Origin of the sequence: Rhizobium atlanticum (assembly GCF_030182485.1) — a bacterium.
In the GTDB taxonomy this organism is placed as follows: Bacteria; Pseudomonadota; Alphaproteobacteria; order Rhizobiales; family Rhizobiaceae; genus Rhizobium.
Genome location: NZ_JAQJCJ010000015.1, coordinates 1 through 57,671, shown reverse-complemented (window position 1 = coordinate 57,671; position 57,671 = coordinate 1). Strand labels below are relative to the sequence as shown.

Annotated in this window: 48 protein-coding genes and 1 pseudogene; 20 read left to right on the top strand and 29 right to left on the bottom strand. The window is 61.1% G+C overall.

Features of this window, described 5'->3' with window-relative positions; translation table 11 throughout:
* Positions 1-175: 175 nt before the first annotated feature.
* Together PH551_RS21525 and fhuF are read left to right on the top strand one after the other, a co-directional pair.
* A complete protein-coding gene (locus PH551_RS21525) occupies positions 176-2,347 on the top strand; it encodes a TonB-dependent siderophore receptor (protein ID WP_285194894.1) in 2,172 nt (723 codons plus the stop codon).
* Between the two features lie 14 nt (positions 2,348-2,361).
* On the top strand, positions 2,362-3,135 hold the full coding sequence (gene fhuF, locus PH551_RS21520) for a siderophore-iron reductase FhuF (RefSeq protein ID WP_285194893.1): 774 nt from the start codon (positions 2,362-2,364) through the stop codon (positions 3,133-3,135).
* Positions 3,136-3,215: 80 nt separating this feature from the next.
* Here fhuF and PH551_RS21515 read toward each other — a convergent pair whose 3' ends face one another.
* Complete coding sequence (locus PH551_RS21515; protein ID WP_285194892.1) at positions 3,216-4,136, bottom strand: AraC family transcriptional regulator; 921 nt, start codon at positions 4,134-4,136, stop codon at positions 3,216-3,218.
* 95 nt (positions 4,137-4,231) lie between these two features.
* Between PH551_RS21515 and PH551_RS21510 the strand changes: the two genes are divergently transcribed.
* The gene (locus PH551_RS21510) at positions 4,232-4,981 is read left to right on the top strand and encodes an SDR family oxidoreductase (RefSeq protein WP_285194891.1); all 750 of its coding nucleotides are present in this window, start codon (positions 4,232-4,234) and stop codon (positions 4,979-4,981) included.
* Between the two features lie 10 nt (positions 4,982-4,991).
* On the opposite strand, the gene fhuB is transcribed toward PH551_RS21510, so the two are convergent.
* The 3 genes from fhuB to PH551_RS21495 are packed head-to-tail and all read right to left on the bottom strand — an operon-like array spanning position 4,992 to position 8,310.
* Positions 4,992-6,956 (bottom strand): Fe(3+)-hydroxamate ABC transporter permease FhuB, encoded by a 1,965-nt coding sequence (gene fhuB, locus PH551_RS21505; protein WP_285194890.1) that lies wholly within the window; start codon positions 6,954-6,956, stop codon positions 4,992-4,994.
* Positions 6,953-7,786: an iron-siderophore ABC transporter substrate-binding protein gene (locus PH551_RS21500; protein ID WP_285194889.1), complete on the bottom strand. Its 834-nt coding sequence runs from the start codon at positions 7,784-7,786 to the stop codon at positions 6,953-6,955. The genes fhuB and PH551_RS21500 overlap by 4 nt, the downstream gene beginning before the upstream one ends.
* A 32-nt stretch (positions 7,787-7,818) precedes the next feature.
* Complete coding sequence (locus tag PH551_RS21495) at positions 7,819-8,310, bottom strand: GNAT family N-acetyltransferase (protein WP_097601181.1); 492 nt, start codon at positions 8,308-8,310, stop codon at positions 7,819-7,821.
* 164 nt (positions 8,311-8,474) lie between these two features.
* Here PH551_RS21495 and PH551_RS21490 point away from each other — a divergent pair, with 164 nt between their 5' ends.
* Positions 8,475-9,131 (top strand): sigma-70 family RNA polymerase sigma factor, encoded by a 657-nt coding sequence (locus tag PH551_RS21490; protein WP_285194888.1) that lies wholly within the window; start codon positions 8,475-8,477, stop codon positions 9,129-9,131.
* On the opposite strand, the gene PH551_RS21485 is transcribed toward PH551_RS21490, so the two are convergent.
* From PH551_RS21485 to PH551_RS21475, 3 genes are read right to left on the bottom strand one after another with little or no spacing between them, the layout of a single operon-like run.
* Positions 9,022-10,209 carry a PLP-dependent transferase gene (locus PH551_RS21485; RefSeq protein WP_285194886.1) on the bottom strand — a complete coding sequence of 396 codons (1,188 nt, stop codon included), beginning with the start codon at positions 10,207-10,209 and terminating at the stop codon, positions 9,022-9,024. The genes PH551_RS21490 and PH551_RS21485 overlap by 110 nt on opposite strands.
* A 10-nt stretch (positions 10,210-10,219) precedes the next feature.
* On the bottom strand, positions 10,220-11,638 hold the full coding sequence (locus PH551_RS21480; RefSeq protein WP_285194885.1) for an MATE family efflux transporter: 1,419 nt from the start codon (positions 11,636-11,638) through the stop codon (positions 10,220-10,222).
* Positions 11,635-12,624, bottom strand: a complete 990-nt coding sequence (locus tag PH551_RS21475; RefSeq protein ID WP_285194989.1) for a GNAT family N-acetyltransferase — start codon at positions 12,622-12,624, stop codon at positions 11,635-11,637. The genes PH551_RS21480 and PH551_RS21475 overlap by 4 nt, the downstream gene beginning before the upstream one ends.
* Positions 12,625-12,818: 194 nt before the next feature.
* Between PH551_RS21475 and PH551_RS21470 the strand changes: the two genes are divergently transcribed.
* The 3 genes from PH551_RS21470 to PH551_RS21460 are packed head-to-tail and all read left to right on the top strand — an operon-like array spanning position 12,819 to position 18,415.
* Positions 12,819-13,037 carry an MbtH family protein gene (locus PH551_RS21470; RefSeq protein WP_285194884.1) on the top strand — a complete coding sequence of 73 codons (219 nt, stop codon included), beginning with the start codon at positions 12,819-12,821 and terminating at the stop codon, positions 13,035-13,037.
* 18 nt (positions 13,038-13,055) lie between these two features.
* Positions 13,056-17,045, top strand: coding sequence for an amino acid adenylation domain-containing protein (locus PH551_RS21465; RefSeq protein ID WP_285194883.1), 3,990 nt, complete (start codon positions 13,056-13,058; stop codon positions 17,043-17,045).
* A complete protein-coding gene (locus PH551_RS21460) occupies positions 17,042-18,415 on the top strand; it encodes a lysine N(6)-hydroxylase/L-ornithine N(5)-oxygenase family protein (RefSeq protein WP_285194881.1) in 1,374 nt (457 codons plus the stop codon). The genes PH551_RS21465 and PH551_RS21460 overlap by 4 nt, the downstream gene beginning before the upstream one ends.
* Here PH551_RS21460 and PH551_RS21455 read toward each other — a convergent pair.
* Genes PH551_RS21455 through PH551_RS21440 form a run of 4 tightly spaced genes read right to left on the bottom strand, consistent with a single transcriptional unit; the run spans position 18,358 to position 22,213 of the window.
* On the bottom strand, positions 18,358-19,092 hold the full coding sequence (locus PH551_RS21455) for a 4'-phosphopantetheinyl transferase family protein (protein WP_285194880.1): 735 nt from the start codon (positions 19,090-19,092) through the stop codon (positions 18,358-18,360). The genes PH551_RS21460 and PH551_RS21455 overlap by 58 nt on opposite strands.
* A gap of 46 nt (positions 19,093-19,138) precedes the next feature.
* The gene (locus tag PH551_RS21450) at positions 19,139-19,936 is read right to left on the bottom strand and encodes an ABC transporter ATP-binding protein (protein ID WP_085781813.1); all 798 of its coding nucleotides are present in this window, start codon (positions 19,934-19,936) and stop codon (positions 19,139-19,141) included.
* Positions 19,937-19,947: 11 nt separating this feature from the next.
* Entirely contained in the window at positions 19,948-20,841 is an 894-nt protein-coding gene (ntrB, locus tag PH551_RS21445) for a nitrate ABC transporter permease (RefSeq protein WP_285194879.1), read from the bottom strand.
* 58 nt (positions 20,842-20,899) lie between these two features.
* Positions 20,900-22,213, bottom strand: coding sequence for a CmpA/NrtA family ABC transporter substrate-binding protein (locus PH551_RS21440; protein WP_285194878.1), 1,314 nt, complete (start codon positions 22,211-22,213; stop codon positions 20,900-20,902).
* Positions 22,214-22,628: 415 nt separating this feature from the next.
* On the opposite strand from PH551_RS21440, the gene PH551_RS21435 reads away from it, so the two are divergent.
* Complete coding sequence (locus PH551_RS21435; protein ID WP_285194877.1) at positions 22,629-24,392, top strand: putative bifunctional diguanylate cyclase/phosphodiesterase; 1,764 nt, start codon at positions 22,629-22,631, stop codon at positions 24,390-24,392.
* A 146-nt stretch (positions 24,393-24,538) separates the two neighbouring features.
* Here the strand turns inward: PH551_RS21435 and PH551_RS21430 are convergent, their stop codons facing one another.
* The gene (locus tag PH551_RS21430) at positions 24,539-25,003 is read right to left on the bottom strand and encodes an Lrp/AsnC family transcriptional regulator (RefSeq protein ID WP_085782073.1); all 465 of its coding nucleotides are present in this window, start codon (positions 25,001-25,003) and stop codon (positions 24,539-24,541) included.
* A gap of 124 nt (positions 25,004-25,127) precedes the next feature.
* Between PH551_RS21430 and alr the strand changes: the two genes are divergently transcribed.
* The 3 genes from alr (at position 25,128) to PH551_RS21415 (ending at position 28,653) form a co-directional block, all read left to right on the top strand.
* Positions 25,128-26,261: an alanine racemase gene (gene alr, locus PH551_RS21425; protein ID WP_285194876.1), complete on the top strand. Its 1,134-nt coding sequence runs from the start codon at positions 25,128-25,130 to the stop codon at positions 26,259-26,261.
* Between the two features lie 30 nt (positions 26,262-26,291).
* Positions 26,292-27,560 carry a D-amino acid dehydrogenase gene (locus PH551_RS21420; RefSeq protein WP_285194875.1) on the top strand — a complete coding sequence of 423 codons (1,269 nt, stop codon included), beginning with the start codon at positions 26,292-26,294 and terminating at the stop codon, positions 27,558-27,560.
* A 73-nt stretch (positions 27,561-27,633) separates the two neighbouring features.
* Positions 27,634-28,653: an AraC family transcriptional regulator gene (locus PH551_RS21415; RefSeq protein ID WP_285194874.1), complete on the top strand. Its 1,020-nt coding sequence runs from the start codon at positions 27,634-27,636 to the stop codon at positions 28,651-28,653.
* Positions 28,654-28,798: 145 nt separating this feature from the next.
* Here the strand turns inward: PH551_RS21415 and aptA are convergent, their stop codons facing one another.
* Complete coding sequence (gene aptA / locus PH551_RS21410; protein WP_285194873.1) at positions 28,799-30,133, bottom strand: omega-aminotransferase AptA; 1,335 nt, start codon at positions 30,131-30,133, stop codon at positions 28,799-28,801.
* Between the two features lie 139 nt (positions 30,134-30,272).
* On the opposite strand from aptA, the gene PH551_RS21405 reads away from it, so the two are divergent.
* Positions 30,273-30,821, top strand: coding sequence for a cupin domain-containing protein (locus PH551_RS21405; protein WP_085781805.1), 549 nt, complete (start codon positions 30,273-30,275; stop codon positions 30,819-30,821).
* Here PH551_RS21405 and PH551_RS21400 read toward each other — a convergent pair.
* Positions 30,818-31,600, bottom strand: a complete 783-nt coding sequence (locus tag PH551_RS21400; protein WP_285194872.1) for a pyrroline-5-carboxylate reductase — start codon at positions 31,598-31,600, stop codon at positions 30,818-30,820. The two genes, PH551_RS21405 and PH551_RS21400, sit on opposite strands and share 4 nt — an antisense overlap.
* Before the next feature lie 347 nt (positions 31,601-31,947).
* Here PH551_RS21400 and PH551_RS21395 point away from each other — a divergent pair, with 347 nt between their 5' ends.
* Positions 31,948-32,787: a hypothetical protein gene (locus PH551_RS21395; RefSeq protein ID WP_285194871.1), complete on the top strand. Its 840-nt coding sequence runs from the start codon at positions 31,948-31,950 to the stop codon at positions 32,785-32,787.
* Positions 32,788-33,027: 240 nt separating this feature from the next.
* Here the strand turns inward: PH551_RS21395 and PH551_RS21390 are convergent, their stop codons facing one another.
* The 4 genes and pseudogenes from PH551_RS21390 to PH551_RS21375 form a co-directional block, all read right to left on the bottom strand.
* Positions 33,028-33,612 (bottom strand): TadE/TadG family type IV pilus assembly protein, encoded by a 585-nt coding sequence (locus PH551_RS21390; protein ID WP_483315438.1) that lies wholly within the window; start codon positions 33,610-33,612, stop codon positions 33,028-33,030.
* Between the two features lies 1 nt (position 33,613).
* Positions 33,614-34,144 carry a TadE/TadG family type IV pilus assembly protein gene (locus tag PH551_RS21385; protein WP_285194869.1) on the bottom strand — a complete coding sequence of 177 codons (531 nt, stop codon included), beginning with the start codon at positions 34,142-34,144 and terminating at the stop codon, positions 33,614-33,616.
* Positions 34,141-35,475 (bottom strand): TadE/TadG family type IV pilus assembly protein, encoded by a 1,335-nt coding sequence (locus PH551_RS21380; RefSeq protein WP_285194868.1) that lies wholly within the window; start codon positions 35,473-35,475, stop codon positions 34,141-34,143. The genes PH551_RS21385 and PH551_RS21380 overlap by 4 nt, the downstream gene beginning before the upstream one ends.
* 184 nt (positions 35,476-35,659) lie before the next feature.
* A pseudogene (locus PH551_RS21375) lies at positions 35,660-36,098 on the bottom strand (carbohydrate ABC transporter substrate-binding protein); the annotation flags it as partial.
* Positions 36,099-36,486: 388 nt separating this feature from the next.
* On the opposite strand from PH551_RS21375, the gene PH551_RS21370 reads away from it, so the two are divergent.
* The gene (locus PH551_RS21370) at positions 36,487-38,976 is read left to right on the top strand and encodes a sensor domain-containing protein (protein ID WP_285194867.1); all 2,490 of its coding nucleotides are present in this window, start codon (positions 36,487-36,489) and stop codon (positions 38,974-38,976) included.
* Between the two features lie 54 nt (positions 38,977-39,030).
* On the opposite strand, the gene PH551_RS21365 is transcribed toward PH551_RS21370, so the two are convergent.
* From PH551_RS21365 to PH551_RS21345, 5 genes are all read right to left on the bottom strand, one after another.
* Positions 39,031-39,741: an RNA polymerase sigma factor gene (locus PH551_RS21365; RefSeq protein WP_285194866.1), complete on the bottom strand. Its 711-nt coding sequence runs from the start codon at positions 39,739-39,741 to the stop codon at positions 39,031-39,033.
* A 36-nt stretch (positions 39,742-39,777) separates the two neighbouring features.
* Positions 39,778-40,098: a cupredoxin domain-containing protein gene (locus PH551_RS21360; protein WP_285194865.1), complete on the bottom strand. Its 321-nt coding sequence runs from the start codon at positions 40,096-40,098 to the stop codon at positions 39,778-39,780.
* Positions 40,099-40,105: 7 nt separating this feature from the next.
* Positions 40,106-40,627 carry a DUF4142 domain-containing protein gene (locus PH551_RS21355; RefSeq protein WP_285194864.1) on the bottom strand — a complete coding sequence of 174 codons (522 nt, stop codon included), beginning with the start codon at positions 40,625-40,627 and terminating at the stop codon, positions 40,106-40,108.
* A 98-nt stretch (positions 40,628-40,725) separates the two neighbouring features.
* On the bottom strand, positions 40,726-41,073 hold the full coding sequence (locus tag PH551_RS21350) for a DUF488 domain-containing protein (RefSeq protein WP_285194863.1): 348 nt from the start codon (positions 41,071-41,073) through the stop codon (positions 40,726-40,728).
* A 268-nt stretch (positions 41,074-41,341) separates the two neighbouring features.
* Complete coding sequence (locus PH551_RS21345; RefSeq protein WP_285194862.1) at positions 41,342-42,367, bottom strand: aldo/keto reductase; 1,026 nt, start codon at positions 42,365-42,367, stop codon at positions 41,342-41,344.
* A gap of 231 nt (positions 42,368-42,598) precedes the next feature.
* Between PH551_RS21345 and PH551_RS21340 the strand changes: the two genes are divergently transcribed.
* From PH551_RS21340 to PH551_RS21330, 3 genes are all read left to right on the top strand, one after another.
* Positions 42,599-44,527 (top strand): diguanylate cyclase, encoded by a 1,929-nt coding sequence (locus PH551_RS21340; RefSeq protein ID WP_285194861.1) that lies wholly within the window; start codon positions 42,599-42,601, stop codon positions 44,525-44,527.
* Positions 44,528-44,622: 95 nt separating this feature from the next.
* Positions 44,623-46,917 (top strand): FdhF/YdeP family oxidoreductase, encoded by a 2,295-nt coding sequence (locus PH551_RS21335; protein WP_285194860.1) that lies wholly within the window; start codon positions 44,623-44,625, stop codon positions 46,915-46,917.
* Entirely contained in the window at positions 46,914-47,189 is a 276-nt protein-coding gene (locus tag PH551_RS21330) for a hypothetical protein (RefSeq protein WP_285194859.1), read from the top strand. The genes PH551_RS21335 and PH551_RS21330 overlap by 4 nt, the downstream gene beginning before the upstream one ends.
* Before the next feature lie 55 nt (positions 47,190-47,244).
* Here PH551_RS21330 and PH551_RS21325 read toward each other — a convergent pair whose 3' ends face one another.
* The 6 genes from PH551_RS21325 to PH551_RS21300 all read right to left on the bottom strand — a co-directional run bounded on the left by PH551_RS21325 (position 47,245) and on the right by PH551_RS21300 (position 53,943).
* Entirely contained in the window at positions 47,245-48,243 is a 999-nt protein-coding gene (locus PH551_RS21325; RefSeq protein WP_285194858.1) for a helix-turn-helix transcriptional regulator, read from the bottom strand.
* A gap of 1,142 nt (positions 48,244-49,385) precedes the next feature.
* Positions 49,386-50,465: a quaternary amine ABC transporter ATP-binding protein gene (locus tag PH551_RS21320; RefSeq protein WP_285194857.1), complete on the bottom strand. Its 1,080-nt coding sequence runs from the start codon at positions 50,463-50,465 to the stop codon at positions 49,386-49,388.
* On the bottom strand, positions 50,458-51,345 hold the full coding sequence (locus PH551_RS21315) for an ABC transporter permease (RefSeq protein WP_285194856.1): 888 nt from the start codon (positions 51,343-51,345) through the stop codon (positions 50,458-50,460). The genes PH551_RS21320 and PH551_RS21315 overlap by 8 nt, the downstream gene beginning before the upstream one ends.
* 93 nt (positions 51,346-51,438) lie before the next feature.
* Positions 51,439-52,440 (bottom strand): ABC transporter substrate-binding protein, encoded by a 1,002-nt coding sequence (locus PH551_RS21310; RefSeq protein ID WP_285194854.1) that lies wholly within the window; start codon positions 52,438-52,440, stop codon positions 51,439-51,441.
* Positions 52,441-52,508: 68 nt separating this feature from the next.
* Positions 52,509-53,303, bottom strand: a complete 795-nt coding sequence (locus PH551_RS21305) for a pyrroline-5-carboxylate reductase family protein (RefSeq protein WP_285194853.1) — start codon at positions 53,301-53,303, stop codon at positions 52,509-52,511.
* Between the two features lie 10 nt (positions 53,304-53,313).
* Complete coding sequence (locus tag PH551_RS21300; RefSeq protein ID WP_285194852.1) at positions 53,314-53,943, bottom strand: TetR/AcrR family transcriptional regulator; 630 nt, start codon at positions 53,941-53,943, stop codon at positions 53,314-53,316.
* A gap of 146 nt (positions 53,944-54,089) precedes the next feature.
* Here PH551_RS21300 and PH551_RS21295 point away from each other — a divergent pair, with 146 nt between their 5' ends.
* From PH551_RS21295 to PH551_RS21285, 3 genes are all read left to right on the top strand, one after another.
* The gene (locus PH551_RS21295) at positions 54,090-56,126 is read left to right on the top strand and encodes an NADH:flavin oxidoreductase (protein ID WP_285194851.1); all 2,037 of its coding nucleotides are present in this window, start codon (positions 54,090-54,092) and stop codon (positions 56,124-56,126) included.
* 42 nt (positions 56,127-56,168) lie between these two features.
* Complete coding sequence (locus PH551_RS21290; protein ID WP_285194850.1) at positions 56,169-56,774, top strand: dimethylsulfoniopropionate lyase; 606 nt, start codon at positions 56,169-56,171, stop codon at positions 56,772-56,774.
* A 134-nt stretch (positions 56,775-56,908) separates the two neighbouring features.
* Positions 56,909-57,658 (top strand): electron transfer flavoprotein subunit beta/FixA family protein, encoded by a 750-nt coding sequence (locus PH551_RS21285; protein WP_285194849.1) that lies wholly within the window; start codon positions 56,909-56,911, stop codon positions 57,656-57,658.
* The last annotated feature ends 13 nt before the right edge of the window (positions 57,659-57,671 follow it).

Sequence of the window (57,671 nt, the reverse complement as noted above, 5' to 3'; positions counted from 1 at the left end):
GCATCGCAGGTGTTCCGTGCCAGCGTTCCAGTGTCGATGCTGCGTGCAACCTCTTCGCGAATGGCCGTGATAGGCAGATCATCAAATAAAAGATGACTAAAATAATCATCTTATGTTGACAAGCTCCACTTCGCTCCATAGGTTCCGCCCGCATCCGTGACGTAGGGACCAAGCAATGGCGCGTGTTTTTTTGAATGTTTCTAATAATGTATCGCGAATTTACAGAGATAGCCGTTGTGCGACGACCGCGATAGTCCTGATCGGCATTGCAGCATCGCCGGCTGCTGCCCAGAGCGCCTCCGCAGGTGACACCGCGACGACACTGGAGCCAATCGTCATTCAAGGTGCAGCCTCTGATAGCAAGACCGACCGGACGTCGGTCACCGCCAAGAACAGCGCGGGCGCGACCAAGATCAACACGCCGCTTGTCGAGACGCCGCGTTCGATCTCGGTGACGACGGAGAAGGAAATCGAGCAGCGCGGCGCCCAGTCGGTCATCGAGGCGGTGCGTTATACGGCCGGCGTGACTACCGGGCCGAACGGCTTCGATCCGCGTTTCGACCAGATCTACATTCGCGGCTACAATGCCACGACAGTCGGCGATTATCGTGACGGATTGCGCCAGCCCTATATCAATTACGGCATGTTCCGCACCGATCCCTATCAGCTGCAGCGCGTCGAGGTGATCAAGGGGCCGGTATCCGTTCTCTACGGCTCGGGATCGCCAGGCGGCCTCGTCAACAAGATCTCGAAGCTTCCGACCGAAGAGCCGATCCGTGAAGTCGGCATTACCTACGGCACCAAAGACCGGGTGCAGGGAATGTTCGATTTCGGCGGCCCGATCAGCGAAGACAGGGACGATTTCCTCTATCGTATCGTCGGCCTCGCCCGCCGCGGCGACACCAATTTCGATATTGCCGACGAGCGCTATTTCCTGGCGCCGTCGTTTACCTGGAAGCCTGACGAGGGCACGACCTTCACGCTATACGGCCTGGCGCAGTCTGACGAAACCGACGCCAATGTCGGCGCGATCACCACTGTGGACGGCAGGATTCTGGATCTGAGGGCGAGCGACCCCGACTATGACCACCAGAAAATCAAGCAGCAGCAGGTCGGCTACCAGTTCGAGCATGAATTCGACAACGGCCTGACCTTCCGGCAGAACCTGCGTTATTCGCATCTCGATCTGGAGGCCCGTTACCTCGGCGTTACCAGCTGGACCGGGACCGTCGCGCATCGCGGCACGAATGCGATCCGCGACGAAATGAACGTGTTTCAGGTCGACAATCAGCTCGAGGCGAAGTTCGATACAGGCTCGCTTGCGCATACAATGCTGTTTGGGCTCGACTACACCAATCTCAAGTCGAGCTTTGGCTATGGCTTCGGAGCCGCCGATCCGGCATTCGACTTCGATGTCGCCAATCCGACTTATGGAGTCTCAGGCACCACGCCGGACTATAATTTCTTGGCTTCCGATGCCGACATGCGGCAGCTTGGCATATACGTCATGGACCAGATCGAGGTCGGAAACTGGCGCTTTAACCTCGGTGGACGACAGACCTGGGTGAACCAGACGCGAGATTCGACCTTGCCCTCGGTTAGCTCGGAGGATGTCGACAAGAACGCCTTCTCGGTACAGGCCGGCGCGCTTTACCTCTTCGACAATGGCATCGCGCCGTTCGTTTCCTACGCGACCTCCTTCGATCCGGTCACCAACCGATCGGCAACCAACACGATTCTTCCGCCGACGAAGGGCGAGCAATACGAGGTCGGCGTTAAGTACCAGCCTCCCGGCTCCGATATCCTGCTCTCGGCCGTCGCCTATCACATCGTCGAGCAGAACAAGCCGAGGCTCGCCGACCCGCTGACCTTCGCCTATGACTCTCAGGGCGAGGTGACCGGAAAGGGTATCGAGCTTGAAGCCCGCGCGGCGATCGCCGACGGTCTCGATATCATTGCTGCCTACACCTACAACGACTCCGAAGTGACCGGGGGCAACAACGTCGGAAACACTCCGGCCATCACCCCGACCCATGTTGCGAGCCTGTGGGCGAACTACACTTTCCAGGAAAGCAATCCGTTCAACGGGCTGTCGGTTGGCGCCGGCGTGCGCTACATAAGTGAGACCTGGACGGATGTCGCCAATACCTCGAAGAATCCAGCAACTTTCTACGTCGATGCATCCGCCTCCTATGATTTTGGCGCAGTCGAGAAGAAATACGAGGGCCTGACGGCTGCCTTCGCCATCCGCAACATCGCCGACGAGCGCGAAACGGTTTGCGAAGAGGGCTTCTGCTATCTCGGCCAGGGCCGCAACATGACCGGCACCCTGAAGTATCGGTGGTAGGCGTGGGGGTGGAGATGAACGGGCCCTCAGAGCGTCCTCCGATCGCTGATCATTCCGTCGCCCACCAGGCCGTCGATCTTGACGGCCTGGTGGGCGACGGCCCGTTCGCCTATTGCCGCGGCAAGCTGCTCGGTACTCCCCGGCAGGCGGGCCTGGTCGTTCCCTGCCTGGATCTCGGCGACCGAGACGTCTTTGACGGGATCATCGCCCGATATGCCCAGAAGTTTCCGGACAGTGATCGCCGCGCGATCGTCTCCATGTGGACGCTCTATTATTTCAGCATGCTGACGATCGCGCCGAGCGTCCATATGTTCGTCAACCGCATCGCGCTGCCGATGGAGATCGGCCGGCTCTCGCTCGTCTGCAACGAACAGACAGGCGAGCCGGAAGCGTTCGTGATGTTCGGCAGTCCTGAGCCGACGACCGATCCGGCCGGCGAGCTTCATCGGCTGATGCTCGGCCACGCCGAGCCCGTCATCGCGGCGATCGCCGCCAATGCCGGTGTCGCGCCGAAGCTTCTCTGGAACAATGTCGCGGCCTATCTTTCCTGGATTCTGAAAGAGATCGCCCATCGCCAGGAGCCCGCACTCGTCGAAGGCGGCATGTCGCTGCTCGAAGATCCGAACTGGCCGGGCGGCGCGCGCAATCCGATGTTCGGCATGATCCGCATTGCGCGTCAGCAATGCGGACTCGAATTCGCCCGCCGCAAAGTCTGCTGCCTGCGCTACAATCTGCCCGGCGTCGGCGGTTGCGGTGAAGCCTGCCCGTTGCCGGACGGGCGGCATTGAGGCAGGTCTCAAAGAGCCGAGCAGCGAATTTACTTGAAGGGCGAGGGCGTCGCTCAAATCGGGAAACGATCAGCGGTGAACTAATATGCGGCGGCGTGTGAATTGGTCTTTGCTTGCTCGGCATATCTTGACGGCGGCAATCCGACAAAGCGGGTAAATGCCGTGCTGAACGCACTTGCGGAGCCATAGCCGACGCGCTCGGCGATTTCCTGAATTCCGATATCACGTTGCCTCAACAGATTTTTGGCGAGCGCCATGCGCCATGATATAAGATACTCCATTGGCGCCAGACCCACAGTGCGGCGGAAGCGGTTGAAAAACGCCGACCGCGACAGGGCCGCCTCTTGGGCAAGCTGCTCCGCCGTCCATTCCTTGGCCGGATTTTCGTGCAGCCGACGGATGGCCAGGGCAAGACGTGTATCGCTCAGACCCCGCAGGATTCCGAGCGGCGCTTTCTCCCCGGCATTCGAGCGCAGCGCCTCGACAAGCAAGACTTCCAATAGCCGCGCCAGGATCATATTCTTTCCCGGCCGCTCGGTGCGGGCTTCGTCCGTGACGAGCTGTACGATCGCCGCCAGTCTGCTGTCGCCGCGGATATGAATGATCCGCGGCAGCAGGGAAACCAACAACGCCGCATCAGGCGAGCCGAAAGCGAAGTGGCCGACAAGCAGGCGTGCATTCGGAGTCCCTTCGGGATCGCCGTGACGGGTCTCTTCAGGAAGCATCGTGACGGTGAGGGGATCGATGCCGGGCGATAATCCGTCGCCCAGGCTCGACATCGTGAAGGCATGGACGGCCGGGATCAGGACGAAGTCGCCTTCGCGCAATGTGATCTGCTCGTCCTCCGCGCTCAGCCGCGAAGACCCTTCCAGCACGACGCAGTAGAAGGGCTGTCCGGTCTCCTGGCGCTCAACGCGCCACATTCCTGCGCCGCTGACGAGCTTTGAATGGCGCGCCGCTGGCTGCAGTAGCGTGACCATATCAGCCAAAGGATCGCTCATCGATACTCCTGATAATGAAACAAAGACCGCGCATGATATTCAGTTGCGATTTCCCCGTCTACATCTGTAGCTGTCAGCCTAGATAGGAGACAGACATGAAGACCGTTCTCGTTACAGGATGCTCGTCGGGGTTCGGGCTGGAAATTGCCAGGTTCTTTCTCGCGCAGGGCTGGAAGGTGATCGCCACCATGCGAACGCCGAGCCAAGACCTGCTGCCGCCTTCAGACCAACTCAAGATCGTTGCTCTGGATGTCACGAGACCTGAAAGCATCCGCGCTGCGGTTGACGCCGCAGGTCCTGTGGACGTGCTGGTAAATAACGCCGGCATCGGCTGGCTCAACGCGGTTGAGGGAACGCCGATGGAAATCGCCCGCGAAATTTTTGAGACGAATACGCTCGGAACGATCGCGATGACGCAAGCGCTTCTGCCGCAGATGCGGGAGCGGCAGGAAGGCGTTATTGTCAACGTTACGTCAAGCGTAACGCTCAAGCCGCTCCCGCTCCTCTCTGTCTATACGGCGAGCAAAGCCGCGGTGAACGCGTTCACCGAATCTGTCGCGCTCGAGCTCGAGCCGTTCAATGTGCGTGTGAGGATCGTGCTTCCGGGGCGCGCGCCGGAAACGCGGTTCGGCGATACGGCGCGCGCACGGATTCAACAACAGGGCGGCTTCCCGGCATCCTATTCGTCGGTCGTCGCAGAGGTGTTCGCGTCTTGGGAGCAGGAGTCGGAAACTGCCCTGACACAGGCCGTCGACGTGGTCGAGGCGGTATGGCGTGCTGCGACCGATCCTTCCTTTCCATTGCGCATCCCAGCAGGGGCCGACGCCGAAGCATTGGCGGGGTGAATGTGGCTTCTCAAGGCCGCCGGCGCAGAACGAAAAGCAGCATCGGCGCCCCGACCACAGCCGAAATCAAACCGACAGGAACCTGATAGGGAAAGGCGATCATGCGGCCGGCCCAGTCGGCGATGACGAGCAGGGTCGCCCCGATCAGCGCTGCGGCGAGCAGCTGGGTGGAAGGGCGGCGAAGTCCGAGGCCGTGGGCAAGGTGCGGCGCCATCAGCCCGACGAAGCTCAAGGGGCCGACGACAAGCGTGGCGGCCGCCGTCATGATCGCCGAGAGCACGAAGAAGACGCCGCGCGCCGGTGCGATCCTGAGGCCGAGTTCGCTGGCCGTCTCCGAGCCGAGCTGCAGCAGCGCAAGCCATCGGCTGGCGAGAAAGGCCGCGACGAGGCAGGCAAGCGCAATCGAGAGGGCGCTTGCGGCAACCTCATTGTCGACGAAATAGGTCGAGCCCGACATCCAGCGGATGAGCGCCAGGCCGCGCGGATCGCCGCTTGCCGCCAGCACGCCGCTCCCGGCATCGAGGACCGCGCCGAAGGCGATGCCGGCGAGCAGCACGCGGTTCGGGCCGAAGCCTGAACGGGCGCTCAGGAGGAAGATCAGCAGCAGCACTCCAAGCGCGCCGCCGCCGGCAAAGGCAAGCTGTACGGTCGGGCCAGGTGCGGCGAAGGCGAACATGGCGGCTGCGACGCCGAGCGTTGCTCCGGCCGAAACGCCAAGCACTTCGGGACTTGCCATTTCGTTTCCGGTCAGCCGCTGCAGGATCAGCCCCGTCACGCCGAGCACGGTTCCGGCGCCGAAGGCGGCGGCGACCCGCGGGAGGCGGAGGGGGAGGATTTCATTCCATGAGGCGGCGGGCAGCCATGTCCACGCGCCATCTGATGCCCGGCCGAAGAAGATCGCGGCGATCGCCAATGCGACGACCGAGGCGAACAGCAGGACGAGGGAGGCCCCTTTGCTGCCGATCGCGAGCCGTGGTGAGGTCATGCCGGGGAGCGTGCGTGAGGCTGTTGCAAGGCGTGGAAGCAGAGCAATCAGGATCGGTCCGCCGAGCAATGCGGTGACAGCCCCGGTCGGCACGAAATCGCCAGGAGCGAGGAGCTTGATCGCCTCATCGGTCAGAAGCAGAAGGCCGGCGCCTGCTATGGGCGACCAGATCAACTGGCTGACGGCCCGGCGTGCGCCGGCCAGCCGGACGATCTGTGGGGCGACCAGCCCGATGAAGCCGATGGCGCCGACGGCGCTGGTGACGAGGGCGCTCAGCGCAATCGCAATCGCTAGGATAAAGCCGCGCGCCCATTTGATCGGCAGACCGAGGCTCGCTGCGCCGGTATCTCCGAGCTGGCTCAGCGCCAGCGGTCTCGCGGCGAGGAAGGCGAGGCCGGCGAGGAGGGCGACCTTGGGCAGCAGCGACAGCGGGATCGCCCAGCTTTGCTGCGACAGAGACCCGGCGCCCCAGATGAAGATCCCGGAGAGATATTGATCGTTCATCAAGATCAGAATGGCCGCCGCTGCGCCGCACCAGAGGCCGATGATCATGCCTGACAGGATGAGGGAAAAAGGCGAGAAGCCGTGCCGGGCGCTGATCGAAAAGAGGGCGAAGGCGACAGCGGCACTTCCTGCGAGCGCGACCGCGTCGCGGCTCCATCCCGCCAGCGAGGGAAAGGCGAGCATCACGGAAACCAATGCCAGATTGGCGCCGGCCGAGACGCCGAGCGTCGTTGGTGAAGCGAGAGGATTACGCAGGACCTGCTGCAGGATCGTCCCAGAAAGTGCAAGGGCGGCTCCCGTGATCAGGGCCGTCGCCATGCGCGGCAGCGTGGAATAGAGAAGCAGAAGGTGCTGGGCGTCGTATCCGCCTCTGGTTTCGATATGCGGCAGCGCCGGCAGGAGATTGAGCATCGCAAGGCTGAGGCCTGAAAACAGCAATAGCGCCGCAAGTGCCGGCGCGCCGAAGCGGGAAAATTCAGCCTTCATCGGGCGGCAGTCTCCAGAACATCGACCATCAGTGTCGAAAAGCGCAGCGCCTCCTGGACCATTCCAAACATCAGGACGCCGGGAACGACCGAGATGCGCTGGCGCCGGACGAAGGGAAGGCTGGCCCAAAGCGGACTTTCTGAAAGCCGGGTCAGGACATCGGGCGGAAGCAAAGGTGACACGACGATGAGGTGTGCCTCTTCATCGAGTTCGGCGAGCTGTTCCAGTCCGATCGTCTGAAATCCCCAGTAGCTGGCCTCGCCCTTCCAGCCATTCTCAAGGCCGATGCGTCGCATGGTGCCGCCGTAAAGCCCCAGGCCGCCGTAGATGCGCGCATGCCTCTGATCGACGAAGTTGATAACGGCGACAGGAGGCGCGGACAGGCTCCTCACCCTCTCGCGCAGCCGCTCGAACGTGGCATCGGCGCGGGCGAGAAACGCCTCCGCTTGCCTCTGTCGCCCGATCATGGCGCCGAGACGCTCCGTTTCGGCGTAGGAGCGGTCGAGCGCATCGCCGTTCTCGGCATAAACAGTGAAGGTCGCGACCGGCGCGATGCGGGAGAGTTTTTCATCCAGCGCCGCCAGGAAAGGCGTGCTCAGGATGAGCGATGGCCGGAGGCTGGTGAGGACTTCGAGATTGATCTCGGATGTGGTGCCGATGTCGACGACGCCTTGCGGCATGGTTGGCTCGACAACCCATTCCGACCAGTTCCTGAGCGAGGCGATCGCTCGCGGCACGCTGCCGAGCGCCAGCATCGTCGATGCCAATCCGTAATCGAGCGACACGACGCCGTTATCACCGGCGCGGGCCGTGACGGGTGCGCTCGTCATTGCCAGCGCGCTCAGAAGAAAGTCCCGTCGTCTCAAAGCGCGGCCTCGCTCGGCTGTTTTCCGGCGAGCGGCTTGATCATGAACAGGCACGGATGGTCCTCGTGCCAGAGTTTGGCAAACACCTCCGCCCTGACGAAGCCGTTCCGGTCGTAGAAGCGGCGCGTCGCCTCGAATTGCGGCTCGTCGCGGCCGCGCGGCGCAAGCGTCTTGACCGTCAGCAGCCGGGCGCCCGATTTCTGGGCGAAGCCTTCGGCAGCGTCGAGGAGATGTCGCCCTGCGCCCTGGCCGTGATATTCCGGCCGCGTCGCGATCAGCGCAATTTCGACAGCATCAGGCAGGTGCGGCTTCAAGGCCATCAGCGCGGTGACGACATCCGCTTCGATATAGCCGAACACCGGCAACTTCTCGATCGCCTGGGCGCTCGCTTCGATGACCTCGGACTCCGAAAACCAGTCGGGCAAGGCACTCATGATCGATCGGCAGAGTTCCGCCTTGCCGGTCAGGATCTCAACTGTTCGTCCCATTTTTTCTCGCCTTCAGCCCGGTAGATTTAAACTTGACTCTTGTTATCACCTTAAAATAGAGACTGCAATCACATCGTGCACATCCGCTTTGAAAAAGGAGCGCCAAGGCCGAACCGACCAGCAAGACAGAGCCTGATTTTCCATTCGTAAAAAGGTACAGGACAATGCGAGCATCGCATCGTGATGTGAACGGGAATGCGGTTGTCAACGCAATGATCGAAAACAAGGATAAGCTCCTGAAGACGATCGAAAGCGTCATCAAATCAAGGATATACTCGGAGGATATATTTCAGGACGGAGTCATCAAAGCTTATGGGGTCAATGTCGACGGTATTCGCTGCCCCATCGGCTATGCCTTCCGGATGGTCTATAATCTCGCACTGGATGAGAGTCGCCGCCAGCGCCATCAGACGAACAACCACAGGTCGATAGATCAAATTCAGGAGATCACGGCTCCCATCCCAACGGTGCTTGACCAGCTCGTTGCCGCAGAGACCCTGCGTGACGTGCTGGCTTCGCTCGAGGCGCTGCCGAAGCGCACCAACGACGCCTTCATCCGTCACCGCCTGAACGGCGTGCCGCAGAAGGACATCGCGGCCGAACTCGGCGTCTCACGGACCCTTGTTAATTTCATGATCAAGGCGGCGGAGCAGCATTGCCATTCGGCGATCACCGACTCCCCTCGTGCCGATCACGAACATCGGCAGGATCCTAGCGCCGCGCGGCGTGCAGCGCCTGCTGCAGGTCGCTCCAAAGCAGTTCCGGTTCTTCCAGTCCAACGGCGAAGCGAACCGTCTGCTCGCTCACGCCGAACCGGATGAAGGTGGTTATCCGGTCGGGAATCTGCAGCGCCACCTTGGCGGGGACCACAAGCGTTTCCGGCCCTCCCCAGCTGACGCCGAGGCGGATCTCGCGCAGCGCATTGACGAAACGCGCGACATCTATGTCGGGCGTGAGGTCGAAGGCGAAGAGCCCGGCATAACCCGACAGCGTCGCCCGGCCGGGATGGTCTTGAAAGGCCGGGTGGCGAACGCGGGCGATGTCGGGATGCTGTTTCAGCCGGTCGGCGAGCAGAAGTCCGCTGCGCTCGTGCTCCTTGAGCCGGACGCGCAGCGTGCGCATGCCGCGCAGCAGGAGCCAGGCCTCGAAGGGCGAGAGCTTGGCGCCGATATAGGGGTAGGAGGTCGAGTTGATCCTGGCGATCGCCTCTTTCGTGCCGACGACGACGCCGGCGACCGTATCGCTGTGGCCGCCGAGATATTTCGAGGCGGCATGAATGACGATATCGACGCCGTGCAGGATCGGCTTCTGGAAGAGCGGCGTCGCCCAGGAATTGTCGATGACGGTTGTGACACCCGCCTCCTTTGCCATGGCAGAGAGCGCCACGATGTCCTGAAGCTCGAAGACGAAGGAGGAGGGGTTTTCGAGATAGAGCAGCTTGGCGCCCGGCAGCGCCTTGCGCACCTCGTCATGATCGGAGGGATCGACGAAATCCACCGTGACGCCGAGCCTGCCGAGCAGCTTCACGAGAAGGCGGTAGACGTCATTATAGAGGTGGCGGACGGCGACGACCCGGTCGCCCACTTCCACGAGGCTGAGAATGGTCGCGGTGATGGCGGCCGTTCCGCTGGAGAAGGCGCGTCCGTCTTCGGCGCCTTCGAGGCGGGCGACCAGAAGCTCGAATTCGCGCACGGTCGGATTGTCGCCGCGCGAATAGATGAAGTTGCGCGTCCGGCCGGCGAACACATCTTCCATCGCCTCGTAGCTGTCATAGGTGAAGAGCGAGGTCTGGAAGATCGGCGGCGACACGGCGTTGAAGGCGGCCGGATCGACGGGCGTGAAGAGATCGTCGGCGGCCGCGTGGGCGCCAAGGTCGCGGGGGCTGAACGACTGGTTCATGATAATCCTCTCATGGACAAAAGCTGGGATAGGGACGGAGAGCGGTCAGATCGCCGGCCGAACGCTGCCGGAGCGCGCTGAGCGATCTCGCCAGGCAGACGCATGACAGCAGGCCGGTCAGTGCCGAGGCCAGGAACATGGCTGCGAGCAGGCCCGAAAAACCGAAGAAGGGCGGCAGGAGCGCAAGCAGCGGAAAGAGAAGGTATCCGTTCTGCGCCAGGCCGATGATCACAGCGGCTTTCGGCCTGCCCTGCGCCTGGAAGAGGATCAGTACGGTTTGCCTGAGGCCGAACAGCAGGAAGGGAAGATGGGTTGCAACGATCGTCTGGCCCGCAATCGAAACCACGGATGCGTCATCGGTGAAGAACGAGGCAAGGTGCCCGGAGAAGATGATCGCCGCCAGCCCGTAGACGCCGCCGACCGCGCTCGTGACCACGGAAAGCATGCGGACTGCCGCCAGCACCCGCGATATATCTCCCCGCCCCCAGGCAAAGCTCAGGATGGACTGGGCCCCGAGCGAAATGCCGATGACCGGGAGCGCGCCGACCGCAAGCAGCCGCAGGGCGATCCCGACGCCGGCGATGCCGTCTTCTCCGTAATAGGTGCCGGCGGCCGACAGCATCGCGGTAATCGCGCCCGCCGCTGCGAGGCTCGTCAGCGTCGTCGGCGCGCCCACGGCAAGGACCGGCCTGAGATGCCTGACATCGCCGAGCCGCCAGCAGAACGTCAGCCGGATCGTCCCGAGCCGTCTCGCATGATAGGCGCCGTAGATTGAGAGCGCCACAAGCTGGGAGAGGATTGTCGCGATCGCCACGCCCAGCAGCCCGAGGCCGAAGCCGAAGATCATGATCGGGTCGAGAATGATGTTCAGCGCGAAGCAGACGACCAGCGTCCACATGCTGAAGCGGGCATTGCCCTCGGCGATCGCCAGAAAATCGAGAATGATCTGCGCCATCGTCAGCGGGATCGAGACCGCGATGATGAGGAGGTAATGCTGCGCGAGCGGCTCGATGGCTGGCGTGGCGCCGAACAGCAGGAAAGATGGAAATGCGACGATTGCGGCCGCACTGGCCGCGCCGAAGGCGACGCCGGCGGCCAGGCTGACTGAGGCAAGCGTGCTCGCGCTCGACCCGTTGCCGGCGCCGAGTGCCCGCCCGACCTCGGTCGCCACGCCGACGCCGATGCCTTCGCCGAAGGCTGCGACGAGCATCAGGATCGGCAGCACGATCATGATCGCGGCGATCTGGTCTTCGCCGATCATGCCGACGAAGGCCATGTTGATCGTGTGATGGGCGGCATTGATCGACAGGCCGAACATGGCGGGCAGGCCGAGACGCAACAGCAGCCGGAAAAGCTGCGGGCTGGCAAGATCTTCCGGCGCAAGCCGCCGTTTCCGCAGGCTGCCGTTCATCTCGCTCATTTCGTTCATGATGCGGGAACCCAGAGATGATCGCCGAAGAAGCGCTCGCGAGTCAGCATGACGAGAAGCGCGCGCTTGTGCGGAAAATCGAAATGCTTGATCTTGGCGAAGCCCGAGCGGTCGAGATTGCGGATCTGCTGCTCGTGGCTGGCGCGCGGCTCGCCGACGATGCGCTTGGTGCGGGGATCGTCGAGGAAGATGAAATGCATCAGCGAGGGAAGCCACGCGCTGATCCATTTCTTGCCGCGATAATCGGGCTCGCCGATCGCGACATGCCATCCGCGATCGTAATCGTCGGCATCGTAGTAGGGACCGAGCCGGTTTTCCTTGGCCCAGTAGACCTCGAAATAGCCGAAGGGAATGTCGGCGAAACTGCCGATCAGTGGCAGGACATGCGGATCGGCGATCCTCTCCTCCAGGATCTCCCGGTGCTTGTCGATCGAGCCCCCATCCTCCCAGATCGTGTTGACCTGCTCGTCGTTCATCCAACGGTTAAAGGCCGCAAGATCGGTCTCGGGATCGGCCACCCTGAAGCTGATGTCCCGCTCCAGCCACGGGATGAAGCGCTGGTAGACCGTGCCCTTCGGCTTTGCCGGCCGGCGCGGATGGTAGCGGCCCGCCGTCATCTCCTGCACGGGCGGCAGCGGATAGGACATCTGCGGCAGCCACGGGGAGGGCCATTGCCAGAGGATCGCGGATTCGAGCCGTCCATCGGTGCCTGAGATGTGCCGGGGAAGGCTGGCCTGATGGCCTTCGAAAGCGACCGATTTGATCGACCGATCTTGCGCCGTCACCGCTTCGGCGGCTGCCATGAGAAGCTCCGCCGATTGCACGGGATTTCCCTCGTAGAAGGTCAGCGAGGCGATGCCGGCTTCGACTTCGAGGGCGACTTCGTGATTCCCGTGCACGGTGTTGAGATGGACGATATTGGGGGCGAGCCTGACATAGCTGCGCGCCTGTAGAGCCCGCCTTTGCTTGGCGGCGTCGAAATCCATGATGTTCTCCTTGATCGGCAGGATTTTCAATGCTGCGAGCATGAAGTCTGTTCCTGCGCTGATTTGGTAGAATGACTATCCATCCCTAGGCGGATTTAGGGGTAAACGAAGAAAAAATTTCTCCGTAATTTTCTAAACTCCAGCAGGCGGGATCCGTCATTTGCGCATGACGTCAATCTCTGCAGGAGCTTCCAATGGACAATCTTGAGCCCCGCGACGATCTCTGGATCGTCGTCCACGACACCGAGCATCACTACTCTGTCTGGCCGCAGGACAAGCGGATTCCGGTGAGCTGGCAGCCTGCGGGTTTTGCCGGTTCGCGCCAGGAGTGCCTCGCCCATATCCGTGAAATCTGGACCGACCCTCGCCCGCTCTCCCTACGCTCGGCCATGGCAGCCGATGCGCGTCTCTAAAAACGTCCGGATGGCAAGATGAACAAGCAGATTACCAATTTCGCCGATGCCCGCCCGACCGACGCTGTGGATGCCGTCTTCGAGAGTTTTCCGCTGACGATCGCGCAGAAGCGCATCTGGTCGCTGGAGCAGATCGGCAATTACACGGTCTTTCCCGATCAGGTCATCGGGCTGCGCTTGGGCGCCACGACCGGCGTCGAGACGATCGCCGGCGCCTGCCGCGCGCTCCTGGCTGAGAACCCGTCGCTTTCCACTCGTTTCCGCCGGCTGGCGGGTGGGCGCATCGAGCAATATCGCGGCGCATCGAACGCCGTGCCGATCGAAATCCTCGGCAAGGAAGGAGCGGCTCTTTCCGAGGCTGAGGCCTTGGCCGCGCGGAAAGCCTTTCGCGACAGACGCTTCGATCTGCTGGACGGACCGGGCGCGCGCATCCAGATCATCCTGCTGGCCGACGGGCAGTCGCTGCTGACGATCGTGCTGCATCCGATCATCTCAGACGACCGCGAAAAATCCCTTCTTGCCGCTTCGCTGGCGCGCATTCTCGATGGTGAACCCGCCGGCGACGTGCAGCCGGCGGAAATATCGGCGGGAATGCGGGAGGAAGAGTGGCTGGAGACGGATGAAGCGCGCGAAGCGCTTGCCTATTGGCGCGACACGATCGGTCTCGACTACGCGGCCTCGACCTTCCCCACCCGCTTTAACAGCGGCGGGCTGGCCGGCGTGGCGCGTGCTGAGCATCGGTTTGCGATCGAGCCCAACCTCTGGGCCAAGCTCGAACGGCATGCACACGGCAAGAGATACCAGATCGAGCATGTGCTTCACGCCGCCTTCTGCGCGCTGCTGGCGCGCTACAGCAGCAACTATGCTTTGCTGACCGGGCTGCTGATCGCCCGCCCCGGCACCGAGCATTTCGCCAGCCGCGGCCGCGCCGAACAGGTGCTTCCTCTCGTGCTTTCGCTGACCTCCCGGCACTCTCTCGATGATGTCGTCGCGGCGATCTCCTCAGTGACGGAGGAGGGGCTTGCCCGCCTCGTGCCGCTGGAGCGCATCACGCAGGAGCTGGTCGTCGACGAAGCGGCCGCACAGGAAGCCGTGGTCAAGGCGCTGTTCGAATTCCGCGAGCCCTATCCGGTTCCGAGGCAGGCGACGAACCTGGAACCGCTGGGCGCGCGCGCCGATAGCGAGCTTTCCCTCGTGATCGAGGCTCGCACAGATGGCGCCGCGTACGGGCTGATCGACTATGCTCAGGATCTCTACGACGGCGCCCTGATCGCCCGTGTCGCCAAGCATTTCCGTCTGGTGCTCGAGCAGATCGTCGCGCAGCCAAATCTCAGGATTAGAGATATCGAACTCGTCGGCAGCGACGAGCTCGACTGGTTGTCGGCGCCTTATGAGGATGACGTCGTCAATGACGACCGGCCGGTGCACGAGCTGATTTCGGCCCATTCGCGCCGGACGCCTGAGAAGACGGCCATCGTTTATGGCGACGAGGAGTGGAGCCATGGCTGGTTGGAGGCGAGCACGAACCGCCTCGGGCATCGGCTGCGGCAGCTCGGTGTCCGCGCCGAAGTGACGGTCGCGATCTTCATCAAGCGCTCTCCGGAGGCGATCGTCGGCATCCTTGCCACGCTGAAGGCCGGGGGCGCCTATATTCCGGTCGAGCCAGATCATCCGCCGGTGCGAAACCATCACATCCTGCGCGATGGCGGGGTGAAGATCGTCCTCACCCACAGCTGGCTGCGCCACCGCCTGCCGGAAGAGCTCGACGCCATCGTCCTCGAACTCGACAAGCTCGACCTCGACGGCGAGCCGGACACGCCGCTCTATATTCCCACGCACAAGGATCAGCTCGCTTATGTCATGTATACCTCGGGATCCACGGGATTGCCGAAAGGTGTCGCCGTCGAGCACGGGCCGCTGACGCACCATCTGCAGAATACCTCGCGCGTCTATGGCATGAGCTCGGAGTCCCGCGAGCTGCCCTTCCTGCCCTTCAGTTCGGATGGCGGCCATGAGCGCTGGATGAACCCGCTGATGGAGGGCGGCAGCATCATCCTTCCCGACCAGCCGCTCTGGACGCCGGAAGAAACGCTGACGGCGATGCGCAAGCATGGCGCCAACAATGCCAGCATCCCCACGACCTACCTGCAGCAGCTGGCGGAATGGGCCGACATTACCGACGGCGCCCCGCCGATGCGGCTCTATTCCTTCGGCGGCGAGGGGCTCGCGCAATCGACCTTCGACCTCTTGTCGCGGGCGCTGAAATCGGAATGGCTGATCAACGGCTACGGTCCCACGGAAACGATCATGACCCCAATGGTCTGGAAGGTGCGGGCCGGCACCAAGTTCCAGGGCGTCTATGCGCCGCTCGGACGCGCCGTCGGGCTCCGGCGCGTCTATGTGCTCGATCCCGACCTCAATCCGTGCCCGATCGGCGTGACCGGCGAGCTTTATATCGGCGGCGAGGGCATTGCCCGCGGCTATCTCCGCAAGCCGGATACGACGGCGGACCGCTTCATCCCCGATCCCTTCTCGAAAGAGGGTGGCCGGCTTTATCGTTCCGGCGACCTGACGCGCTGGCGTGAGGATGGAACCGTCGAGTTCGTCGGCCGCGTCGACCATCAGGTGAAGCTGCGCGGTTACCGCATCGAGCTCGGCGAGATCGAAGCAGCACTCCTCCAGCAGCCCGGCGTCGGCGAAGCCCTGGTCGTGCTGCGCGATGACGATGCCGGCGAAAAGGTGCTGGTTGCCTATGTCGTGCCGAAGAAGGACGAGAGGCTTGACGTCGGGACGGTCCGCGCCGGCCTCGAACGCAGCCTGCCGTCCTACATGGTGCCGGCGGCTTTGGTCGAACTGGAAAGGATGCCGACCAATCCGAACAGCAAGCTCGACCGCTTCGCGCTGCCCGCGCCCCAGCCCGTCAAGCGCGCCATCGTCGAGCCGGCGACTGCGCTCGAAGAGGAGGTGCTGGATGTCTGGCGCCAGGTTCTCAAGCTGGAAGCGATCAGTGTCGAGGATAATTTCTTTGCCATCGGCGGCAATTCGCTGGGCGCGATCCGCATCCTCACGCAGCTGCGGCAGCGACGGCCGAAAATCCCGCTCACCGTTGCCGATATCTTCAACAACGCGACCATCCGCGCCTTTGCCGGCGTGATGGAACAAGGGGAGGAGCGAGATCTCTCCGAGGTGATCGTGCTGCGCGCTTCAGGGGCCAAGCCGCGGCTCTATTGCTTCCCGGGGCTTCTCGTCAGCACCCGCGAATATGTGAAACTCGTCGATTATCTCGGCGCCGACCAGCCGGCGACTGGCTTCATTTGCCACTCGCTGTCCGAGAAGAAGGAAGTCGGCTCGCCCGTTGAAGAGATCATCGAGAGCTATATCGATTACATCAGGAAGCACAGCAGCGGCGCGCCTTGCACTTTCCTCGGCTGGTCCTGGGGCGGGCTTCTGGCCTATGAGGCTGCCCGCACCCTCGGCAATAAGGTCGATGTCAGAATGCTGGCCATGGTCGACGTGTGCGATCTCGGCTCGGAGTTTGCGATCGGCGCCAAGCCGCGCTTCCGGCCTGGCGAACGCGATGCGCTGCATCGCGACGTGCAGGCTTGGCTGCAAAAGACGGCTATGCGCCCGGAATGGGACCGGCTGCTGTCGACGATGGACGCCGATACTTACGAGCAGTTCCTGCGCTTCGTCGGCGACGAGAAGGACCCGCTGCCGACTGATGGGCCTGATATCAGTAGCCGCGAGCATACGTTCTGGGTGCTGATCGACAATGCCCTGATCTTCCGCAAGCATCGGCTCGTTCCCCACGATGTGCCGATCTATCCCTGGGCAGCCGACGACAGCCTCAATCGCGGCCTGAACCTGATCGATTGGCGCCGCCTGTCGCCGCGCGCGCACCCGGCCGAGATCATCACCGGCACCAACCACCTGCACATGATCGGGTCCCCCGCCTTCCACTCAAGGCTTGCCCTGCGTCTTAAGGAAACAGAGAAGGATAACGCATGACCGTCGCTTTTACCCGCAGGGATGCCCTGAATGAGCCGCTCGATCTTGCCGGCATCGGCATCGGTCCCTCCAATCTGAGCCTTGCCTGCCTGCTGGAATCGGTGCCTGAGGTCCGCAGCCGCTTCTTCGAGCGGCGCGGCGCCTTCGACTGGCATCCCGGCATGATGATGCCCGGCGTCGAGCTGCAATCGTCCTTCCTGAAGGACCTCGTCACCCCGGTCCTGCCGACCAGCCGCTGGTCCTTCATCTCCTATCTGGTGGCTCATAAGAGGCTCTACGCCTTCCTGAACGCCAATTACGAGGCCGTTCCCCGGCAGGAATTCGCGCGTTATCTCGCGTGGGTCGCCAAGGGCGTGGAGGGCTTGCGTTTTTCGACCGAGATCCGCGACGTCGAGCACCGCGACGACCGTTTCGTCCTGCGCTTCGACAACGGCCAGGAAGAAGCGCGCAACTTGGTGATCGGCACGGGCTCTTCGCCTTTTGTACCCGACTGGGCGAAGCCCTTCCTCGGGCCCGATTGCTTCCACAACAGCGAGGCGAAATCGCGTCTCAAGGTTCTTCGTGCCGCCCGCATCATCGTGGTCGGCGGTGGGCAGAGCGGCGGCGAAGTCGTCGAAGCGCTGCTTGGGAATCCTGATAACATGAAGGAGCTGACCTGGATCAGCCGGCGCCACAATTTCGAGCCGATCAACGACACGCCGTTTTCGAACCAGGTCTTCTCGCCGGAATATGTGCAGGCCTATCTGAAGCTCGGCGGCGAGCAGAAGCAGGCGGCGCTGAAGAACTCGATCCTGACCAGCGACGGCCTGTCGATTTCGACGATCCACTCGATCTACCGCCGCCTCTATGCGCTGCGTTACCTTGAGCAGAGCACGCTGAATGCATCTTTGTCGCCGAACCGCGATGTGATCCAGATGGAGCGGAACGGCAATGCCTATCGGCTCATCGTCCGCAACCATTTCGATGGCGGGATAGAGGTGCTTCATGCCGACGCGGTGGTTCTTGCGACCGGCTACAGGTTCCGTTTGCCGGATGCGCTCGGATCGCTAAGCGAAAGGATCAGCCTCGACAGAAACGGCTATCCCACCCTGAACGACGATTACACGATGCAGTGGACAGGCCCGAGGACCAACCGCCTGTTTGCACAGAACGCCGGCCGATACTCGCACGGCATAGCCGACTCGCAGCTCAGCCTCATGGCGTGGCGTAGCGCCAAGATCGTCAACACGCTTCTCGGCCGGCAGCATTTCGATGCCGAGCCTGACAATGCCCAGCTGGTCTGGGCGACGGAGGCAGCTTCTGCCATGTCGCATCAGCTCCGGGCCGGCCATTCGGACGGCATGCTGTCATCCCGAAACGTCAGGACATGAATGCTGGGGGCGCGAAATTGTGAGTGGACGGCCAGCGCGGCGACGTGCTGGCTGCCGCTCTCGATCAGGCGGTGATGCCATTGCCGGTCCGGTTCGCCGCTCTGAACCAGGACCGGGAAGCCGTCCTGCCAGGAAAAGGCGACGCTGCGGGGATCTTCACGCAAGCCTACCCCGAGTGCCTTGAGATGGCTCTCCTTGAGCGCCCAAAGGGCAACGGCTGCACGCGATCGTTCGCCCGGAGGCAGTTGATCGAGCCAATAGCGTTCGTCCAGGCTGCAATAGCTCTCCAAGGCCGCCGCTTCGATTTCGGCGTCGGCGCGTTCGCAGTCGATCCCGACGCGCTCGCATTCTGAAGTGACGGCGACGGCCACCAGCCCGTCGGAATTGGAAAGGCTGAACTGCAGCCCGTCGCGACCCTCGGCCGTCAGCTTGCCGTACGCATCCGCCTGCAACAGCAGCTTGTCAGTCTGCGTCTCGGTATGCGCGCTCAGCACTTGCCGCAGCAGACAGCGGCCGGCGATGAACGAGGTCCGGTCGCGCTCGAAGCGATAGGTCGCGGCGCGCTCCCGCTCATTCGGTGAAAGCCACTGCATCCAGCGCTTCTCGCCGCTGTCGTTCTTCGGATATTTCCAGAGCACGACATCGATGGCGGCCGGTTGATTTTCTGATTGCTGCATCAGGCCAGTATGCGTAACGCGGCCCGATTGGCAATCTCCGCGGGATTTACTCCGCTGCTTCGATAAAGCGGTGGCGTTCGTAAAGGAATTTGAGCACGGCCTCGCGGCATTTGAGATATGTCCGGTCGGAGGCGAGCTCGATGCGGTTGCGGGGGCGGGGCATGGTGACGTCGAGCACTTCGCCGATCCGGGCCGCAGGGCCGTTGGTCATCATCACGATGCGGTCGGAGAGCAGCACCGCTTCATCGACATCATGGGTGATCATCACCATCGTGTTGCCGAGCCGGCTATGGATCTCCATCACCGCATCCTGAAGATGGGCGCGGGTCAATGCGTCGAGTGCCCCGAACGGCTCGTCGAGCAGCAGGATCTTCGGCTCCATTGAAAGCGCGCGGGCAATGCCGACGCGCTGCTTCATGCCGCCGGATATCTCCGCGGGCCGCTTGTCCCTGGCATGGGCCATCTGCACGAGGTCGAGATTGGCCATCACCCAGTCATGTCGCTCGGCCTTGGTCTTCGTTCGGCTGAAGACCTTGGAGACGGCGAGATTCACGTTCTCATAGACCGTCAGCCAGGGCAGGAGCGAATGGTTCTGAAAAACGACGGCGCGTTCCGGGCCTGGCTCGTTGACCTCTTGATTTTCCAGAAGCACGGCGCCTGCCGAAACCGGGGTCAGGCCGGCAATGAGATTGAGCAGGGTGGACTTGCCGCAACCGGAATGACCGATGATCGAAACGAATTCGCCCTGAGAAATCGTCAGGTTGATGTCCTTCAGGACTTCGGCGCGCACGCCTCCGCGATCGAAATGCTTGTCGATATGATCGAGCTTGAGATAGGCGTTCATCGGTATGGTCCTCAGTTGGCCATGGCGCCGCGGGCGACGAGTTTGCCGAGCGCGGCCACCAGCTTGTCGAGAGCAAAACCGACGATGCCGATATAGGCGAGCGCGACGATGATGTCGGGAAGGCGCGAGGAGTTCCACGCATCCCAGATGAAGAAGCCGATGCCGACGCCGCCGGTCAGCATTTCGGCCGCGACGATGGCGAGCCAGGAAAGGCCGACGCCGATCCTGAGGCCGGTGAAGATGTAAGGGGCCGCCGACGGCAGCATGATCTTCCAGAAGAATTCGAGCTGGTTGAGCCGCAGCACCTCGGCGACGTTGCGATAATCCTGCGGAATATTGCGGACGCCCACGGCGGTGTTGATGATGACAGGCCAGATCGAGGTGATGAAGATGACGAAGATCGCCGAAGGGCTGGAATCCTGGAATGCGGCGAGCGACAGCGGCAGCCAAGCGAGCGGCGGCACCGTGCGCAGCACCTGGAAGATCGGATCGAGGCCGCGCATGGCCCAGACCGATTGACCGATGATCGCCCCGATGATGACGCCGGTGACTGCGGCAAGGCCGAAGCCATAAGCCACGCGCTGCAGCGAGACCAGCACCCGCCAGCCGAGCCCGATATCCTGGGAGCCGTAGTTGAAGAACGGATAGGCGATGAGGTCGTAGCTATCCTGCCAGACCTGGTGCGGCGAAGGCAAAGAGGCGTCCGCCGATGAACAGAGCGCCTGCCAGAGGAGGAGGACGAGAGCCAGCACGACGGACGGCGGAAGGACATTGTGAAGTGCGGTCAGCGCCGCGCGGCGAAAATCGATCCGCGATGCTTGCTTGCCGGAGAATGACAGAACCTTCGCCGCCGGCTTTGCAGAGGCGACGATCGAGGGATTTTCTTTATTTGCCAGGGCGGACATCAGCGCGCTCCTCACGGGAATGGAAGGCCGGCGCGCCGTTCGCGCGCCGGAGGCGGGATCAGGAGACGGCCTTGATCGAAAGGCTCTCCAGGTAGGCGGAGGGATTTTCAGGGTCGAAGACCTTGCCGTCGAAGAAGGTTTCCTTGCCCCGGGACGACGATGCGGGAATGTCGGCAGCAGCGATGCCGAGATCCTTGGCAGCCTCGCGCCAGATATCCTCGCGGTTCACCTGGTTGACCAGCGCCTTCACATCGGTCGTCGCCGGCAGGTTTCCCCAACGGATGTTTTCCGTCATGAACCAGGCATCGTGGCTCTTGAACGGGTATGAGGCGCTGTCCTTCCAAAACTTCATGTAAAGATCGGTCGCCTTGACCTCGCGGCCATTGCCATAATTGATATCGCCCTTCAGGCGGCCGAGCACATCCTTGGTCGGAACGTTGAACCATTGACGCTTGCCGAGAATCTCCGCCATCTCCGCCTTGTTGTCCATGCTGTCGCACCATTGCTGCGCTTCCATGACGGCCATCAGCAGGGCCTTGGCGGCATTCGGGTTCTTTTCGATCCATTCGGCGCGGAGCCCCAGCGCCTTTTCGGGATGGCCCTTCCAGAGCTCGCCGGTGGTGGCTGCCGTGAAGCCGATGCCCTGGTTGACGAGCTGCTCGTTCCAAGGCTCGCCCACACAGAAAACGTCCATGTTGCCGACCTTCATGTTGGCCACCATCTGCGGCGGCGGCACGACGATGGTCGAAACGTCCTTGTTCGGGTCGATGCCGCCGGCGGCAAGCCAGTAGCGGATCCAGAGGTCGTGGGTGCCGCCCGGGAAGGTCATGGCGGCCTTGATCTCCTTGCCTTCGGTCTTCTTCTTTTCGAAGGCCGCCTTCAGCTTCGAGGCATCGAGCTGGACGCCGGTTTCGGCATATTCCTTGGCGACGGAGATGCCCTGGCTATCGAGATTGAGCCGGGCAAGGACTGCCATCGGCACCGGCTTGTTGTTCTGCGTCACCTTGCCGGTGTGCATCAGATAGGGGAGCGGCGAGAGGATGTGAGCGCCGTCGATACCGTTGGCTGCGCCGCCCAACACGAGATTGTCTCTCGTCGCACCCCAGGACGCCTGTTTGGCGACATCCGTTTCCGGAAGTCCATATTTTTCGAACAGGCCTTTTTCCTTGGCGATAATCAGCGGCGCGGAATCCGTGAGCGCGATGAAGCCGAGCTTGATGCCGTTCACTTCAGGGCCTGCCCCGGCCGCAAAGGCGCCGGAGGGAAAGGCGGTCTTGACGGCGCCGATGAGGGCGGCCGCTGCAGTCGTCTTGAGCATGCTCCGGCGGGTGATGCCGGTTGCCGATATCGCAGTCGTCGAAATCTTCTTCATCTGCAGGTTCCCCTCTGCTTGGTGAATTCGGACGCAAAAAAACGCCGCCGGAATGCGTCCACGGGATGAGTGCATCCCGGATGGCAATCCTTGCGACGTCGATGTCTAACGTAAGCGCTTATGTCGCGCCCATCTGCAGCGGTCGCCGTTGACCGATGCACATTGAAGGCCTGCAATCGGTGTGCCAAGTCCAAAGCGACGGCAGTAACTTCATGAGCTGAAAGGGAAAATAAGTCAGTTCCAGCGTGCTTATTTCATGGGCAGTCTGAATATGTGATTAGTATTTGTGCTGTTGCCAGGGCGGTGGCATTCGCAAGAGCGTTATATTTGTGCATCGCACTGGCCGTTTCTGGGCTGACTGATTGGCCAACAGGGTCTTTGGCCTTCGTTCGATTAGCACTCTTTAAGATATTCAATGCGACACTCCGGCGAACGTAACAGCGAGATTGCCTTGAGCAGCAAACGATCCAGAACGAATGTCGAACTTGAAAATCTGCTTCGCCAGCTTGGCTTGGCTCTTGAGGCATCCAGGATTGGCATCTGGCAGCACAATATCGCAAAAAATCAGACGCGCTGGGACGAGCAGCTCAAGCTGATCTATGGCGTTCCGAAAGCGCCGCTTGATGTTATCTGGCTGGACAGCGTCCACCCCGATGATCTGGCGGCGACCAATGAAATATTTCTGCGGGCGATCGAAACCAGATCGGATTACGCATCGGAATTTCGCATTGTCCGACCAGACGGAGCGATTCGCTATCTGCGTTCGCGCGCTCGCTATTTCGTCGATGCGGCCGGCGACCCCTGCTTTGTCGGCGCCGAATGGGATGTGACCGACGACGTTCTGCTCAACAAGGAACTGGAGAGGAGCCGGGCGGAAGCTCGGTTCGCGGCCGATCACGATCACCTCACCGGTCTCTTGAACCGGCGTAGTTTCGATTTCGCCCTGTCCGAGCTTGCCAGGCAGGAGGGCGTCAAGGTTGCGCTTCTCCATATAGACGTGGACCATTTCAAGGAGATCAATGATCGCTTCGGGCATGCGGTCGGCGACCTCGTTCTGTGTCATCTCAGCGAGATTCTTCTGGAGGCCATTTCCGCAGATGACGTCGCAGCGCGCCTCGGCGGCGACGAGTTCGCAGTCATCGTCACTGAAGACGAGCCCGACAGGATGAGGGCGGTGCTCGATCATATTCAGCGACGCCTGGAAAGCCCGCTTCCTGGTGTCGACCAGGCACTCAGCGTGCAGTGTTCCATTGGCGTTGCCAGCGCCATGAGCGGAGACTTTGCCAAGCTGCTCTCCCAGTCGGACCTGGCTTTGTACCACGCCAAACGGAATGGCCGGAATCGCGCCGAGATTTTCACCGACGAGATGGCTTCGAGGCTGGCGAACGAAAGGCAGCTCGTCCAGGATCTGCGATCCGGATTGGCGCTCGGCCAGATCCGTCCGTTTTACCAGGTGCAGGTCGACGCCAGGTCTTTCCGGGTAAACGGCATCGAAGCTCTGGCGAGATGGCACCATCCTACGAGAGGAATTCTCGCTCCGGCGCATTTCCTGCCTCTCGCCTCGTCGAACGGATTGGTCGCAGAGCTTGACGATGTCATCCTGAGGGCCGTCCTATTGGATATGAGATCCTCGGCCTCGCTGCTCGAGCGCATTCGGCTGTCGATCAACCTCTCCGCCGAGCGTCTCGATGATCCCGAATTGACAACGAAACTCGGCGGCTATGACATCCCGCCCGGCCGATTGAGCTTCGAGCTGATAGAGACGATATTCCTGGACAGCCTGAGCGATCGGGTGCGCCAGAACATCCAGGCCATCAAGTCCTTCGGTATCGACATCGAGATCGACGATCTTGGATCGGGGCATGCCTCCTTGCTGGGCCTGCTCGAGCTCAGACCGGACCGCGTCAAGATCGATCGCCAGCTTGTGATGCCGATCCTGCAATCCGTTCCCAGCCGCCGGCTTGTCAGTTCGCTGGTCGACATAGCGCGCGCGCTTGACATGGAGGTGATTGCGGAAGGCGTGGAAACCTTCGAGCATGCCAAAGTGCTCGCCGATCTTGGCGTCCACACTCTCCAGGGTTATGCTTTTGGACGGCCGCAGTCGTTTGCCGAACTGGCAGGGCGATTGGCGCAGGAAGCATTGGAGTTCGGGCAAGCCAACTCTATCCGGTTAGCCTGACAGAGCCTCGAAGAGATCAGTGACTCCGTTGGAGTGATCGGCCCGACACCGCAACTGCTTCAGGGAAGCAATTCGAGGATCAGTGTCGTCTACGCGTCTGGAGACGCGGGCTGCAAGACTGGAGAGCGATTCAGGCCGACGCCTGCTCATCGCTTACTTTTGGTGCGCGTCGCCAGGACGTTGCGGATCGAGAAGCTGGAGTGAATCCTGAGGACGCCTGGCAAGGCCGATAATATTTCCTTGTGGATCCGTTCGAATTCGCCGGCATTGGCGACTTCCACGCGCAGCAGATAGTCGGATCCACCCGTCATCAGGAAACATTCGCGGATTTCCGGATGACGGCGGACGGCCGCCTCGAAACGGTCGAGATAATCCTCCGTCTGCCGTTCGAGGGTGATGTTGATGATAACGGCAATCATCGCATCCGCATTGCTCGTATCGAGAAGCGCCGTGTAGCCGCGGATCACGCCCGTCTTTTCCATGATCTTGATACGTCTGAGGCAGGCCGATGGCGAAAGGCCGATTTCGGCAGCAAGCTTGGCATTGCTCATCCTGGCGTCAAGGCGCAGCAGCCTCAGGATGTTGCGATCTGTCGTGTCGAGGGCAGGCATGCTCGATTGTCCCAAATTTTCGTAGATTATGCGCACAAAATGCAAGCCGTGCAATATTATAAGACGAAATGACCGGCAATATCGCCTATTCTTTCATACACTCCATGGAAACAAGAGGGTGAACATGGACAGCGCTATTTTGGTCTCCCATGCACGTACTGCCACGATCACGCAGGGAGCCACGGGCTTTCTGACGATCGATCTTGCGGCACTGGGCCGCAATTATCGGAAGCTCGTGTCGATGCTGGTCCCCGTGCGCGCTGGCGCCGTTGTCAAGGCCGATGCCTATGGCCTCGGCGCGGAGCGGGTGGCGAAAACCCTCTACGCCCAAGGTTGCCGGCACTTCTTCGTTGCTCAATTCGTCGAGGCAGCGCGGCTGCGGCCGGCGCTCGCGCAGGACGCCCAGATTTTCGTTCTGAACGGCCTGCAGCCGGGCAATGAAATTGCCTGCGCCGAACTGGACATTGTACCGGTCCTCAATTCGCTCGCCCAGTGGCAGCAATGGTCGGCGGCGGCGCGCGCGCTGAAGCGCTGCCTGCCCGCCGTCCTGCAATTCGACACCGGCATGTCGCGGCTGGGCTTTCCCCCGGAGGAAAGGGCGGAACTGGCGACAGCCCTTCGCAACGGCACCAACATCGAAGTCCTGTTCATCATGAGCCACCTGGCCTCGGCAGATGAGACCGAGGGCCAGCAGAACAGCGACCAGCTGGCAGAAATGTCCTGCATTGCCGACGAATTTCCAGGCTTCGACATCTCCTTCGCCAATTCCGGCGGGGTTTTCCTTGGCAAAGCCTATCATGGCGTGCTCGCCCGGCCGGGCATCGCGCTTTACGGCGGCGCTCCGAGCGCCGGCCCGGCGAACCCGATGGAGCCGGTCGTCAGTCTCGATGTTGCCGTCGTGCAGACGCGGACCGTATCACCGGGCACCAAGGTTGGTTATGGTGGCGCGCATGTCGCGCAACGGGAAATGCGTCTCGCCACCATTGCCGCCGGCTATGCCGATGGCCTGCCGCGCTGCCTGAGCGACCGCGGAGCCGTCTACTACAAGGGCACCCGCCTGCCGATCGTCGGCCGCGTTTCGATGGACAGCATCACGGTCGATATGTCGGCGCTGCCCGAAGGCGCGCTGACGCTCGGCAGCCTTGTCGAGGTACTCGGTCCGCATCAGACGATCGAGGATATTGCGCGGGATGCCGACACCATATCTTATGAAATCCTGACCGGTCTCGGCGATCGGTATCACAGGCAATATCGCTGAGAGCCGGCTGGCTCCATCCTTGGGGACATCATGAAAGTCATCGTTCTGGGCGCCGGCATCGTCGGTGTCACATCCGCCTATCAATTGGCCAAGGCAGGCCACGAGGTAACCGTCGTCGATCGGCAATCGGGGCCAGCGCTGGAGACGAGCTTTGCCAATGCCGGCGAAGTCTCGTTCGGCTATTGCTCCCCATGGGCGGCACCCGGCATTCCAATGAAGGCCATGAAATGGCTGTTCATGAAGCATGCGCCGCTCATCCTGCGCCCGAAATTGGACATGGCCATGCTCTCCTGGATGGCGAGGATGCTGTCGAACTGCACCTCCGAGCGCTACGCGATCAACAAGAGCCGCATGCTACGTCTTGCCGATTACAGCCGCGTCGCGCTCGCCGAGCTTCGCGCCGAAACCGGTATCACCTATGACGAACGCATGCAGGGAACTCTGCAGCTGTTTCGCACGCAGCAGCAGCTCGATGCCTCAGCGAAGGACGTCAAGGCGCTCGCCGCCGACGGCATTCCCTACGAGGTCTTGGACCGGGATGGCTGCATTCGCGTCGAACCGGCGCTGAAGCACGTGCGCGACAAGATCGTCGGCGGGCTGCTGACGCCGAAGGACGAAACCGGCGATTGCTTCAAGTTCACCAATGCGCTAGCCGACAGAGCCGAGGCGCTCGGCGTCCGTTTCGCATATGGGACGACGATCAAGGCTCTCGACGTCGAGGCCGGCCGCGTGCGCGGGATTGTCACCGATCGCGATCTTGATCGCGGGCGCGAGCGGTTGAGCGCGGATGCCGTCGTGGTCGCGCTCGGCAGCTATTCGCCGCTGCTGCTGAAGCCGCTCGGCATTCGCCTGCCGGTCTATCCGGTCAAGGGCTATTCGCTGACCATCCCGATTACCGATGCCGCGCGCGCGCCGGAATCGACCGTCATGGACGAAACCTACAAGATCGCGATCACCCGGCTCGGCGACCGCATCCGCGTCGGCGGCATGGCCGAAATATCGGGCTATACCAACGATCTCGGTCTCGCCCGCCGCAGCACGCTCGAACATTCCGTCACCGATCTTTTCCCCGGGGGCGACGTTTCCAGGGCTTCCTTCTGGTCCGGCCTGCGCCCGATGACGCCGGACGGCACGCCGGTCATCGGGCCGACCAAGATCGCAGGCCTGTACCTCAATACGGGTCACGGCACGCTCGGCTGGACCATGAGCACGGGTTCGGCGCGGCTGATCAGCGACCTCGTCGGCGGCGCCACGCCTGATATCGATGCGAGGGATCTTGCCGTTAGCCGATACGGCTGACGCGCATAGACGGCAGGAGGAATGAATGAGATGATACGCTTGTCACTTGCGGTCATCTTTTGCGAGGTCACGAATGTCCGCTAGCTCCGATTGGCATGCCCCTGGCAACCTGGTCCAACCGTCGGGAGTAGCGAACGTGTCTTTTCGGGCAACCGTGCAGAACGGAACGGACGCGGATCAGCTCGCAGAAGCATTGTCAACGCCGACATCCAAGATAAGCGTTTCGGCGGAAGGCACGACGCCCATTGGATATCGCTGCAATTTCATCTCGATGGAAGATGTAAGCGTCGCCGATTGCTCTTACGAAGGTTCGATTTCCAGCAGGCGAGACGGGGTCGCCGATAAACTGTCTATGTTCGTGCCGACACAGGGGATGATGTTGTTCGGCGGCAAGCGGGAGCCGATATATTCGCTTCCGGGTCGCGGCGTAATCCTGGAACAGGGCGCCGTCAGGGGAACGAGGATCGTCGGCCCCCGCCGTCATTTCTGCCTTTTCATCGACCGCGCCAAGATCGCTGCGCAGCTCACCCATATGTGCGAGCGGACGATCAGCGGCGATGTCGGCTTTCGCACCGACATCGATCTGACGGCCGGTCCGGGGTTTCTCCTGCAGCAACTCGTCTCCAACCTCCACAGCGGCCTCAGTGGCAACGGCTTGCTGCAACGCTCACCTCTTGCAGTCAGATCGCTCTGCGATGCAGCGGTGTACCTGCTTCTGGAGACATGTCCCCATCACTATTCGGAGGAACTGGCGCGCTCCGCGCCTCTCCCGGCCCCGCGTCATGTGAAATGGGCCATGGATTTCATGCAGGAACATATCGCGGAACCGATCTCGCTCAGCGAAATCGCCATGGCGGCCAAGGTAAGCGTTCGAACTTTGCAGCAGGGCTTCCGTCAGTTCAGGAACACCACTCCGATCGCCTATCTGCATGAAATCAGGATGGCTGCCGCCCATCGCGATCTGCTGGAATCAGACGGAACCCAGGCCATCGCCGAAATCGCGCTGAGATGGGGGTTCACCCATCTCGGGCGATTTGCAGCTGACTACCGGAAGCGTTTCGGCCTGTTGCCGTCACAGACCGTGAAGCGCTAACCTGGCTCAAGGATTTCAGCTTGGCCGGAGCCGCCGCAGACGATCCCGATGTGAAAATCTGTTGGATTCCGTAGATCTCGTCGAAGGGGAACCGTTCGAAGAGCCCGTCGGCGATCATTGCGAGAGCTCCCAGAGCCGGCTTGGATTATGCCGCGCGCTTCAGCGCATCGCCGATCGTCGAGACGATCGTGTCGATCTGGTCTTTCTCGACGATGAGCGGCGGAGAAAGCGCGATAATATCGCCGGTCACACGGATCAGCAGGCCCCTCTTGAAGCAATCGACGAAGACGTCGTAGGCACGGGTTCCCGGTGCCCCGTCACGGGGAGTAAGTTCGATTGCGCCGACCAGTCGGAGGTTGCGGATGTCGACGACGTGAGGCAGGCCCTTTAACGAGTGAACGGCTTCCTGCCAGTGGTCGGCAAGCTCGGCTGCGCGCGTCAGGAGGCCTTCTTCCTCGTAGATTTCGAGGGTGGCGAGACCGGCGGCGCAGGCGACCGGATGGCCGGAATAGGTATAGCCGTGGAAGAGTTCGATCGCATTGTCCGGTCCGACCATAAGTCCGTCATGAACCTTACGGCTGGCAAAGACCGCGCCCATCGGGATGGCGCCGTTGGTCAGGCCCTTTGCGGTGGTGACGAGGTCAGGCACGACGCCGAAATAATCCACCGCGAAAGGTGTGCCGAGACGGCCGAAGCCGGTGATGACCTCGTCGAAGATCAGCAGGATGCCGTGCTTGTCGGCAGTGGCGCGCAGTTTCTCCAAATAGCCTTTCGGCGGAAGCACCACGCCCGCCGATCCCGCCATCGGCTCGACGATGACGGCGGCGATGGTTTCGGCGCCGTGCAACTGCACCAGGCGTTCGAGATCGTCGGCCAGTTCGACGCCATGGGCGGGAAGACCCTTGGAAAAGGCATTACGCTCGATGTCGAGCGTGTGGCGCATATGGTCGGCCGGGATTTGCGGGAAGACGCGGCGGTTGTTGACGAGGCCGCCGACGGAAATGCCGCCGAAGCCGACGCCGTGATATCCCTTCTCGCGGCCGATGATGCGCGTGCGTGTTCCCTGGCCGATCGCGCGCTGATAGGCGATAGCGATCTTCAGCGCCGTATCGACCGACTCCGAGCCCGAGCCGGTGAAAAAGACTCTGTCGAGCTTGGCGTCAGCCCCGCCCGGCGCGGTTGCGGCGAGCTTCGCGGCGAAATCGAAGGCGATCGGATGGCCCATCTGGAAAGTCGGGGCATAATCGAGGGTGGCAAGCTGGCGCTCGACCGCCTGGGAGATCTTCTTGCGGCCGTGGCCGGCATTGCAGCACCAGAGCCCGGCCGTGCCGTCAAGAACCCGGTTTCCGTCAACGTCGGTGTAGTACATGCCCTCCGCGGCGGCCAAAAGGCGCGGCGTGGCCTTGAACTGCCGGTTGGCCGTGAATGGCATCCAGAAGTTTTCGAGTACGGGCGCATTCGTTTTGTTCATCTGATCCATTCTGGCCTCCTTGGGATGGGTCGAGAATGATGATTTCTCCTTTGCAAACAAGTCCTTTTCTTTGCCGGCGCAAGTTGTTGAAATATCTTGGCCCATGCGACACATTTTAGATATCCTGAACAACGCAAACGGATCCATCATGTCAGTCGATATCGGCAGCCGCCTTCGCCATCTTCGCATCGCCCACAAGCTTTCCCAGCGCGAGCTCGCCAAACGCACCGGTGTGCCGAACTCGACGATCTCGCTGATCGAATCGAACGCCTCCAATCCGTCGGTTGGAGCCCTGAAGCGAATTCTCGACGGCATCCCGATCGGGCTGGCGGAATTCTTCGCCTTCGAACCTGAACGTCCGAAAAAGGCTTTCTACGCGGCTGAGGAACTGGTGGAGATCGGCAAGGGTGCCATCTCCTACAAGCAGGTTGGCGAAACCCTGTTCGGGCGCAGCCTGCAGATGCTTAAGGAGTGCTACCAGCCGGGTGCCGACACTGGAAAAATTCCTCTTGTCCACGAGGGAGAGGAGGGCGGGATCGTGCTCTCGGGAAGGCTCGAGGTCACGGTCGACGACGAACGACGCGTGCTGGGGCCAGGTGACGCTTATTATTTCGAAAGCCGGCGCCCGCACCGGTTCCGCTGCATCGGGCCGGTGGCCTGCGAGGTTATCAGCGCCTGCACGCCGCCTACTTTTTAGTTCCTGCCCTCGATGCGGGCGAGCACGCCGTCGAGCGCTTCGGTCAGCGCCGCGATGCCGCCCTTTGTCTCGAAGTCGGTCAGAACCTGCTCGTTCAGCCCGCCCCTGGTTGCGAATTCGCGGCTCAGCGTGCTGAACGGCTCGGCGCCGGGGCCGCTTGCCTTTTGCGCCAGGCTCGCGAAGAGAGGGGCGATGTAGGCATTTGCTTTCGCTCTTTCGAGGCCGCTCGTTTCCAGCCAGACGCCGACCGTTTCCATGATTCCGAAATAGGTGGACATCGTTGCGCTTGCGGCTGCGAGAAGGTCGTATTCCTTCCTCGACTGACATTGGACGGCTGTCCCAAGCGTGTCGAACAGCGCTGCGACCGTATCATCGGGCGGATAGATGGCGGTGACGCCCTGGCGCGTTGCGACGAAAGGCAGGGGGATTGCCTGCTCGAGATGCACGTCGGCGCCGATCCAGTCGAGGAGGGAATGGCGCTCTGTCGCCGCGACGACACTGACGACGGTCTGTCCCGCCCTGAACGACAATTCCCGCACGACCTCCTCGGCGACCTGCGGCCGTATCGCCAGGAACACCATGTCGCTGCGATCGACGACGTCCTGATTGTCCTTGGCAATGTTCACGGCTGCGAATGCGCCCGCCAGCGTTTCCGCGATGTGGGCGCTTCGTGGAGAGACGTGAATCTCCAAGGCATAGGCCGGATCAGCGAGAAGCCCGCGAACCATCGCCTCGGTGATAACGCCGGTTCCGACAAATCCGATGCTTTTGATGTTCACCTGATCACTCCTTAGCTCTCAGCGGTCCAGCGCGACAATCCATTATGGCGGCGACAGGTGAGGAGCGGAAGCCCTGCTCCGTAAGATCGGCGGAACGGATTGACCGGTTAGGCCGATCTTTCCAGTCTGACGGCGCTCTTGAGTTGTGGCGCGATGCGCTCGCAGCGGCGGGGCGCATTCATGCCGTCATCGACAATGCCGCATCCGCATCTACGCCGGAGGACAGCTGGGCCTGAGCTAATCTAAGGGCGCGACGCATCGCCTGGGCGATGATCCCGCTTTCGTTTGGTACGCCATATGTTTACAAGCGGAAGGTGTAAAGATTCGACCGAACGGAGGCATTGATCTTGCATATCGTGCGTCGCGCGCTGTTGGGGTCTCTGTGGGGCCTGATCGGCTGGAAACCTTCTTTCGCTATCGACACCAGCCCGGAAGCAATCACCCGGGAGGAGGCGTCGTCGGTGACACCCCGCCATGTTCTCTGTTTTCTCGGGAGAGATCGCGACCTCGGCCGCTTGTCCCAAGCGGCGGCCAAAGCGATCGGTGATTTCGCCACCGGCTTCAGCGTCGATGAGGATTATTCGCAGGCAGTGCCGGATGACCGCATGAACCGGTCATTCGACGTCTGCTGGGATCGGGTCGAGCCCGACGCCTGGAACGAGACGGACGAGAAAGCCGTCGCCGATCATCAATCCGTCCTCTACGTCCTCGGGCCGAGCATGACGCAGGCAGACACCGTCAAGGTGTCGATGACGGCGCTGCGTCTCGTCGAGCGGCTGATCGAGGCGGGAGCGGTTGCCGTCAAGGGCGAAAGCGCCGGCATCGCACATGGGCTCGATCGATGGAGAGTGCTGATCGGCCAAGGCGCCGAAGCGCAGAATGCCGGCGATCCGCTCGCCCAGCAGCGCATCGGGCGGCTGGCTTTCGCGAAGCGGCCGCTCTCGGCGCGTGGTTATCTGGAAAGCGTCGGCTTCCATCTGGTGGGGCTGCCGGAGGTCTATGTGCCGGAGACATCAGGCAGCGAAAGCCAGGTCGTTGCCATTATGGATGCAGTTGCCGACGAGATCGGCAAGCAGGGTCTCGATCCGACGCTCAAAGCGCGGGGCGCAAGCCTCTCCTTCGATTCCAGCTATGACGTGGATGAGTTCAAGTTCAATCCCTACGGCATCGTCAAGCTCGCGGGGTGAACCGGCTCGGGGTAATCGGCCTGCGATAGGGCGAAGCGCTGGATCGCCGTTGCAGCGACGCGCTCATATGCATGTCATTCAATCGTTCTGCTGTTCGAATGTCTTGGCAAACTCTCCATAGTGGCGCGCTGATCCCGCATTCTTCTCGGCCGAAGGAGGCCGGCCGAGCGCAATGCATCATCGTCGGCGTGACGGCAAGCGACCGGGGACCTCATAATCCACCGACCACGAACATTCAGTCTAGTTGTAACTGATCGTGTCGCTCACGCGCGGGCGATTGAAGAAATGGTGGTCGAAGCTGTAGCCGTTCTGTCCGGTGAAGTTCGAGAAAAACGCCGACACTGGTGTCGTCAATGTGTATTGCACCCGCGTCATCACCACCTGGACGCCCGTCTCCTGGATCTTCGCCGGTATGTCGATCGTGCTTGTCGTCCCGGAAACAAGCGACGAGGTGTTGAACGCGGCGGACCAATTGACGGTCGCCTTGCCGCTATTGTCGACATCATTGACCGTGACCGTAATCGTCAGCCCGGTGGTCTCATAGGGCTGGAGGATGAAGCTCGCGCCTGAAAGAAGCTTGGTGACGTCGGTCTTCGCCCAGGTGCTCTGCTGCGCGATCATATCGCCTGTACTGGAAGCGATCTCGTCTATCTTGCGGCTGACGGTGAGGGCATGGCCGAGATCGACGGTGCCGAATAGCAGCACGATCAGGATCGGCAGCACCAATGCGAATTCCACGCCCGAAGCGGCCGTGCGGTCGCAGGCGAGGCGACCGATGCAGGATCGGGCGCGGCTGAGAAGGGGGAGGTTCCGTGTCATGATCATCTCAGAAGGGCTCATTGCGAAACAGAGCGGAGGACCCAAGGAGATAGCGGCCGTCCGACAGCTTGGCGCTCGACAGGCTGAAGAAATTGACCGAGGCTTCCCATGGCAGAAACGCCTGTACCAGAATGTAATCGCTGCCCTTGCCGATATCATAAGTCTCGGTGACGGCGAGATTGCCGCTGTCGTCGATCGGATCGGCGCTGGTAGCGGACGACAGGTCGGAAAGCACGCTGACCTTGACGACGAGGCCGCTCGAGCAGCTGAAAGACAGAAGCATGTCCTCGCAAATTTTGCTCTTGAAAGTGGCCAGTGTGATCTTTGATGACGCCACCTCGCCGGTGCGGATCATCCGGGAGATTTTATGAACGGAAGCGTCCAGCGAGGAGTTGACAAAGAACATCAGTGACACTTCGATGATGCCGAAGATCATGATGAAGAGCGGCAGGGCCAGGATCGCAAATTCGATCGCAGCCACCCCCTTGCGATCGCCGAGCAGGCGGCGAAGCAGTGCAAAGCGGTTTCTTGCGGTCATTGGGTCAGCCGGACGGAAGAGAGATATTGAGTGAAGAGCGTCGACAGGCCCGCTGTGATTTCCGTCGACGACGATGCCGATATGAACAGGCTCTTCGACGATGCGCAGTCGGCAAGTGCGTAGGGAATATAATCGCGTCTCGTAATGCTGGTCGACACGCCGCTGCCCATGGTGCCGCCCCAGGTGCTCTTCCAGTTGGCGCTCGCCATGGTCGAGCCGACGGTTGCGTTATAGCCCCAGTCCGTGGTGATCGGCAGATATTCGGTGTAGAGCACGGCCATCGTGTTCGACTGGTTCTTCAGATAGTCGCACCAAGCGGGATTGAGGGGCGCTACCTTGGGCCAGTATTTTGAGCCATTCGTCACCCATTCGCGCTGTGATTGGACACCGTCCGTCAGCAGGAGAACCAGCTTGAGCGGCGAGCCCGAGGAGGTCCCGTCCCCTCCGGCGCCGACTTTCTTTTTGAGCGTCGCAAGAGAAACGTCGAAATAAGTGGCGGCCTTCGAGGTCGCGCTGGTGAGGCCGTAGCTGCTGTCGGCGAGGCGGGCGCGCGCCGTATCCGTGCTCAGCGTTGGGGCGAGAACTTCTGAAAGCGTATCCCCGAGGCTGTATAGCCCGACCTTGATGCGTTCATGATTCTCGTCGGATTCGTCGATCATGTCGAGCACTTCGCGCACGGCGTCGCCGGCGACATCGGCGCGCAGCTTTATCTTCTTTTCCTTGCTGTAGTCATAATTGGTCGCGTATGTCGTCTTGCCGATGGTGTGCGAATCACCCGTGTGGCAGGCGAACTGGCATTTGATGCCGGTATACATGGTCGACTGACCTGACGTCGTTGCCGCCAGCAGCATCGACGGCGAGGTGTCGATGACGATATAGACATTGAGATAGGACGTGGCGGGGCCTTTGACGGCGCTTGCCACGCTGACGGGGACGGTCTCGATGTTGGCGATCTTCATGAATGTCGTCGGAACGGTGCCGTTCGCCGTCGCCGTGATGTTGTGGTTCACGGTATCGATGTCGATATCTGCTAGCGTGTAGCTGTTGTCCACCTGCGCATGGAACCAGTCGGAAACCTTCTCCTTCAGAGCGTCGGTATCCTCGGTGTTGTTGATCTGCTTGACCGCTGCGATCAGGGCCGCGTCGAGATCGCTCTGCATCCTCTGCCGGACATTGTAGCTGCGAATATAGTCGAAGCTCGCACCGACGGCGACGAGCATCGGCACGAGGCTGAGGGCGACGACGATCGCGACGTTGCCGCCCCTGTCCCTTCCGAGACTGCGAAGGGCGCTCGTAATTCGAGCAAGCGAGTATGAAAGAGCCAACTTCAAAACACACCATGACGCAAGACAAAAAATAGCAAAAGAAAGATGTATCTGGAAAACTTGAGCGTTTGTTAATTTCCCAATTTCCGGTAGAAGATGCACCGTCGGCACACCGTTTGCTGCGCTTATTGGACATGGTTGCGAATTATGGATATTCGCTACGCTATCGGCGAATGCGGAGGAGCCTCTCTCAGCGCTGCATCAGCAGGTCGTGAAGTCGTCTTTGAACCTCTTGCGAAAACATGGTCCTGTTGTTGAAAACGTCTCCCACCACGGCAATCCAGCCTTCCGACATCTGCCTCGGCATGGCCTGCGACTGGGCGCTGACTTCACCCTTCTTGGCCTTGATCATCTCCGATCCGAGCTTGCCGCAATGATCGAGCCCGCCGACGTCGGTGCGGACCTCAGCGATTCCCTGAACCGGCTGAACGCGACCTGATTATCGCGATCGAGCACCATGCGGGCGAAGGCTTCCTGTCCCTCGGTCGTGCTGTCGCGATTGGTGATTGGGAAGGCGAAGGCGTCGATCACCATGAAATAGGCGATCGACGTGCCGGGAGCGAGGCTGCAATCGAAATCCTCGCCGACGCTGTAGCCGCGCGCCGCAAGCTCGTCCTCGCCCAGTCGCCCGCCGGCTACGCGTCCAAAGCTGTCCCGCTAAAACCCTGCAAGTCTTCCCGCAACAAAAATGAAAGACCGAGCGGGCGGGATTTTGCCGACGAGACTATCCACTTTGCGCGCGGACGATCCGTATCGCGCGCCGAAAATTGCAGCGCCGCCGCAGACGGAGCGATCTCTTAATTTTCTGACCGCAGTGTTCCGGGTCGAGCGACGTGCTTGATGTAGCGGATCCGCGCCCCTCAAATGACTTGGGCGGCTTTCTTGGAAGAAAACTCAGCCGGTGGATGAGATATCCGGTTGTTACTCATGGTGAGTAAACGCATGACGAAGTCCTCGTTCCAGTCGCCTCGGCAGCCCACTCTTCTTATGCAAGATGGAGAGGGCGAGGGAAAAGGAATGCAACATCAGGACGTCGTAATCGACCGGAAAGCGCTTCTCGACGCTTTGCTGGGGCCATTTCCGCTTCCGCTTTTTTACAAGAACCCGCAAGGCCACTATCTCGGCTGCAACAAGGCATTCGAAGATTTTTCCGGCTACCGACGTGAAGAGATCATCGGGAAAACCGATTTCGATCTAACTTCGAACCATCTGCCTGAACTCCATTTCGTCGATAACGCGGCGCACCGCGACAGAGGCGGAGCCCAGCACTCCGAACGAAAGATGCTCACCGCGAACGGTGCGGTACGGGACGTCGTTTTCAACAAGGCGGTGTTGCCAGGGGAAAACGGTGCTCCGGCCGGCCTGATCGGCGCCCTTGTCGATATTACCGAGCACAAGCAGGCGGAGCAGGAGCTCAGGAAGGCGCTCGAATTCGCGGAAGGTATCCTCACCGCCATCCCGGATGTTCTGTTCGAGGTGGATGAGGACGGCCGCTATCTCCAGGTCTGGACAAGAAACCCGGAACTGCTGGCCCAGCAGAAGGAGATGCTGCTCGGCAAGACAGTCAACGAGATTCTTGCGCCGGAGCAGGCAGCTATCGCGATGGAGGCTCTTCGCACGGCCGGCCAGGAGGGAGTTGCCTACGGCCGATGCATCTGCATCGCCCTGCCGAGCGGCGAAACGCGGTGGTTCGAGCTTTCCGTGGCGAGACGACCGAGCGCCGATCCGACCACTGCCACCACGCTCCTGGCATTCTCGCGAGATATCACTGAGCGAAGACGGGCTGAAGACGCCATCAATTCAATGCGGACGCAGCTGCTCAGCGTGCTTCAAACCATGCCCGACATGATCTGGGTCAAGGACATGGATGGATTCTATCTCCTGTGCAACCACACCTTCGAGCGGCTGACCGGATTGACGGAAGCCGAGGTTGTCGGAAAGACGGATTTCGATCTGTTCGGTATCGAAAGGGCTCGATTTTTTCTGGAATCGGACAAGGCGGCGATCAAGGCTGGCGAGTGCATCTTCAGCGATGAGGAGTGGGTAGTTTCGCAGGAGAATGGCCAATCCATTCTTCTTGAAACACGCAAGGTGCCGGTCATGGATGCGGCGGGAGAGGTCGTCGGGGTTCTTGGGGTGGCGCGGGATGTGACGGAGCTGAATGCCTCGCGCCAGAAGATCCACCAGATGGCCTTCTATGACCCCCTGACCTCGCTGCCGAACCGGTCGCTGTTCAACGATCGGCTGCGGCAGATGATCACCTCGGCCGGATCGCGGGGCCAGCGGGCAGGCGTGATACTGATCGACATCGATCATTTCAAGGTGATCAACGACACGATGGGCCATCCCCTCGGCGACGATCTGCTCTGTCAGGCCGCCGCGCGCCTCAATGCGAGCGTGCGCGATTACGACACTGTCGCCCGTCTGGGCGGCGACGAGTTTGCGATCTTGCTGCCCGATCTCAGGCAAGGCGACGATCTCGGCCGCATCGCCAGCAACATTCTCGAGAAGTTCAAGGATGGCTTCCTGCTGGATGGCAAGGAGGTTTTCATTTCCTGCAGTGTCGGCATCGCGCTCTATCCTGCTGACAGCGCCGACGCCAATGACCTGGTGAAATACGCCGATTCGGCGATGTATCTCGCCAAGCGTTCGGGGCGAAATAATTTTCGCTTCTATTCCAAGGACCTGACGGCGAACGCCGAGGAACGCATGCGGCTGGAATCGGAATTGCGGCGAGCGATCGAGCGCGAAGAGCTGGAACTGCACTACCAGCCGAAGGTGCTTCTGGACAGCGGCGCGATGGTCGGATCCGAAGCCTTGCTAAGATGGCGTCACGCCGAGATGGGGATGATCCCTCCCGACCGTTTCATTCCGGTCGCAGAGGATACGGGCCTGATCGTCGAGCTTGGGCGATGGGTGCTGGGCGAAGCCTGCCAGACCGCGGTCGAATTGAATGCCGGCAGCCAGGCGCCGCACAAGGTAGCGGTCAACTTGTCGGGCAAACAATTCCAATCCGCCGGATTGGTAAAGTCGATCGCCGAGATTCTCGGAGAGACCGGTTGCCGCGCCGAATGGATCGAAATCGAAATCACCGAAAGCCTTCTCCTCGATCAGAAGGACGAGACGCTGCAGACGCTCTCTGAACTTCGCAGCATGGGATTTTCGATCGCCATCGACGATTTCGGCACCGGCTATTCGGCGCTGAACTATCTGGCGCGCTTTCCGATCGACACACTGAAGATAGACCGGTCCTTCATCAACAGCGCCGACAGGCGCAATGAGGAACTGGTGAAGGCGATCCTCTCGATCGCGCGCTGTCTCGGCCAGAATGTCGTGGCGGAAGGGGTCGAGACCGCCGAGCAGGCTGCCTTTCTCGCCGCAAACGGATGCGGCTCGGCGCAAGGTTTCCTTTACAGCAAGGCAGTGCCGAAAGCGGATATCATCGCTCTCACACTGCGCTCTCCGGTCGGCGGCTCCAGCCCGAGCGAGATGTGGCCTCGCGGGTGAGCGAGCCCGTCTCTCACCTGCCGCGTCGAAGCACGCGCGTGCTATTGCCCGATATCACGCTGTCTGACGAAGCGTTGCGATGACGCGGTCGCCCATGGAGGCACAGCGGGCGCCGTCGAAGGGGAACAAAGCCGAGAATGCGCCGGAGAGCTGTTTCTCGATCGATTGGCGCATCAGCTTGCGCGCCCGATGCAGCCGGGTCTTGGCGGTTTCGGGTTTGATGCCGAGAAAGGATGCGGCCTCCTCCGTGCTCATGCCCTCGACCTCGCGAAGCACGAAGATGGCGCGAAATTCGTCCGGAAGTCCGTCGACGGCCTGTTCGAGAAGATGCCGCGCCTGGCTTCGCGACAGTTCACTTTCCGGATCGGTTGCGGAGAGCGAGGAGGGGAACTGGAGGACTTCGCCGCCCCCCGATTTCGTCTGCATGTCGATTTCCTCAAGCCCGGTGGTGTTCTTTCGTGCGCGCACGCGGCCCAGCGCCTCGTTAAGCGTTATCCGGGTCAGCCATGTCGAAAGCGCGGCCTCGCCGCGGAATGTCGCCAGATTGGTGAAGGCCTTGACATAGGCGGCCTGCACGACGTCTTCCGCTTCCCAATCGCTGCGGATGATGGCGCGCGCGGTGCGGAACAGGCGCTGGTTGTGACGCTGGACAATGGCGCGGATGGCAGGCTCGTCACCCTGCTTTGCAAGGGACACGAGCTCGGCATCGGCGAGTGCTGATATATTCTGCCGGCGTCGCGCGACAGGAACGGCAATGGCTGTCATGCAAGTCTCCGCATTGCTTTGGATCGGAGCCCGGCCTTACGGCCGGACGTCCAGTTTGCCCGTCATGGCGGGATGAAAACGGCAATAGAAATCGACCGCTCCCGCCCGGCCGACCGTCATCCGCGCTTCCGATTTCGGCGGCAGATCGAGATCGAAGCTCTTGTCGCGAGCTGTCGCCGTATGCCGGAATATATCATTGTTTCGCCAGACGATCACATCGCCGACATGCAGCTCGGCAGGCGGCGCGCCGAATTTCATGCCTGCGATGGTGACCTGATATTCCGCCGCTGAAGCGACCCCGCTGCCTGCCCAGAGCAGCGCCAACAACAGCGGCAGCAATTTCATCAGCGATCCCATCGCGACCCTACTTGATCATCGAAGCGAGATGCTCGGCATGCGTCTGGTGTTGCTTGAACAGGGTAAGGCCCGTTTCCAGCAGCGATTTCAGCTCCTTGTTCTGAGCCGACGGGATCAGCACCTTGGCAAGGGCATCGTTGACCGACTTGTGATAAGCGACTTCGTTTTCGACATAGGCCTTGTCGAAGGCAGCGCCGTCGAGGGCGTCAAGCGTCTTCAGTTCCTTGCTCGCCTGGGCCGAGAGCGACTGGCTGATCTTGTTGTCCTCAGGCGTCACCTGCAGCTTCTTGACGAGGGCGAGCGCCTGGTCGTTGACGGCCTTGTGGTCGCGCTCCATTGTTTTGGCGAACTCGATGACCTCGGCATTCTTGCTCTTCTTCAACGCCTGCTCGGCGGCGGTGACATCGATCTGCCCCGCCGTATAGGCGATGTGGGCGATCTGAGGATCGGTCGGCTTGGCGTCGGCGGCGATCGAGGCGGTGCCGAGCGACGCCGCGATGAAGGTTGCGCCGAGAATTCGTTTCAACATGATCTGTCTCCTTATGTCGGATGGAAGCGAACATTGGATGCAGATCGCTCGAAAAGGTTCCCGGAAATCTTCGAAGCGGGAGATGGTTGCCGGCCGCTTCAGTCTTCGCCGATGAAACGCTGAAGCACGATTGCATGATTATAGGCCTGGTCTTTCGCCGCATAGAGAAGCGTGGCATCCGATTGCCCGATCCGGCGTTCGAGCTCCTCTACGGCTGATGAGTTCTTTTTGAGCTCGTCCAGGTAGCGGCGTTGAAATTCGTTCCATTTGGCTGGGTCATGGCCGAACCATCGGCGCAGCGCCGGGCTCGGCGCGATGTCCTTCAGCCAGACGTCGACGGCCGCTTCCTGCTTCTTCAAGCCGCGCGGCCACAGCCTGTCGACCAGAATACGCGTACCGTCCCGGTCTTCCTTCGGCTCGTAGATTCGTTTGATGTGCAAGGCCATTTGCTCATCCGCTATGAAGGTAATTCCGAACGAATACGCGGATGAGGGATCTGGTTCCACTCACCGTCCGTGGTTTCACTTAGTCACGCTAAAGGGGCCTCCAAGCTGTCATAATTGCTTTTAGTGCGGAAGTGTCGTCGTTCGGTCATCTCCCGCCGTGATTTGACCGAGCAAGAGGAGGAGGAGATTGGGGGCGCCTGTAGGAGGCAGCTGTCAGTTGACAAGCGTCAGAGGCCCGAGTCGAATGGAGCGTTTCCTAGTAGGGAAGTCAGCGCGAGACGGGCGCATCACCTCGCATCAGGCCGAGCGACTTCAGGTCCTCCCACAGTTCGCGAGGGATTTGTCTGTTCCGCGCCCGGTCGTTTGACGTCACTTGATCGATCGACTGGCCGCCCGGGATGACGGAAACGACAGCCGGGTGGAAGAACGGAAAGTTGAGAGCCGCGTCTGAGAGAGAGACATTATATTTCAGGCAGACGTGCTCGATGCGCCGGACTTTATCGAGAATGTGTGACGGGGCGTCAGAGTAATTATATTGCGCGCCGGCAATGGGGCCTGTCGCCAATATGCCGGAATTATACGGCCCGCCGAGCACAATGCCCATATTGCGGGCGACGCACAGGGGGAGAAAGGATTCCAACGCCTCCTGCTCAAGCAGAGTGTAGCGTCCGGCAAGCAGAAACAGGTCGAAGTCGCCACGTTCGGCTAGCATCTGACACATCTCCCACTCGTTTATTCCGCCACCGATGGCTTTCACCACTCGCTGGTCGCGTAGCGAGGTCATGGCCTGATAGCCACCACTCATGAATTGCTCGAGATAATGGTCGCAGGCCGCCTCGGTGCCGTGATTGAAGACATCCAGGTCGTGCACGAACAGAATATCGAAGCTGTCGAGCCCGGTGCGCTCGAAGGAAGCTTCGAAAGATCGCATGACGCCATCGTAGCTGTAGTCAAAAACCTCTTGGCGACTGGGCGTATCGAAGAATTTGCCGATGCCGGTCCGCTGTTCGGGTCGGCATACCTTGAGGAGCCTGCCGACTTTTGTCGACACGACGTAGTCTTTACGCTGCTTCGTTGCGAGGAAGCGGCCAACCCGCCTCTCGGCGAGGCCAAGCCCGTAGAGCGGCGCGGTGTCGAAGTAGCGGATGCCGTGTTGCCAGGCCGCATCTAAAACCGCTGCCGCCTCCTCATCTGTTATCGCCCGATAAAGATTGCCGAGTGGTGCGGTGCCGAACCCGAGTTCGGTAAAGGTAAGCCCGCCGTCTCCCCTGCGGTCCCAATGTCGCGTCTTCATGTCAGCTATCCGCACCCCATATTCGTTTGCCGCTCGTGCTCGACACTGCAGTCTAACCAATAACGCTTCCGGTTGGAATCGGAGCTAAAACGAGGAACCTTGGCCTGCGATGGCCCGGGGCAAGGGCGCCAACCCAGCAAGCATCCGTAGAGGAGCGTGATATCTGGTGCATCAGCCGGCGAATAGGGCATCCAGCTGCCCGATTTAACGAAGCCCAAACCACTATTGTGTATGACAGGGTTGTTACATGGTTTGGAAGGTGGACCCAACGCGGTGAATGGCATCTGGACGCAATTTGGTGGCAACCTTTCCTTCGTGTCTCTGGCGATGTCGCTCTGGGCTCTGTTTTCGATCCAGTTTCAGCGCCGTTCCTTCACGCAGGAGAAGATCGCCTTCGGGATAATAGCCGGCGGCGCGTCGATCGGATCCATATTGCTGGCGGTCGAATTCCACCCCGGCATCTATATCGACCTGCGTTTTTCGCCGCTTGCATTGGCCGGTATGTTCGGGGGGCCGATTGCGGCGGCTTTTGCTGCGTCGCTGGCGATCGTCTTTCGCTTTGCTGTCGGCGGCACGGCGATGGTCGACGGGATGATCACAATTGCATTCGCAACCGGCATCGGCGTGGCCGGCCATTTCTGGACCCGGAAGAGATCTCCTGGCTTCACGGATGTTGTTCTGCTGGGCCTTGCCCTTGGCGCGATACTGGTTGCAGCGATGGCCCTGCTTCCCACTCTCGTGACCGCTCATGTGCTGGCCGGAGTGGGCTTTCCCCTGACGGCCTTGAATTGTCTGGCGACCGTGATCGGTGGCTTTGTGCTCCTGAAGACGCAGCAATGGGAACTCGAACGAAGCATCCTGGTGACGGCATTTTCGCAATCGCCGGACTATCTCTATGTGAAGGACCGAAACAGCCGGTTCATTACCGTCAATGAAAACATGACGCGCCTCTTCCGTTTCAGAACGACGGCGGAGATGACCGGATTGTCGGATTTCAATCTGATGTCGCAGCCGCTCGCCGAAGAATTGTATCATCTCGAGCAGCAGGTGATGGAGACAGGGACCCCGCTGATCGACTCCACCGAGCGGATCGAAGGCCGTTTCCTGCTTGCTTCCAAGGTGCCGGTGCGGGACAAGCAGGGACGGATCATCGGCCTTGCAGGCGTAACGCGCGACGTCACCGAGCGCACAGCGCTGGAGCGGGAGCTGCGCGAAAGCAAGAAGCTGCTGTCGCATGCGATGGCGAACATGTCCGACGGCATCGCCATGTACGACAGCAAAGGGTTTCTTGTCTTCTGCAACGACCAATATCGCGACGCCTTTCCGCTGTCCGGCGGCGCCCGCGTGGTCGGCGCGCATATCAGTGACATCCTGCGCCGCGTCGTCGAAACCGGCGAGCGGCCCGGCGCCGTCCAGGGTGACCCGGAAGAGTGGATCAAGACCGTCAGCGCGACCCTGCACAGCAACAAGGACGAGGAGGTTCAGCTTCACAACGGTGATTGGCGCAGCATCCGCACAAGGATTGCCGGAGATGGCACGGCGATGGCCGTCGTCTCGGACATCACGGCGACGAAACAGGCGGAGATCGCGCTCAGGCTGTCGGCGGAGCAATTGAAGAATCTTGCCGAGACCGACGGGCTCACCGGCATCGTCAATCGCCGCGCTTTCGACGAGGCCTTCGCACGTGAGACGGCGGGCAGCGCCAGGAAAAATACGCCCTTCAGCCTGTTGATGGTCGATATCGACCGCTTCAAAGCCTATAACGATACCTATGGTCACCCCGCCGGCGACCAATGCCTGCGTGTCGTCAGCAAATGTCTGCGCCAGTCCGTCAGTCGGCCGGCGGACATCGTCGCGCGCTACGGCGGCGAGGAATTCGCCGTCTTCCTTCCCGACACCAGCGCCAAGGGGGCGATGATCGTCGCCGAACAATTCGCGCGTCGCCTAGCCCAGGAGAATATCATTCATTCCGGCAGCGAATTCGGGCGGGTCACCGCCAGCATCGGCATATCCTGCGCCACCGGCGCGACCCTGCGGACCAGCCCGAACCGGCTTCTGGCAGAGGCCGACGCCGCGCTCTATGAGGCCAAGACACAAGGCCGCAACCGTATCCTGGCGCATTCCCGCGAGAACGGGCATGCACTGAAGGAAACCGGTTAGAAGCACGCGCTTCAGCTCTCTCTCGATAGGTTTCTTCTATCGAACCATCATTCGTACGCCCTTGATGTTTAGCGCCCTTCATCAATACAGGGCGCATGGACACAAAATTCATTGGGAAGAAATCGGCGGCAGCCGGCGGCTGGGGCGCTCTGAAAAGCTGCGGCAAACAATTGCTGCAAAGCGGCATGCCGGTCTCGGGGGCGCGGACGATGCTGAAGGCGAACCAGCCGGACGGCTTCGATTGCCCGGGCTGCGCCTGGGGCGATCCGGAACACGGATCCTCGTTCGAATTTTGTGAGAACGGCGTGAAGGCCGTCGCATGGGAGGCCACGGAAAAGCGGGTGACCCCCGCTTTCTTCGCGGCGAACACGGTCTCTGAGCTTCGCCGGATGTCGGGTTACGAGCTGGAGCTCAATGGCCGCCTCACCCATCCGATGCGTTACGATGCTGCGAGCGACCGTTACCTGCCGGTGGCGTGGGAGGATGCTTTTGCCGAGATCGGCGGCATTCTGAAGGGCCTCGATAATCCCAATCGGGCGGAGTTCTATACGTCCGGCCGCGCCAGCAACGAGGCTGCCTTTCTCTATCAGCTGTTCGTGCGCATCTACGGCACCAACAACTTTCCCGATTGTTCCAACATGTGTCACGAGGCAAGTGGAATCGCCCTGAACCAGGCGGTAGGTGTCGGCAAGGGCACCGTGCTTCTGGAGGACTTCGAGGAGGCCGATGCGATCTTCGTGATCGGCCAGAACCCCGGCACCAATCATCCCCGAATGCTCGGCGACCTGCGCCAGGCGGCGATGCGCGGCGCGCGGATCGTCGTCTTCAATCCGATCCGCGAGCGGGGGCTGGAGCGTTTCTCCGATCCGCAGGACAAGATCGAGATGCTGCGCGGCGGCGCAACCGATATCGCCGGCCTTTATCTGCAGCCGCAGCTCGGTGGTGACATGGCCGCTATGCGTGGAATGGCAAAGGCGGTGCTTGCCGCGGAAGACACTGCGGTTGCCGCCGGTCTGCCACCGGTTCTCGATCATGCGTTCCTGGCCGAACATTGCGCCGGGTTTGCGCAGTACCGGCAAGCGGTCGAGGCGACGGCCTGGGCTGATATCGAAGATCAATCGGGACTGAGGCGACAGGAGATCGAACAGGCGGCCGAGGTCTATATCAGGGCTGAGCGGGTCATCTGCACCTGGGCGATGGGTGTGACCCAGCATCTGCATTCGGTGGCGACGATCCGCGAGATCGCCAACTTCATGTTCCTGCGCGGCAATATCGGCAAGCCGGGCGCTGGCCTCTGCCCGGTTCGCGGCCATTCCAATGTGCAGGGCGACCGCACCGTCGGCATCAACGAAAAGCCGTCGGACGATTTCCTCGATGCGCTGGAGAAACATTTCCGCTTCACCGTCCCGCGCGAGCATGGTCACAATGTCCTTGCCGCGATCGGGGCGATGCTCGACGGCTCGGCCGAGGCCTTCATCGGGCTTGGCGGCAATTTTGCCCGTGCGACGCCCGACAGCGCACTGGTCGAAAAAGCGCTTCGGCGGCTGAAGCTGACGGTGCACATCGCCACCAAACTCAATCATTCGCATCTGCTGCCCGGTGAGGCGTCCTTCATTCTGCCCTGCCTCGGGCGTACCGAGATGGATCTGAACGCTGCCGGCCATTCCCAACTCGTCAGTGTCGAAGATTCGATGAGCATGGTGCATGGTTCCGCCGGCATCAATCGCCCGGCCTCGCCGCATCTCCTCTCGGAAGTCGCCATCATTGCCGGCATTGCGCAGGCGACGGTCGGCTCCTCCGTGGTCGACTGGGCGGAACTCGCCAACGACTACGACCGCATCCGCGATCATATCGCGGCGACCATTCCCGGCTTTGAAAACTACAATGCCCGCCTGCGCAAGCCGCGCGGTTTCCATCTGCGCAACTCGGCCGCCCATCGGGAGTGGCAGACGCCGGCAGGCAGGGCATCATTCTCATGCCAGCCGCTTCCTGAGGAGACGGTGCATCAGCGTGCGCGAAGGGGCGAGGGGCGGTTCGCTCTGCAGACGTTCCGGTCGCACGACCAATACAATACGACTGTCTACGGTCTGGATGACCGATATCGCGGTGTCTACGGAGAGCGGCAGGTCATCTTCATTCATCCGGCGGATCTGAAGGCGATGAATGCCGAGGCCGGTGACAGTGTCGACGTGATCGGCGAGCACGATGACGGCATCGAGCGTATCGCGCGGGATTTCCGCTTCGTGCCCTATGATATTCCGCGGGGCAGCATTGCCGGCTATTACCCTGAACTGAACGTGCTCGTGCCGCTTGGCAGCGCCGGCGAGGAAAGCGATACGCCGACCTCGAAATCGATCATGGTTTCCTTGCGCAAGCGAGACGCCGCGTGAGCAACGAGGCTATCGGCTCCGACCGGTTTCTTGCCCTTGTCGCTGCGGCGCAGGATAGGGACCTCCGACTGACCTCCTTGCAGGCCGGTCTGCTCGTCGCTGCCGAGCTCGGGATCGCGTCCGACAGCCGCTCCTTTGCGCGCATGCTGGGGATCGCGCATGCCCTTGTGTTGCGGGACCTCAGCGCGCTGGCGGAGCGTGATGATATGCTTCGAGTCGTCAAGCGGGATCCGAAGACAATGCGAGTGCACTACCGATTGGCCAAGCCTTAAAAACCGAAAGCGCAAAGAGCGAAGCTGAAAGATCGCGGTGCGCTTCAGCTGCAAGTTACCGGCGGCTCATGCGCTTTCTCGTTTCGGACGGGTATTCGCCATAGGTTGCCTTGTAGACCGCGGAAAAGCGGCCGAAATGAAAGAATCCCCATTTGAGGCAGGTGGCCTTCATCGTCTCCGTGCACTCGGGATCGATCAGATCCTGCCGCGCCGCGCGCAGACGAAGCGTCAGCAGATAAGCGGCCGGGGACGTTCCCTTGAAGGCGCGGAAACCGGTTTCGAGGGCTCTGCTGGAGACGCCGGCCGCTTCCGCCACCTTTGGCATGGTGATCGGCTGATCGATATTGGCCTGCATGAACTCGATCGCTCTGCGCACATGCCTCGGAGCGATAAGGGCGGCGCCTTTGTCAAGAAAATGCGACAGCCGGTGTGGCACCATGCGCACGACGAGATCGGCGAGCGCTTGGGTCATGTGAGCCATAGCGATCGGCGACTGCAGCAGGGGACCGTCGTCGCGCATCCCTGAAATGATCGTTTCGGTGAGGTTGCCGATCGTCCGTCCGGCCGGCGTCGACAGATCCAGTTCGGGCAGAAGGTCGAGCGAGCCGCTGAACGGCATTTCGAACGTATGGCCGATCGTCTGGAGGATGACGGGCCAGTTGATCAGCAGTTCGTCGATGACGTTGCCTTGCCCGTGCATGAGAACGCTGTCGGGTTCGAAATTATTGTAGAGAAGCAGTTTGCCTTGCCCGGCCTCGGCCTTGCGCGTCCCATAGGTCACTCCCATGCCGCCACGGCGCGGCACGACGAGCGACAGATACTCCGCCGTGCTGACAGTCGGCTCGATGTTGAATTGGAACTCCGCCTCATGATAGCCCGTCAGCAGGACGGCGCTCTCGGCCACCGAAAAATCCAATCCCCAATGAAAGTCCTTGGCGCGGCCGACAGGCTCGGCATCAAACGCGCCGAAAGCGCCGCCGAGGGTTTCCACCATATTATCGAAAGACGAACCGTGGAATCGGAAGGAGAATGGCTGGGCGCTGTTTTTCGTCATGCTCCCCTCCTTATTTCATCTGACGTCGCGCATAACGCGACACCTCGGCCACTTGGATCAGAATGAAGTACGTCCCTCTTTTTGTTCGCACGTCGCCGAGCGTCATCTTTCTCCTCACGCTTGCCGGGGCATGACGGACGAGGCTTGGCCGTATATTAGCGGATAAGAAGCCAGAGCGCAGTAAGCGGCAGCCAGGCGGGCAAGTTTCAACGTTATCCAGGTGTCGGTATTGCTGGCCAGGGCAAGCCGATCCAGGCAGAGCTCGCGCGTGGCGGGCGTCGGAAACGCAGACCTTTTAAATGCTTTATGGATAATTCCCATCTGTCGGATTTTCCTGGCCAGTCGGCAGGAACTGACAGAACCGGCTGCACTTGGCAAGGCCTTGGAACTGCTGCTTTGATGGTGACCCCGTGATGAAACGATTAGCCAGCCTGCGCATAGGGCACATTCAAGGCGCCATCCAAGAGTCGCCTGCCGAAGGTTCTGAAGTGGACCGCTCGAGATCGCCTTCGGCAGGCTGACAGGCAGTTGGCATACGCACGGGATGGAGTGCGTATGGATGTAATCCCCGTCCATCATTTGGGGTCAGCGATGGAGGGGGACTTGCAAACCGTAGACCATCATGGCCCCGGTCGGACTGAGTTTAGTGTTCTACGGCGATGGAGCAATTGTCAGGCGCCGATATTGTCGGCCGATCGGCTTTTCGTGACGCAGTATGGACTGGTCCTGCGCAAAACGTATAGGCTGGCCCTCCCTCCCCACTCTTTGGGTGCCCCTGAATTAAAGATCCAGTCCGACTCGCCTGTTGTCGGAGAAGGCATAGAGATCTGGTGTAAAGACACTTCATTTATCGATGCCAGGGAGTGTCTCGACAGAGCCTTCTGAAAGCAGGTTTCGGAGGATCAAACCCGTTGGCAGGGCGACAGGATCGGTACCGACGGCCTCGACATCCGACGGGTCGATATAACAGGCAAGTCTAACGACTAGCCGCGAGCTTTGCCAGGCGCCGCTCGGGCGGCCGAGCATCTCCCCCGAGGCCGCATTCGTGATCCCTCAGGCGGCCGGCTTGCCGGTTGCGGTGCGTGGTGACGCGCCGAACGTCGGTGCCGCCGGCAAGCCCGAGGGACCCCGCGCCCGTAGGTTCAGAGCGCGACCGAAAGGGCGCTTTCGCGTGGGGCAGCCACCTCCTGCGAGTTCACCATTGCACCGGCGAGCTGGCGGAAGGTGACAAGGCCCAAGGTTTCCCCCGACGGCGACACCACCTTGGCATCATCGTTCGGTGTCGAAGCCAGTATTCGGACGGCTTCTTCGACGGTCGTACCCGATGCGATCGTCAAGCCGCCAGGCGCTGCGGCGGAGTGCAAAGGTGTCATGACGGCTTCGACATGGATGACCCGGCCTCGGTTGACCTCCTTGACGAAGTTGGCGATGTAGTCATCCGCAGGGCGCAGCACGATATCTTGGCTGGTGCCCTGCTGGATAACCTCGCCGTCGCGCAGGATCGCGATCTGGTCGCCCAGGCGCAAAGCCTCGTCGAGGTCGTGGGTGATGAAGACGATGGTCTTCTTGATCTCTTTCTGAATATCGAGAAGGACCGTCTGCATATCCGTGCGGATCAAGGGGTCGAGAGCCGAATAGGCCTCGTCCATCAAGAGAACCGGGGCATCATTGGAGAGCGCCCGCGCCAGGCCGACGCGTTGCTGCATGCCGCCGGAAAGCTGGTTGGGGTATTTTTGTTCGAAGCCCTTCAGGCCGACGCGCTCGATCCAGCGCATAGCGACGTCAACGGCTTTCGCGCGCTCCATACCCTGCACTTCGAGACCGAAAATGGTGTTGTCGAGGACGTTGCGGTGCGGCAGAAGCGCGAACTTCTGGAACACCATGGCGGTCTGCTGCCGCCGGAACGTCCGCAATTCGGTCTCGTTCATCTTCACGACATCGATGCCGTCGACCAGCACTTCGCCCGATGTCGGATCGATCAGCCGGTTGATGTGCCGGATGAGCGTCGATTTGCCCGATCCGGAAAGGCCCATGATGACCTGGATTCGGCCGGAGGGAATCTCGACATTGATATCCCTGAGCCCCAGCACGTGCCCATGTTTGGCGTTGAGCTCGGCTTTCGTCAGGCCCTTCTGCACCGCTTCGATATAAGCCGTGGGATTGGGGCCGAAGATCTTGTAGAGATTGCGGATTTTGATGCCGCCAAAACGATGCTCAGCCATGGACGGTCTCCCGATGCTTCTGGAGCCTTTTGCCATATGCCTGGCTGACCCGGTCGAAGATGATGGCGATGCCGACGATGGCAAGGCCGTTGAAAATGCCCAGCGTGAAGTATTGGTTGGCGATCGCCTTCAGCACCGGCTGGCCGAGGCCCTGGACGCCGATCATGGAAGCGATGACCACCATGGCGAGCGCCATCATGATCGTCTGGTTGATGCCGGCCATGATGGTGGGAAGCGCCAGCGGCAGCTGCACCTTGAAGAGCTTCTGCGATCTGGAGGTGCCGAAGGCATCTGCGGCCTCGAGCACGTCCTTGTCGACGAGCCGGATGCCGAGATCGGTCAGGCGGATCATCGGCGGGATGGCGTAGATGACAACGGCGATCAGGCCCGGCACCTTGCCGATACCCAAGAGCATGACGACGGGGATGAGATAGACGAAGCTCGGCATGGTCTGCATGACGTCGAGGATCGGATTGACGACGCGCTGCAGCCGGTCGGAGCGCGCCATAAGGATCCCGATCGGGATACCGATGGCGATGGAAAGAACCGTGCAGACGAAGATCATCGAGACCGTCCGCATCGTGTCGTCCCACATGTCGAAGTAGCCGATCAGCATCAGCGTCGCCAGACAGCCGAGGACGATCTTCAAGCTGCGGCTCGCAAACCAGGCAATGACGAGGATGATCAGGGTAATGATCGGCCACGGCGTTTGCGTCATGAAGCGCTCGGCAGCGATGAGGAAATGCTGCAGCGGGACGAAGAGGCTTTCGATGCCGTCGCCGTAGCTGCGGGTAAATCCGCGAAAGCCGTCATCGATCGCTTTCTTCAGATTGCGAAGCGCGTCATCGTTCATGTGTGGGAATTTATAAAACCATTCCATCTCGTTCCCCTTTCGTCAAAGTGCCGCGGCAGTCTTTTTTGATTTTGTCGGCGCGTGAGAAGCGGTGCGCTTTTCGCGCACCGCTATTTTGGCTCAGAGAGCAGCTTCGATCTTCTTGGCCGCCTCAGGCGAGACCCACTTGGTCCAGAGGTCCTTGTTTTCTTCCAGGAAGTGCTTGGCACCGTCTTCGCCGGTCGCCTGGTTGTCGGTCATCCAGGCCATCAGCTTGTTGACCGTATCGTTGCTCCATGAACGCTTCTTCAGGTAGTCTATGACCTCAGGGCCAACCTTTTCGGAGAAAGGCTTGGCAACGAGAGTCACGACGTGATCGACCGGCCATGCCGCCGGCTTCGGATCGGGGCAGTCGGCAACGGTGATGCAGCGCTTCCACTCGGCAGCATTCTCTGGTACGCCGGCTTCGAGCTTGACCATCTGATACTTGCCGAGCAGCGCGGTCGGCGCCCAGTAATAGCCGACCCAGCCTTCCTTGCGCTCGTAAGCCTTGGCGATCGAACCGTCGAGACCGGCGGCAGAGCCGGTGTCGACGAGGGTGAAGCCCGCCTTTTCGGCATCAAACGCCTTGTAGAGCTGCGAGGTGACGACCGTGCCGCCCCAGCCCTGCGGGCCGTTGACGATGGCACCCTTCTTCGGATCTTCGGGATCGGGGAAGAGTTCCGGATGCTTCAGCGCATCGCCGATCGTTTTGATATCGGGATGGGCATCGGCGATATACTTCGGAATCCACCAGCCCTGTACGCCGCCATCCGGCAGCGGCGAGCCGACCTGAACGATGCGGCCTTCTTCCGTGCCCTTCTTGACGACGTCAGGCAGCAGGTCGATCCACGCTTCGGGCGCGATATCCGGCTGGCCCTTTTCGGCCATGGAGGTGATCGTCGGGACTGTGTCGCCAACGGTGATGTCGGCGCTGCAGCCGTAACCTTCGTTCAGGATGAACTTATCCAGGTTGGAGAGAACTTCGGCGCTCTGCCAGTTCATGCTGGCAATGGTGACGCTGCCGCATTCGGCGGCGCCGGCGAAGGACGCGCCGCCGATCAGGCCGAACGCCAAACATGTCGATGCAAGTAGTTTCTTCATTCTCGTTCCCTCTATTTAGCGGCTGATCTGGCCAGGCGGGGTGCCGCAGTACCCGCCCAAAGCGGTCGTCAGGAAACAGCTCCCATACTCACCGATTTCTTGAATGCTGCCGATAGTCCTTCCGCCACCGCAGCGTCGAACCCGGCGGCGCGCATGCCTTCTATGGCTGCCGCGGTGGTGCCCTGATAGTCGAGAAAGGTTTGGACGATGTCGTCGGGACATTCGTTGCGGCGCTCCAGCAGCCGGCCGGCGCCTGATATCACCGCATTGACGGCGCGGCGCGCAACCTCGGCCGGCAGGCCGCGGGCGACGGCGTCGCGCATCATGGCGGCGGCGAGCAATGCCGGGAATGCCGGCCCGGAGCCGGAAAGGCCCGTGAGATAATCGATGTCGCTTTCCCTTGCGACCTCGTCCTCAGATCCGCAGGTTTCGAAGATTGCGCGGACGACGTCCCGGTCATCTCTGGTAATGCTGCTCGCGCCGATCCAGGGCGTATAGGATTTTGCCACTTCGGCTGCGGCATTCGGCAGGGCGCGGACGACGCGGCCGGTCTTGTGGCGCTCCGAAAGGGCGTTCAAACGAATTCCGGCCATGACTGAGATGACGAGCTTGCCGGAGGCGTCGACGGCGAGCCGACGCCAGTCGTCCGGGCGGATGGAGAGAAGGATCACATCCGAGCGGTCGGCAAGTTCCTGACTGTCGGTGGTCCAGAAGGAATCCGGGAAACGGTCGGGCTGCCGGCTGCGATAGGAGAGGCAGAGATTTTGGGGATCGACCAGGGCGGAATCGAGGATCGAGCCGGCGATGGCTCCGCCGAGCCAGCCGCCACCACCAATAACACCGATCCTCAAGGAAACGCTCATCTCGGTTTCCTCAGCCGGGCCTATAGCCATGCCGCGCGAAGAAGCGGTCGAGCTCCCTCTGCTGCGGCACTTCGCCAGTGTAGATCGCGATATATTCGGGAATCCGTTTCATGCGGACGGCGAGTTCCTCCTTCGACTGCATGGAAATGTACCCGATCTGAACGAGGTAAGTTGTCCGCGCTCTGACATCCGATGTCGTTTCTGGTACCCCGAACCGCATAAACATGCGTTTGAGCGCCTCCAGCCGGATCTGATCCGCCTGCTGGACCTCGGCCAGAAGTTCGTCCGACTGCAAGGCCCAACTGCGCACGGCAAACTCGAATTTGGCGTCGAAGAGGTCGGTGTTCAGCCAGCAATCGAAAACGTTGAGCATCGCTTCTGCGAGCGACTCCGCATAGGCTTCGGACTGCTTGACGATATTGCCGGTGTTTTTCTCGCGCCACCGCGCCACGAGCGCGCTCAAGAGTTCCTCCCGATCCTTGAAGAACCAGTAGAAGCTCGTTCGCGAGAGATTGAGTTTCTTTGCGAGCGGCAGAATTTTCACCGAATCCACGCCGGATTCCAGCAGTGACTGGTAGGCTGCTTCCAGCCAACCCTCCTGCGATCCGCGCCAACCGGTGTCGTTTAGAGCCTGGTCCATGCATTCTCTCCTACCAAATTCCGCGGCCTCGCACAAGAAAAATGTACAGTGGTGTCGAAAACAATGACCTTCATGTTTTCAAGATTGACACTTGTGTACATTGCGCTTAGCGTCTGCTCCGATGTTTTAATCCGGAACCACGGCCCATGTCGAACGATCCTCTTCTTCAGCCCTACCAGCTCAAGCATCTGACGCTGCGCAACCGCATCATCGTAACCTCGCACGAGCCGGCCTATCCCGAGGACGGCATGCCCAAGGAAAGGTATCGGGCCTATACGGTAGAGCGGGCAAAGGGCGGGGTGGCCTTGACGATGACGGCAGGCTCCGCCGCGGTTTCCAGGGACAGTCCGCCTGTTTTCAACAACTTGCTCGCCTATAAGGACGAGATCGTCCCCTGGATCAGGGAAATGACCGACGCCGTGCACGAAGAGGGGGCGGCGATCATGATCCAGCTCACCCATCTCGGCCGGCGCACGCGTTGGGACAAGGGCGACTGGCTGCCGGTCGTCGCCCCGTCGCATCATCGCGAGGCTTCGCATCGCGCCTTTCCAAAGAAGTTGGAAGATTGGGACATCGAGCGCATCATCAAGGATTTCGCCGATGCGGCCGAACGGATGAAGGCCGGCGGTATGGATGGAATCGAGCTGGAGGCCTACGGCCACCTGATCGACCAGTTCGCGTCTCCGCTCACGAACGAACTCGACGGCCCCTATGGGGGTGCGCTCGAGAACCGCATGCGCTTCTGTTTCGACGTGTTCAGGGCGATCCGCGAGAGGGTCGGGAACGAATTCATCCTCGGTGTGCGCTATACGGCCGACGAGTGTCTGCCCGGCGGCAACGGGCAGGCCGAAGGCATAGAGATTTCCAAGCGGCTGCGCGACAGCGGGCTTATCGACTATCTGAACGTCATTCGCGGCCACATCGACACCGATCCGGGTTTGACCGACGTCATCCCGATCCAGGGCATGGCGAACTCGCCGCACCTGGATTTTGCCGGTGAAATCCGCGCCGCGACCAACTTCCCGACCTTCCATGCGGCGAAGATTCCCGACGTCGCCACGGCGCGTCATGCGATTGCAGCCGGCAAAGTCGACATGGTCGGCATGACCCGCGCCCACATGACCGACCCGCATATCGTCCGCAAGATCATCGAGAAGCGGGAAGAGGATATCCGCCCCTGCGTCGGCGCCAATTATTGTCTCGATCGGATCTATCAGGGCGGGGCGGCCTACTGCATCCACAATGCCGCCACGGGGCGCGAACTGACGATGCCGCATGTCGCGGCAAAGGCCGAGGTCAGAAAGAAGGTCGTCATCGTCGGCGCCGGCCCGGCCGGGCTGGAGGCGGCGCGCGTCGCGGGAGAGCGCGGCCATCAAGTGACCGTTTTCGAGGCGGCGAACAATCCAGGCGGTCAGATCCGCCTCACCGCCCAAAGCGAACGCCGCCGGGAAATGATCAGCATTATCGACTGGCGCATGAGCCAGTGTGAGAAATACGGCGTCACCTTCCACTTCAACACCTGGGCGGAAGCCGACACGGTCGAGGCCGAAAATCCTGACGTCGTCATAATCGCCACTGGCGGCCTGCCGCATACAGAGGTGCTCACCAGCGGCAACGAACTGGTGGTCTCGTCTTGGGACATCATCTCCGGCGATGTGAAACCCGGTTCCAACGTGCTTGTTTTCGACGACGCTGGCGATCATGCAGCGCTGCAGGCGGCGGAGTTCCTCGCCAAATCAGGCGCCAAGGTCGAGATCATGACGCCGGACCGGTCCTTCGCGCCGGAGGTCATGGCCATGAACCTGGTGCCCTATATGCGTTCACTCCAAAAGTACGACGTGACCTTCACCGTTACCTATCGGCTGGAGGCCGTCGAGAAGAGCGGTAATCAGCTCGTCGCCCATATCGGCAGCGATTACGGCGGAATTGCCCGGCAGCACAGCTACGACCAGATCGTCGTAAATCACGGGACCATCCCGCTCGACGAACTCTATTTCGAGCTGAAGCCCAAGTCGAAAAATCTGGGCGAGGTCTCGCACGATCAGCTTCTCCAGGGGCAACCGCAATCGGTCATCCGCAATCCCGAGGGCAAGTTCCAGCTGTTCCGGATCGGCGACGCTGTCGCTGCCCGTAACACGCATGCCGCTGTCTATGACGGTCTGCGCATCGCGAAGGATATATGATTGTCAGAGCGGCCGCCTGCCGGCCGATCGGGAGGGGATGATATGAGTGTGCGCAACGAAAGCCTCCAGCATTGCCTGGAAGCCGCTTCGGTCGCTTTCGACCAGTTCACCGAGGCTACAGAAGCCCGCCGCTCGATCGGGCAGTTCTTCGCGGCGCTGGGGCGCCCGGGGACTGCCCGCGCGGGAGAGGGAAGCCGGTTACCGGTCTGCGCTCACCTCGATATGGCGCTCGCAGTCGATACGTCCTATGCTTCGCTGGCGCGATTGATCGAGGGGTTCAAAGGCATCGAGCCAATGCTTGAATGGCGTCGCCGCACAAAGTATGACCACACCACGGCCAGCGACAATTTCGTTGATGGGCATGCCAATGCCATGATCGTCGGGCCGGGTGGATTGGAGGAGCGAAGTGACCTGTGGTTCGGCGTGACATTGATGGCGCCTCACGTGCGCTATCCCGATCACGACCATGCGCCGGAGGAGGTCTATCTGGTGCTGTCCAAGGGAGAGTTCCAGCAGGGGGAGGGGAACTGGTTTTCGCCTGGTATCGGCGGATCGTTCTATAATATTCCCGGGATCAAACATGCGATGAGGTCGGTGGAGACGCCGCTCTTCGCCTTCTGGGCGTTGCTTGCCGAGCGGTCGCATTGACGGCCGGCTGTCTAAAGCATGTCGCGCAAAGCTGTGCGGCGGTTGTGACAACGGCTTACGTAAAAAGAAAGAGTTAAAGCGCAGAGCAAGCGAATCTGAAAGATCGCGACGCGCTTTGGACATAGGGGTTTGCCATGAAGATTCTCGTGCCCGTCAAGCGGGTTGTCGACTACAACGTGAAGATCCGTGTGAAGCCGGATGGCACGGGTGTCGAGCTTGCCAATGTGAAGATGTCGATGAACCCGTTCGACGAGATCTCGGTGGAAGAGGCGCTGAGATTGAAGGAAGCCGGCAAGGCGGAAGAAGTGGTGGTGGTGTCGATCGGCCCGGCCAAGGCCGAGGAAACGCTGCGCACGGCGCTCGCCATGGGCGCTGACCGGGCGATCCTGGTCGAAACCGATGATCAGGTCGAGCCTCTGGCCGTCGCCAAAATCCTCAAGGGTGTGGCCGATGCCGATCAGCCTAGCCTTATCATCGTCGGCAAGCAGGCGATCGACGACGATTCGAACCAGACCGGCCAGATGCTGGCGGCATTGCTGGGCTCGGCCCAGGCGACCTTCGCCTCGAAGATCGAGATCGGTGACGGCAAGGCTCAGGTGACCCGCGAAGTCGACGGCGGCCTGCAGACGATCGAGATCAAGCTGCCGGCGGTCATCACCACCGACCTCAGACTGAACGAGCCGCGTTACGCCTCGCTGCCGAACATCATGAAGGCGAAGAAGAAGCCGCTCGACAAGAAGAGCCCTGCCGATTTCGGCGTCGACACGGCGCCGCGGCTGAAGGTGCTGAAGACCGAGGAGCCGTCCGGCCGCAAGGCCGGCGTCAAGGTCAAGTCGGTCGCCGAACTCGTCGACAAGCTGAAGAACGAAGCCGGCGTGCTGTAATCGGGCTGGAACA

Coding starts and splice junctions, on each gene's coding strand:
- PH551_RS21525 (WP_285194894.1), top strand. CDS start 176: ATGGCGCGTGTTTTTTTGAATGTTTCTAATAATGTATCGCGAATTTAC.
- fhuF (WP_285194893.1), top strand. CDS start 2,362: ATGAACGGGCCCTCAGAGCGTCCTCCGATCGCTGATCATTCCGTCGCC.
- PH551_RS21515 (WP_285194892.1), bottom strand. CDS start 4,136: ATGAGCGATCCTTTGGCTGATATGGTCACGCTACTGCAGCCAGCGGCG.
- PH551_RS21510 (WP_285194891.1), top strand. CDS start 4,232: ATGAAGACCGTTCTCGTTACAGGATGCTCGTCGGGGTTCGGGCTGGAA.
- fhuB (WP_285194890.1), bottom strand. CDS start 6,956: ATGAAGGCTGAATTTTCCCGCTTCGGCGCGCCGGCACTTGCGGCGCTA.
- PH551_RS21500 (WP_285194889.1), bottom strand. CDS start 7,786: ATGACGAGCGCACCCGTCACGGCCCGCGCCGGTGATAACGGCGTCGTG.
- PH551_RS21495 (WP_097601181.1), bottom strand. CDS start 8,310: ATGGGACGAACAGTTGAGATCCTGACCGGCAAGGCGGAACTCTGCCGA.
- PH551_RS21490 (WP_285194888.1), top strand. CDS start 8,475: ATGCGAGCATCGCATCGTGATGTGAACGGGAATGCGGTTGTCAACGCA.
- PH551_RS21485 (WP_285194886.1), bottom strand. CDS start 10,209: ATGAACCAGTCGTTCAGCCCCCGCGACCTTGGCGCCCACGCGGCCGCC.
- PH551_RS21480 (WP_285194885.1), bottom strand. CDS start 11,638: ATGAACGAAATGAGCGAGATGAACGGCAGCCTGCGGAAACGGCGGCTT.
- PH551_RS21475 (WP_285194989.1), bottom strand. CDS start 12,624: ATGGATTTCGACGCCGCCAAGCAAAGGCGGGCTCTACAGGCGCGCAGC.
- PH551_RS21470 (WP_285194884.1), top strand. CDS start 12,819: ATGGACAATCTTGAGCCCCGCGACGATCTCTGGATCGTCGTCCACGAC.
- PH551_RS21465 (WP_285194883.1), top strand. CDS start 13,056: ATGAACAAGCAGATTACCAATTTCGCCGATGCCCGCCCGACCGACGCT.
- PH551_RS21460 (WP_285194881.1), top strand. CDS start 17,042: ATGACCGTCGCTTTTACCCGCAGGGATGCCCTGAATGAGCCGCTCGAT.
- PH551_RS21455 (WP_285194880.1), bottom strand. CDS start 19,092: ATGCAGCAATCAGAAAATCAACCGGCCGCCATCGATGTCGTGCTCTGG.
- PH551_RS21450 (WP_085781813.1), bottom strand. CDS start 19,936: ATGAACGCCTATCTCAAGCTCGATCATATCGACAAGCATTTCGATCGC.
- ntrB (WP_285194879.1), bottom strand. CDS start 20,841: ATGTCCGCCCTGGCAAATAAAGAAAATCCCTCGATCGTCGCCTCTGCA.
- PH551_RS21440 (WP_285194878.1), bottom strand. CDS start 22,213: ATGAAGAAGATTTCGACGACTGCGATATCGGCAACCGGCATCACCCGC.
- PH551_RS21435 (WP_285194877.1), top strand. CDS start 22,629: ATGCGACACTCCGGCGAACGTAACAGCGAGATTGCCTTGAGCAGCAAA.
- PH551_RS21430 (WP_085782073.1), bottom strand. CDS start 25,003: ATGCCTGCCCTCGACACGACAGATCGCAACATCCTGAGGCTGCTGCGC.
- alr (WP_285194876.1), top strand. CDS start 25,128: ATGGACAGCGCTATTTTGGTCTCCCATGCACGTACTGCCACGATCACG.
- PH551_RS21420 (WP_285194875.1), top strand. CDS start 26,292: ATGAAAGTCATCGTTCTGGGCGCCGGCATCGTCGGTGTCACATCCGCC.
- PH551_RS21415 (WP_285194874.1), top strand. CDS start 27,634: ATGTCCGCTAGCTCCGATTGGCATGCCCCTGGCAACCTGGTCCAACCG.
- aptA (WP_285194873.1), bottom strand. CDS start 30,133: ATGGATCAGATGAACAAAACGAATGCGCCCGTACTCGAAAACTTCTGG.
- PH551_RS21405 (WP_085781805.1), top strand. CDS start 30,273: ATGTCAGTCGATATCGGCAGCCGCCTTCGCCATCTTCGCATCGCCCAC.
- PH551_RS21390 (WP_483315438.1), bottom strand. CDS start 33,612: ATGATCATGACACGGAACCTCCCCCTTCTCAGCCGCGCCCGATCCTGC.
- PH551_RS21385 (WP_285194869.1), bottom strand. CDS start 34,144: ATGACCGCAAGAAACCGCTTTGCACTGCTTCGCCGCCTGCTCGGCGAT.
- PH551_RS21370 (WP_285194867.1), top strand. CDS start 36,487: ATGCAACATCAGGACGTCGTAATCGACCGGAAAGCGCTTCTCGACGCT.
- PH551_RS21365 (WP_285194866.1), bottom strand. CDS start 39,741: ATGACAGCCATTGCCGTTCCTGTCGCGCGACGCCGGCAGAATATATCA.
- PH551_RS21360 (WP_285194865.1), bottom strand. CDS start 40,098: ATGGGATCGCTGATGAAATTGCTGCCGCTGTTGTTGGCGCTGCTCTGG.
- PH551_RS21355 (WP_285194864.1), bottom strand. CDS start 40,627: ATGTTGAAACGAATTCTCGGCGCAACCTTCATCGCGGCGTCGCTCGGC.
- PH551_RS21350 (WP_285194863.1), bottom strand. CDS start 41,073: ATGGCCTTGCACATCAAACGAATCTACGAGCCGAAGGAAGACCGGGAC.
- PH551_RS21345 (WP_285194862.1), bottom strand. CDS start 42,367: ATGAAGACGCGACATTGGGACCGCAGGGGAGACGGCGGGCTTACCTTT.
- PH551_RS21340 (WP_285194861.1), top strand. CDS start 42,599: ATGACAGGGTTGTTACATGGTTTGGAAGGTGGACCCAACGCGGTGAAT.
- PH551_RS21335 (WP_285194860.1), top strand. CDS start 44,623: ATGGACACAAAATTCATTGGGAAGAAATCGGCGGCAGCCGGCGGCTGG.
- PH551_RS21325 (WP_285194858.1), bottom strand. CDS start 48,243: ATGACGAAAAACAGCGCCCAGCCATTCTCCTTCCGATTCCACGGTTCG.
- PH551_RS21320 (WP_285194857.1), bottom strand. CDS start 50,465: ATGGCTGAGCATCGTTTTGGCGGCATCAAAATCCGCAATCTCTACAAG.
- PH551_RS21315 (WP_285194856.1), bottom strand. CDS start 51,345: ATGGAATGGTTTTATAAATTCCCACACATGAACGATGACGCGCTTCGC.
- PH551_RS21310 (WP_285194854.1), bottom strand. CDS start 52,440: ATGAAGAAACTACTTGCATCGACATGTTTGGCGTTCGGCCTGATCGGC.
- PH551_RS21305 (WP_285194853.1), bottom strand. CDS start 53,303: ATGAGCGTTTCCTTGAGGATCGGTGTTATTGGTGGTGGCGGCTGGCTC.
- PH551_RS21300 (WP_285194852.1), bottom strand. CDS start 53,943: ATGGACCAGGCTCTAAACGACACCGGTTGGCGCGGATCGCAGGAGGGT.
- PH551_RS21295 (WP_285194851.1), top strand. CDS start 54,090: ATGTCGAACGATCCTCTTCTTCAGCCCTACCAGCTCAAGCATCTGACG.
- PH551_RS21290 (WP_285194850.1), top strand. CDS start 56,169: ATGAGTGTGCGCAACGAAAGCCTCCAGCATTGCCTGGAAGCCGCTTCG.
- PH551_RS21285 (WP_285194849.1), top strand. CDS start 56,909: ATGAAGATTCTCGTGCCCGTCAAGCGGGTTGTCGACTACAACGTGAAG.